At 46.3% G+C, this 57,671-nt stretch carries 43 protein-coding genes (1 of these 43 cut by a window edge); 21 read left to right on the forward strand and 22 right to left on the reverse strand.

Annotated features, from left to right (window positions below; all coding sequences use genetic code 11):
* Positions 1-1,972, forward strand: the 3' portion of a protein-coding gene (locus INR79_RS20210; RefSeq protein ID WP_223099400.1) for a COR domain-containing protein. 1,658 nt of this gene lie to the left of the window's left edge; 1,972 of the gene's 3,630 nt are visible here — the last part of the coding sequence; its start codon lies off the left edge, out of view; its stop codon occupies positions 1,970-1,972.
* A 32-nt stretch (positions 1,973-2,004) separates the two neighbouring features.
* Positions 2,005-2,136 (forward strand): hypothetical protein, encoded by a 132-nt coding sequence (locus tag INR79_RS28145; RefSeq protein ID WP_262415448.1) that lies wholly within the window; start codon positions 2,005-2,007, stop codon positions 2,134-2,136.
* A 181-nt stretch (positions 2,137-2,317) separates the two neighbouring features.
* On the opposite strand, the gene INR79_RS20215 is transcribed toward INR79_RS28145, so the two are convergent.
* Together INR79_RS20215 and INR79_RS20220 are read right to left on the reverse strand one after the other, a co-directional pair.
* Positions 2,318-4,018 (reverse strand): S8 family peptidase, encoded by a 1,701-nt coding sequence (locus INR79_RS20215; RefSeq protein ID WP_223099402.1) that lies wholly within the window; start codon positions 4,016-4,018, stop codon positions 2,318-2,320.
* Between the two features lie 311 nt (positions 4,019-4,329).
* Positions 4,330-5,220, reverse strand: a complete 891-nt coding sequence (locus INR79_RS20220; protein WP_022560732.1) for a LysR family transcriptional regulator — start codon at positions 5,218-5,220, stop codon at positions 4,330-4,332.
* 122 nt (positions 5,221-5,342) lie between these two features.
* Between INR79_RS20220 and INR79_RS20225 the strand changes: the two genes are divergently transcribed.
* Positions 5,343-6,317 carry an alpha/beta hydrolase gene (locus tag INR79_RS20225; protein WP_223099404.1) on the forward strand — a complete coding sequence of 325 codons (975 nt, stop codon included), beginning with the start codon at positions 5,343-5,345 and terminating at the stop codon, positions 6,315-6,317.
* Positions 6,318-6,381: 64 nt separating this feature from the next.
* On the opposite strand, the gene INR79_RS20230 is transcribed toward INR79_RS20225, so the two are convergent.
* On the reverse strand, positions 6,382-6,879 hold the full coding sequence (locus INR79_RS20230; protein ID WP_223099407.1) for a GlcG/HbpS family heme-binding protein: 498 nt from the start codon (positions 6,877-6,879) through the stop codon (positions 6,382-6,384).
* 160 nt (positions 6,880-7,039) lie between these two features.
* On the opposite strand from INR79_RS20230, the gene INR79_RS20235 reads away from it, so the two are divergent.
* Entirely contained in the window at positions 7,040-7,720 is a 681-nt protein-coding gene (locus tag INR79_RS20235; RefSeq protein WP_223099409.1) for a response regulator transcription factor, read from the forward strand.
* Entirely contained in the window at positions 7,698-9,119 is a 1,422-nt protein-coding gene (locus INR79_RS20240) for a sensor histidine kinase (protein ID WP_223099411.1), read from the forward strand. Before INR79_RS20235 ends, INR79_RS20240 begins: the two co-directional genes overlap by 23 nt.
* Positions 9,120-9,162: 43 nt before the next feature.
* Here INR79_RS20240 and INR79_RS20245 read toward each other — a convergent pair whose 3' ends face one another.
* Entirely contained in the window at positions 9,163-10,104 is a 942-nt protein-coding gene (locus INR79_RS20245; protein ID WP_223099423.1) for a bile acid:sodium symporter family protein, read from the reverse strand.
* A gap of 463 nt (positions 10,105-10,567) precedes the next feature.
* Between INR79_RS20245 and INR79_RS20250 the strand changes: the two genes are divergently transcribed.
* Positions 10,568-12,145, forward strand: a complete 1,578-nt coding sequence (locus tag INR79_RS20250; protein ID WP_223099425.1) for a S8 family peptidase — start codon at positions 10,568-10,570, stop codon at positions 12,143-12,145.
* A 56-nt stretch (positions 12,146-12,201) separates the two neighbouring features.
* On the opposite strand, the gene prfH is transcribed toward INR79_RS20250, so the two are convergent.
* From prfH to INR79_RS20270, 4 genes are all read right to left on the reverse strand, one after another.
* Positions 12,202-12,825 carry a peptide chain release factor H gene (gene prfH, locus INR79_RS20255; protein WP_223099427.1) on the reverse strand — a complete coding sequence of 208 codons (624 nt, stop codon included), beginning with the start codon at positions 12,823-12,825 and terminating at the stop codon, positions 12,202-12,204.
* Positions 12,826-12,926: 101 nt separating this feature from the next.
* Positions 12,927-13,997, reverse strand: a complete 1,071-nt coding sequence (locus tag INR79_RS20260) for an RNA ligase RtcB family protein (RefSeq protein ID WP_262415449.1) — start codon at positions 13,995-13,997, stop codon at positions 12,927-12,929.
* A gap of 364 nt (positions 13,998-14,361) precedes the next feature.
* A complete protein-coding gene (locus tag INR79_RS20265) occupies positions 14,362-18,264 on the reverse strand; it encodes an amino acid adenylation domain-containing protein (RefSeq protein ID WP_223099429.1) in 3,903 nt (1,300 codons plus the stop codon).
* Positions 18,265-18,449: 185 nt separating this feature from the next.
* On the reverse strand, positions 18,450-18,935 hold the full coding sequence (locus INR79_RS20270) for a MarR family winged helix-turn-helix transcriptional regulator (RefSeq protein WP_223099431.1): 486 nt from the start codon (positions 18,933-18,935) through the stop codon (positions 18,450-18,452).
* A 211-nt stretch (positions 18,936-19,146) separates the two neighbouring features.
* Here INR79_RS20270 and INR79_RS20275 point away from each other — a divergent pair, with 211 nt between their 5' ends.
* On the forward strand, positions 19,147-20,052 hold the full coding sequence (locus INR79_RS20275; protein ID WP_223099433.1) for an EamA family transporter: 906 nt from the start codon (positions 19,147-19,149) through the stop codon (positions 20,050-20,052).
* 71 nt (positions 20,053-20,123) lie between these two features.
* On the opposite strand, the gene cysS is transcribed toward INR79_RS20275, so the two are convergent.
* Complete coding sequence (gene cysS / locus INR79_RS20280) at positions 20,124-21,500, reverse strand: cysteine--tRNA ligase (RefSeq protein WP_223099435.1); 1,377 nt, start codon at positions 21,498-21,500, stop codon at positions 20,124-20,126.
* Between the two features lie 330 nt (positions 21,501-21,830).
* On the opposite strand from cysS, the gene INR79_RS20285 reads away from it, so the two are divergent.
* Complete coding sequence (locus tag INR79_RS20285) at positions 21,831-22,628, forward strand: arylamine N-acetyltransferase family protein (RefSeq protein WP_223099437.1); 798 nt, start codon at positions 21,831-21,833, stop codon at positions 22,626-22,628.
* Positions 22,629-22,672: 44 nt separating this feature from the next.
* On the opposite strand, the gene INR79_RS20290 is transcribed toward INR79_RS20285, so the two are convergent.
* The 3 genes from INR79_RS20290 to yegD all read right to left on the reverse strand — a co-directional run bounded on the left by INR79_RS20290 (position 22,673) and on the right by yegD (position 28,564).
* Positions 22,673-24,340 carry a PKD domain-containing protein gene (locus INR79_RS20290; protein WP_223099447.1) on the reverse strand — a complete coding sequence of 556 codons (1,668 nt, stop codon included), beginning with the start codon at positions 24,338-24,340 and terminating at the stop codon, positions 22,673-22,675.
* A 471-nt stretch (positions 24,341-24,811) separates the two neighbouring features.
* Positions 24,812-26,617, reverse strand: a complete 1,806-nt coding sequence (locus INR79_RS20295) for a S8 family peptidase (protein ID WP_022560743.1) — start codon at positions 26,615-26,617, stop codon at positions 24,812-24,814.
* A 576-nt stretch (positions 26,618-27,193) separates the two neighbouring features.
* Positions 27,194-28,564, reverse strand: coding sequence for a molecular chaperone (gene yegD, locus INR79_RS20300; protein ID WP_223099449.1), 1,371 nt, complete (start codon positions 28,562-28,564; stop codon positions 27,194-27,196).
* A gap of 518 nt (positions 28,565-29,082) precedes the next feature.
* On the opposite strand from yegD, the gene INR79_RS20305 reads away from it, so the two are divergent.
* The 3 genes from INR79_RS20305 to INR79_RS20315 all read left to right on the forward strand — a co-directional run bounded on the left by INR79_RS20305 (position 29,083) and on the right by INR79_RS20315 (position 32,963).
* Positions 29,083-30,375, forward strand: a complete 1,293-nt coding sequence (locus tag INR79_RS20305; protein ID WP_223099451.1) for a hypothetical protein — start codon at positions 29,083-29,085, stop codon at positions 30,373-30,375.
* A gap of 226 nt (positions 30,376-30,601) precedes the next feature.
* A complete protein-coding gene (locus tag INR79_RS20310; RefSeq protein ID WP_022560746.1) occupies positions 30,602-31,978 on the forward strand; it encodes an MATE family efflux transporter in 1,377 nt (458 codons plus the stop codon).
* A complete protein-coding gene (locus tag INR79_RS20315) occupies positions 31,965-32,963 on the forward strand; it encodes a GyrI-like domain-containing protein (protein WP_223099453.1) in 999 nt (332 codons plus the stop codon). The genes INR79_RS20310 and INR79_RS20315 overlap by 14 nt, the downstream gene beginning before the upstream one ends.
* 5 nt (positions 32,964-32,968) lie before the next feature.
* Here the strand turns inward: INR79_RS20315 and INR79_RS20320 are convergent, their stop codons facing one another.
* The 4 genes from INR79_RS20320 to INR79_RS20335 form a co-directional block, all read right to left on the reverse strand.
* Positions 32,969-33,292 carry a hypothetical protein gene (locus INR79_RS20320; protein WP_022603374.1) on the reverse strand — a complete coding sequence of 108 codons (324 nt, stop codon included), beginning with the start codon at positions 33,290-33,292 and terminating at the stop codon, positions 32,969-32,971.
* Between the two features lie 170 nt (positions 33,293-33,462).
* Positions 33,463-34,740, reverse strand: a complete 1,278-nt coding sequence (locus tag INR79_RS20325; RefSeq protein WP_223099455.1) for a patatin-like phospholipase family protein — start codon at positions 34,738-34,740, stop codon at positions 33,463-33,465.
* A 3-nt stretch (positions 34,741-34,743) separates the two neighbouring features.
* Positions 34,744-37,860, reverse strand: a complete 3,117-nt coding sequence (locus tag INR79_RS20330; protein WP_223099457.1) for a hypothetical protein — start codon at positions 37,858-37,860, stop codon at positions 34,744-34,746.
* Positions 37,861-38,187: 327 nt separating this feature from the next.
* Positions 38,188-39,573 carry a multicopper oxidase family protein gene (locus INR79_RS20335; protein ID WP_223099459.1) on the reverse strand — a complete coding sequence of 462 codons (1,386 nt, stop codon included), beginning with the start codon at positions 39,571-39,573 and terminating at the stop codon, positions 38,188-38,190.
* Positions 39,574-39,679: 106 nt separating this feature from the next.
* Between INR79_RS20335 and INR79_RS20340 the strand changes: the two genes are divergently transcribed.
* Positions 39,680-40,201: a DUF2058 domain-containing protein gene (locus INR79_RS20340; RefSeq protein WP_004406707.1), complete on the forward strand. Its 522-nt coding sequence runs from the start codon at positions 39,680-39,682 to the stop codon at positions 40,199-40,201.
* Between the two features lie 65 nt (positions 40,202-40,266).
* Here INR79_RS20340 and INR79_RS20345 read toward each other — a convergent pair whose 3' ends face one another.
* Complete coding sequence (locus INR79_RS20345; RefSeq protein ID WP_223099461.1) at positions 40,267-40,458, reverse strand: hypothetical protein; 192 nt, start codon at positions 40,456-40,458, stop codon at positions 40,267-40,269.
* A gap of 259 nt (positions 40,459-40,717) precedes the next feature.
* Between INR79_RS20345 and INR79_RS20350 the strand changes: the two genes are divergently transcribed.
* Entirely contained in the window at positions 40,718-41,485 is a 768-nt protein-coding gene (locus INR79_RS20350; RefSeq protein ID WP_223099463.1) for a hypothetical protein, read from the forward strand.
* A 67-nt stretch (positions 41,486-41,552) separates the two neighbouring features.
* On the opposite strand, the gene INR79_RS20355 is transcribed toward INR79_RS20350, so the two are convergent.
* Entirely contained in the window at positions 41,553-42,443 is an 891-nt protein-coding gene (locus tag INR79_RS20355; RefSeq protein ID WP_223099465.1) for a LysR family transcriptional regulator, read from the reverse strand.
* A gap of 172 nt (positions 42,444-42,615) precedes the next feature.
* On the opposite strand from INR79_RS20355, the gene INR79_RS20360 reads away from it, so the two are divergent.
* A complete protein-coding gene (locus INR79_RS20360) occupies positions 42,616-44,538 on the forward strand; it encodes an amidohydrolase (protein WP_223099467.1) in 1,923 nt (640 codons plus the stop codon).
* A 101-nt stretch (positions 44,539-44,639) separates the two neighbouring features.
* On the opposite strand, the gene INR79_RS20365 is transcribed toward INR79_RS20360, so the two are convergent.
* Complete coding sequence (locus INR79_RS20365; protein WP_223099469.1) at positions 44,640-45,527, reverse strand: LysR family transcriptional regulator; 888 nt, start codon at positions 45,525-45,527, stop codon at positions 44,640-44,642.
* 103 nt (positions 45,528-45,630) lie between these two features.
* On the opposite strand from INR79_RS20365, the gene INR79_RS20370 reads away from it, so the two are divergent.
* Positions 45,631-46,935 carry a serine hydrolase domain-containing protein gene (locus INR79_RS20370; RefSeq protein ID WP_223099471.1) on the forward strand — a complete coding sequence of 435 codons (1,305 nt, stop codon included), beginning with the start codon at positions 45,631-45,633 and terminating at the stop codon, positions 46,933-46,935.
* An 89-nt stretch (positions 46,936-47,024) separates the two neighbouring features.
* On the opposite strand, the gene INR79_RS20375 is transcribed toward INR79_RS20370, so the two are convergent.
* Complete coding sequence (locus INR79_RS20375; RefSeq protein ID WP_223099472.1) at positions 47,025-48,236, reverse strand: acyltransferase family protein; 1,212 nt, start codon at positions 48,234-48,236, stop codon at positions 47,025-47,027.
* 702 nt (positions 48,237-48,938) lie between these two features.
* Here INR79_RS20375 and INR79_RS20380 point away from each other — a divergent pair.
* The 5 genes from INR79_RS20380 (at position 48,939) to INR79_RS20400 (ending at position 53,949) form a co-directional block, all read left to right on the forward strand.
* The gene (locus INR79_RS20380) at positions 48,939-50,891 is read left to right on the forward strand and encodes a PTS mannitol transporter subunit IICBA (protein ID WP_223099473.1); all 1,953 of its coding nucleotides are present in this window, start codon (positions 48,939-48,941) and stop codon (positions 50,889-50,891) included.
* Positions 50,892-51,006: 115 nt separating this feature from the next.
* Positions 51,007-52,155: a mannitol-1-phosphate 5-dehydrogenase gene (locus tag INR79_RS20385; protein WP_223099475.1), complete on the forward strand. Its 1,149-nt coding sequence runs from the start codon at positions 51,007-51,009 to the stop codon at positions 52,153-52,155.
* Positions 52,156-52,212: 57 nt separating this feature from the next.
* Positions 52,213-52,743, forward strand: coding sequence for an MltR family transcriptional regulator (locus INR79_RS20390; protein ID WP_022603364.1), 531 nt, complete (start codon positions 52,213-52,215; stop codon positions 52,741-52,743).
* A 215-nt stretch (positions 52,744-52,958) separates the two neighbouring features.
* The gene (locus INR79_RS20395) at positions 52,959-53,465 is read left to right on the forward strand and encodes a GNAT family N-acetyltransferase (RefSeq protein ID WP_223099486.1); all 507 of its coding nucleotides are present in this window, start codon (positions 52,959-52,961) and stop codon (positions 53,463-53,465) included.
* Between the two features lie 13 nt (positions 53,466-53,478).
* The gene (locus INR79_RS20400; protein WP_223099488.1) at positions 53,479-53,949 is read left to right on the forward strand and encodes a hypothetical protein; all 471 of its coding nucleotides are present in this window, start codon (positions 53,479-53,481) and stop codon (positions 53,947-53,949) included.
* A gap of 94 nt (positions 53,950-54,043) precedes the next feature.
* Here the strand turns inward: INR79_RS20400 and INR79_RS20405 are convergent, their stop codons facing one another.
* On the reverse strand, positions 54,044-55,261 hold the full coding sequence (locus INR79_RS20405) for an MFS transporter (protein WP_223099490.1): 1,218 nt from the start codon (positions 55,259-55,261) through the stop codon (positions 54,044-54,046).
* Between the two features lie 25 nt (positions 55,262-55,286).
* Positions 55,287-56,177: a dihydrodipicolinate synthase family protein gene (locus INR79_RS20410; protein WP_223099492.1), complete on the reverse strand. Its 891-nt coding sequence runs from the start codon at positions 56,175-56,177 to the stop codon at positions 55,287-55,289.
* Positions 56,178-56,320: 143 nt separating this feature from the next.
* Here INR79_RS20410 and INR79_RS20415 point away from each other — a divergent pair, with 143 nt between their 5' ends.
* Positions 56,321-57,619, forward strand: a complete 1,299-nt coding sequence (locus INR79_RS20415) for an aminotransferase class I/II-fold pyridoxal phosphate-dependent enzyme (protein WP_223099494.1) — start codon at positions 56,321-56,323, stop codon at positions 57,617-57,619.
* Positions 57,620-57,671: the final 52 nt, after the last annotated feature.

A 57,671-nucleotide genomic window follows, 5' to 3' on the forward strand; every position in this document is an offset into this window, starting at 1 on the left:
ACTAGAGGTGTGGGGTAGTTTACCCATTGAACATATCCCCTCAGAGCTCACTGAACACTTTGACCAAACAGCCATAGAAAACTGGCTGCACGATGTTAAAACGGGTGGGAAGTGTACTGCAAATTCTATGAAGGTGATGCTGCTTGGAAACGGGCGGATTGGCAAAACCCAACTTGCTAGACGCTTACGGGGGAAGGGGTTCGATTCTTCCATACCTAGCACGCATGGTATTCAAATTGATCGCTACACCAACGACAATGGCACACAAATCAATACATGGGATTTTGGTGGGCAAGATGTGTACTTAAGCACACACAGCCTGTTTATTGATCGCAGGGCACTCTATCTTGTGCTGTGGCACCCCGATCATGAAAATACCAACTTAGTGAGTTGTGAGCAACTCAATATAAGAAATAAGCCCCTCAGCTATTGGCTGGCCTACCTGAATTCTCTGGTAGGAGAAAATGCGAACATCATCGTATGTCAGGCGCAGTGTGACTTTCCAGAACAGGAACAATCTGAGCCTATCCCACACCCAAACCCATTTCTTCGGTTAAAGAGAACGCCAATTAGCACCATAGCTGAGGATGGGCTTGATATTTTTTCTCCGCTTTTCTCTCGTTCAATTCAGTATCAGCTGGACAAAAATGGTGAAACTTGGTTACCCCAGTCATGGATGAAGGTTGAGCAGGAAATTCGAGAGAAATATGAGTGTGGTGAAAAAAGGTTAAGTTTCTCGTCGTTCGAAGCAATGTGTGAAAGTGCCGGCGTTTCTGCACCTAGTTCTTTTGCGCAATATCTTCATCAATCAGGAGCTGTGTTCTACAGCGAGGGTCATTTTGATAATGACCTTATACTCGACCAAGAATGGGCATTGGAGGGTGTCTACTTGCTGTTGGAAAGAGACAATGCTCTCCCGGCACTTAAGGCAAATTGGGGTAAATTTACAAAAGAAACAATCAGTCCGTTGTTATGGGATGAGTCAAACAGTGTGGCACAAACAGGCCTCTTCATTGACATGATGGAGCAATGTGGTGTGTGTTTTGAAGTTGCTAATAATCAGTACATTAGCCCAGATGCATTACCAGAAAAGAGTGTGGTTGAGAGGCATATTTCTCAGATATGGCAATATTCAGAACCAGATGTGCACGTGCAATTAGAGTATGAATTTCTTCATGATGCCACACAACGCGTTTTGCTGAGTAAGATAGGTTCGATCGCTAAGTCTGAAGCATGTTACTGGCGCTATGGGTGTTGTTATTTTGATAGTAAACATCATGTGAAAGTCTCGTTTGAGTGCGTGGAGGTTGCTGAGCAAGAGCGAAATCAACAACAGATACAAAGTTATTCCCGACCTGGTTATATAGATATCACGCTATCTGGTAAAGGTTCAAATAGTCTGGCTAAGCACCTTGTTCAATCGATACAAGAAACCAACCATCTCGGCAAATCACCTAACGTTCGCTGGTTATTAGGTACGCAACAGCAAGACAAAGATTCTCAATATCAATCAAAAATGGAGCCTTTTTCCGATATGGGTGAAGCAACCGCAGTACAAAAACCAAAAATTTATTTTTCCTACGCATGGGGTGACGAGACAGACGAGCGTCAGGCAATGTGCAACGACATCTATTCTAAGTTGTCTGAAATGGACTGGCTTGATGTTCATCGAGACAAAAACTCGATGGAGTTAGGTGACAGTATTGATGAGTTTGAGCGAAATATAGGTCGCGGAGATTTCATCGTATTGCTTGTGAGTGAAAAATCTCTTCAATCAGAGCACTGCATGAAAGAGTTGGGCTTGATATATAGCCGTTGTCAGGGACAGCAAAAAGAGTTTGTGAGTAAAGTCATCCCTGTAGTTTTAGCAGACGCCAAAATTGGCAATCTTATGGATAGACTAGAAATTGTAGAGTTCTGGACGGAGCATTTAACAAAGCTCGACAGTATGATAAAAAAGTTGGAGCAATAAACGCTGGAGCAGAATCTGTCCGAAGTTTACAAATGACTCAGTCGTTTATCTCCAGTTGTGCTGACTCCCTAACTTGGTTGGCCGATTTAGTGACAGAGCGCCAGCCAGAGCTTCAAGTGGATGCAACACTAGAGTTGATAAAGAAACGAATTCAGGCAGCTTAAATTGTGTGGAAGAAGTAGTTTCTGACTTCTTTCACATCCATGCGGTTTAGATTGTACGTCTCCACATTTTAGTGAAAAACTTCACAGGATAACGAATACAAAAACGCCCGATGAAACTCATCGGGCGTTTTAATTTACATCCATCAACCCATTTTAAAACGGGTGATGACGTAATAACCGCTTAGTTCAGGTCTGCAAAGATCGCTTCTGCGTTAACCACACCACCTGAAATCGACAGGGTGCTGAATGGAACCAGATCTTCTGGCGAAGACGGCTTCTTAACCAACAGCCCTGGGTACGTCGTGGAATGTTTCATCAGCAATCTTTTCAGCTGTGTTGCTGATAAGTCTGGGTATCGAGACCAAACCAGAGCCGCGACACCAGAAACGACTGGAGCTGCCATACTTGTGCCACTGTAAGCGGCGTAAGTGTTGTCTGGTGTAGTCGAAAGCACTCGGTATCCCGGTGCGAAGATGTCAACGCTCTTTTGACCAAAGCTACTGAAGAAAGTCACCAGATTTTCATCCGCTGCTTTATCGGAAGCACCGACATCCATCCAAGTTGGGATTGGGTGACCACCGTAGTGAACCGCGTAACGGTTCGGGTAGCTTGGTTTGATGTCATTATCGTTGCGGCTGTTACCAGCGGAGTGAACAATCAATACATCTCGGCTTGCAGCATAACGGAAGGCTTCGTCCACAATGTATTTGTGAGGTGAGTAGCTCTTACCAAAGCTCATGTTGATGATTTTTGCACCGTTATCAACGGCATAACGTACCGCGTTAGCGATGTCTTTATCACGCTCATCACCGTTTGGAACCATACGCACAGCCATGATCTGAGCGTAGTCAGCCACACCGTCGATGCCTACGCCATTGTTGCGTTCGGCAGCAATGATGCCAGCAACGTGTGTACCGTGTCTGCCAACTGGTCCTTTCACATCATTATTACCGTAACCTCTTTCCCAAGGGTTTCTTGGGTTGTCCATCACGATGGCTCTGCGTGGATCAAAGTCTAAGTTGTAGTGGTAGTTGATGGATTCCTGGTAGCGGCTTACGCGTGACTCCAGGTATTCAAATGAACGCCATTTTTCAAATACAACCAGCAGACCTTGTGCAGCGGCAACGACAGTAGCATCTGAATGAGTCAGTAGTGGCTGAAGCCCTTCCTTAGAAAAATCGGTGTGGTCTACGACAGCTAAAATTTCTGCTTTGTACTGGTTTGCCTGCTCAGTAGCCAGAACAACCTGATCCAATGCATTTTGGTAGTAAGCCACCGACTCTAGGTAGTCCGCTTCTACGCCTTCATAGTAAGCGCGTTTTTTCGGCGAGATCCAATATCCCTTTTCTTTCAGCTTGAGGTACTTTTTGTACTCGCGCGTCACCTCTAAGGTATCTTGTTCCATATTGACGCCAAACGCGTTACCCAGATAGTTCCATCCGTGAATATCGTCGATGTAACCGTTGCCGTCGTCATCAATGCCATTGTGTGGAATTTCGTCTTCGTTCGTCCAAAGCTTGTTTTTCAGGTCTTCATGGTCGGTATCCACACCTGAATCCAGAACCGCAACAATGATCGGCTGTGGCTGAAGTGGTGGAAGAAGGTGGTCGTATACAAAATCGACACCAGAACCCTGAATCGCTGAATAGTTTGGAGAAGCGTTGAACCAGTCGCCGCGGTGTTCTGTCGGGTCGCTCAGTGTTCTGAGAACACTTAACGCCGGTTTAACCGACTGAGGAGAGTAATCCTCAACGATGGTGCCTTTTACATCTTTTATGAAAGGAGAGTTGATCGGGTCTCCTTCGACATTTGCATAAGCTGAAAAACTGGTACAAGCAGTTATCGCCACTGCAAGAGCGGAAAGTGTATATCCTTTATTCATTGTGTTGCATCCTTTTATCATTATGTGCTCAAAAAGCGACCTGAAGATAAAATGAATACAGTTGAATATCATTCGCATTATTTATAAAGTGCGTAATTGATTCCATAAAGCAATGTATTGCATATTAAAGTATGCATATAAGTTTGAAATGAATGGAAAAGAGAAAGGGAAATTCGCCACTTTTCAGCTTAAAAGTACTCTGTCTTTTACTGGTGAAACAAACAAAAAAGGAGGCTACGCCTCCCATATTGTTATTTAAATTCAGTCGATTAAAGTGTTTTTCAATATCGATAAGACCACAGATATTTTTCCTAAACGAATGCACTTTGAGAGTACTTTCTGATTTCTCCAAGCGCATAAGCAATGATCTCGTTATGCTCCAGAGATGGAGAGAAGAATACGCAAATGTTGTAGTTAATTGTACTGGCTACCTCAAAACAGTCGATCTTAGAAATATGCCCTAGTTGGCAAAAAGGTGTCGCCAGCTCATCAGGCAAAGCTGCCCAGCCATTGTGCTTAAGTAGCTCTATGACGACGTCGTTATTGCTGACTATGCTTGAGTTTGGAGAAACTTTAGCTCCCTGCAGCCCAGTATCAGAGTGGTTTTCTAATATGTACTGCTTTTCAATTTGAAGGTCTGTGATTCTCACGTCAGAACGTTTTGTCAACGGGCTGTTCGCACCAACATAAATGGACAAAGGAACCCGTCCCAGATTGATAAAATTCACTTCTTTGTCTGGACGAACCATCATTTTTATCGGCATTAATGCAAGGTGCGCTTGTCCGCTTATCAAATCTTCCATCGCTTCTTGACGGCTTCGGTGTAACCAGTTGAGTTGGGTTTGTGGGTACTGTTGGCGAATGTTTCTCTCTATATGAGCAATAAGAGAAGAGGGAATCATTGCGTCGTGATAGATATTGAGGACGAGTATCTCCTGATCAAAGGAGTTCAGTGCCGCTTTTTCGAATTCCTCTATTTGTCGGGAAATGGCTGCACCTCTGGGGTAAAGTTGTTTAGCTGCGTTTGTCGGGACTGCGCTGCGCCCCTCAATGTCAAACAGATCAACCCCGATACTGTCTTCAAGAATCGTCACATGCTCACGTACTGTTGAGCGATCTCTTCCGATACGCCTCGCTGCAGCGCTGTAAGAACCACATTCATATACCGCGCAAAAGCTCACTATCTGATCTCGTGTAAACATTGCCTATATTCAATTTATGGATGGGAAAGCCCAACAAAAGTGGTTATATCATAGTTTATTTGAGCGGTATATTGAACATATAGCAAATGAGCTAACAAACAATTTCCTTAAGTGAGGTGCTTATGTTCAAGTTTAACAAGGTTTCTTTTGCCGTTTTGATGTCTGCATGTGTGGGTTTTTCTAGCGTTGCGGTGGCTAATGATTACAAGGTTATTGAAGGTGTTATTTATGGGCAGGGTGACGTTACGCTAAACGGTGAAGTGCAACCAAGAGATCTATGGATGGACGTGTATCTACCTGAAAATGTTCAGGCTGAACCGACTGAGGCTATTTTTATGACTTTTGGTGGTGCATACCATCGAGGTCACCCACACAACCCTTATTTAATGGAAGGCGCTCAAACGACTTCAATGAAAGAGTATTGTGAGACGTTCGTAAAACGTGGTCATGCCTGCTTTACCATTGACTATCGAGTGGCTCCGGAACAACCAGTCCCAACTCGTGAAGGATACAGTGAAGACATGCTGAATATGGATGCCGTCCCCAACATGCAAGGTCAGGTGAACATTGTTCGCTCTCTTATGGAGCTGCCAGCACTCGACTTCAACAAACAAGCTGATGTAGAGATACTCGAAAATACCGTACTCTCAGCGGCAGAAGACTTGCGTAGTGCCGTTCGTTTCGTGAAAGACAACGCCAGTGAATACAACATTGACCCAGATAAAATTGTGTTAGGTGGCTTTTCTGCAGGGGCAATTACCAGCCTAAATGTCGGGCATGGTATGCAGGAACCTGTAGCGGGCGTGATGATGTTAGGTACAGCAGAGATTGGGTTCGATATTAAGAAAACCGTCAAAGATGGAGAAGAAGTGAGCCCAATTCTGATGTTTCAGGGTCAGTACGATTTGCCAGCGACCTTCATCGGTACTCCGGATCTTTTAGAGCATTACAATAATGTGGGTGTTGACTATTCCTACTCATGGATCCCCGGCGCAAGCCATTTCTATCCTGCTGGCTCGGTGGCTCTGTCCGGTGATGGTTTACGTAAGCCAATAGAGCAGCGGATGGTCGAGTTTATCGAACGTGTCACTCAATAAGAAATAGAAAAATCATAGAATCTAATGCAAAGCACTCTCAATAGAGAGTGCTTTTTTATATCGATTAAAGCACTTTTTTAATAGCAGCTTCCGCGCATGCTACATCCAGGTGACCACCCGGAGCGCCGCCTACACCAATCGCACCAATGATTTGATTATTCACTTTGAGTGGAATGCCACCTGCAAGCAGCAACAGGTTGTCATCCATATCTTTTAGCGGTTGCAAAATTGGTTTTTCAGAGATGGTCTTCATCAGGTTTGCGGTAGGCTGCTTCATGCTTACTGCCGTAAACGCTTTTTTACGTGAGCTTTCCAGCGTATGAGTCCCGGCGTTGTCAGCACGCAGTTGAGCTACTACACGACCCGCGGTATCAACCACAGTGGTACTTACTCGGTAGCCTTGGGAATGGCATTGGTTTACGGATTCTAGCGCCAGCTGAAATGCGGTTTGTGAAGCAATATTAACGACATTCACGGTCTTGTTTTCAGATGCGGAAACATTGGTGCTCATCAGACCGGTAACAGCAAACGCAGCAGCAAATAAGGTGTGTTTCATTGTCATGGGTATCTCCTTGTTATTGGATGTCTGTTTTGATGGAGCCATCTTAAATAAGGTCGAATTACCGAATACTTTCACCAACATTACAAACTGGTAATGTTCAATTTATCCGCAGAAAAGCTGTTAAAATTTGACCTGTAGGACAAGTAAAAAGGAAATCTGTGTGAGAGTGTTGCTCATTGAAGACGACAGCTTTATTGCTGACTTTGTCATTCAGGGTTTGGAACAAGAAGGCTACAGCGTGACCCATACTGCCAATGGTTTGGATGGTGTACATCTGGCGAAGAGTGAGCCGTTCGATATTCTGATTCTCGATATCATGTTGCCGGGCAAAGATGGGTTTCAGATCCTCTCTGAATTGCGCGGGGAAGGGCATTCGATCCCGGTGATTATCCTTAGCGCAAAGCACTCGGTTGAAGAGAGAGTACAGGGAATCAAATGTGGTGCGGATGACTATCTTGTTAAGCCATTTGCATTCAGTGAATTGCTGGTACGCTGCCAGGCATTGCTACGACGAATGTCTGTTTCTTCAACGCCAAATACTACCTTGAAATATCTGGATGTAGAATTGAACCCACTGAAACGAGAGCTGGTTCGGGGCGGCAAAACCATCGCACTCAACCAGCGGGAATACGCGTTGGCATATCTGCTTCTTCAGAACCCGGAAGTGGTGCTCTCGAAAACCAGCATTCTGGAATCGGTCTGGGGGTATCAGTTTGATCCGCAAACCAATGTAGTCGACGTGTTGGTGTGCCGACTTCGTGCCAAGCTAGACAAAGGCTTTGACCAGTCGCTGATTCATACTATTCGGGGAGTGGGTTATGTCCTCAAAACAGAATATTGAGTTGGCACTTCAGCAAGCTAAAAAGCAGCTGCTTGCACAGTTTATGGCTCTGCTGTTTGGCGGTTTAGTGGTGATCTTGTTGCTGATTGGCATTGTGTTTTTCTTCGATTCCTACAAAGAAGAAAAGAAATACCTCCACAGTCTTTCCACTGAATATCAGCGCATACTGACCTACGAATCCGATGAAAAGCTGATCCACGTTATCGAATCCAATCAGCAGCGTTTGTTTGAAAATCATATTTCGGTCTACTTATCAGATAAATCTGGTGTGCTCAGCTACTTTGCGGGTGATGAGTTTCCTGTGATGGGGCTGGATAAAGCGATAATGGATTGGGAGGATCAGGGATTTTTCTATTTCTTATCGCAGCCGCATCTGGCCATTCAACTGCAAGGAAAGGTGCATGTCTTCCGGCTGGTTGTGGATTTGGATTCCCGCTATGCGTCTGCGTTCAAGAACTGGCTGATTACCTGCCTGTCTGTGGTTTTACTTGCGCTCATCACTGCGGTGTTGGTTCATAGGCTGTTATCCAAAACGCTGCTGCCATTGTCTCATCTGGCTGAAGACATTCAGCGTCTGGATGAAGGTAATCTAAACGAAATTTCTCAAACTCAGGTTTCGCAAGCCAATGGCGGTTTTGCTCTGCTTTATAGCAGTGTCCACAATATGCTGGGTAAGCTGACAACTTGTATCACCACCTTAGACAGAACGTTAGATGCCATTGCACACGATCTCCGCACACCCCTCACTCGCATTCACCTGACGGCAGAAAAAGCCTTGTCGCTGCCAGCTGAAAATCATTCTCCAGAACACCTTTCTAAAGCCAATGCGGATTTAACTCAGGCGTTGAGTGATTGCGCAGAAAACTCCACTCAAGCCAATAATCTTCTGACCGCTTTGATGAAACTGAATGACGAGCTGACAGGCAAGAAGCCTACTCGACTAGAAAAGATCGACCCGAATGTAATGATGAGCCGAGTCGCGGGCTGGTACGAAGACATTGCAGAGGTAAATGGTATTCACCTGAATCTGGAACTGGCAGACAGCCACTTTGTGGAAGCCGATGCTTACAAGCTGACTCAGATTATTGTCAATGTGCTAGACAATGCATTGAAATACACGCCGGAAGGTGGCTCGGTGACTCTTTCCACCTCAGTCCACCAAGGTGATTACCTGATTGCTATTAAAGACACGGGTATTGGTATTGACCCCGAATACCATGAGTTGATTTTCAAGCGCCTGTTTCGGGTGGATGAAAGCCGTAATTTAACGCCCGGATATGGGTTAGGGTTGTCGCTGACCAAAGCGATGGTAGACAGCATTAACGGTTCAATCTCGGTTGAATCCACACTGGGGCAGGGCAGCTGTTTTAAGGTTGGATTGAAGAGAGTCACGGTATAAAAAAGCCAGTGGTTACCCACTGGCTCATATAAAGGCTATTCATTTATAAAGATTTTTGTTCCTGAAATGGCTTGTCTTTATCCTCTTCTTTCGACCAGAAATACGCCAGTACCGAACCGGACAAGTTGTGCCAAATGGAGAAAATCCCTGCTGGCAACGCAGATAGCGGTGTGAAGAACTTCAGCGCAAGAGCGGTCGCCAGACCGGAGTTTTGCAACCCGACTTCAATAGCAATGGTTTTGCAGATGGTTTTATCGAATCCTAAGACACGGCATAAACCGTAGCCAGCAATCAAACCAATACTGTTGTGAAGCACCACCGCAAAGAAGACCCATGCACCAATATTGGCAATTTGATCGCGGTTCAGTGCCACGATAATTGCAATCGCCAACACAATGGCTGCCATAGAAATCAGCGGTAGCACAGGGCTAATACGCTCAATGGGTTTACTGAAAAAGTGGTTGACGAATACGCCGATGCTCACGGGAATCAGCACAATCTTCACAAGGCTCATCACCATTTGCATGACGGGAACATCAACGCTGACTCCCAAAAAGAGATCCACTAAAAACGGTGTCATGACCACGCCTAGCAAAGTGGAGATTGCTGTCATGGTAATAGAAAGTGCAACGTTCCCTTTAGCGAGGTAACAAATCACATTGGACGCAGTTCCTCCTGCGACACTGCCCACCAACACCATACCGATAGTCAGTGCTTCATTCATACCAAACGCCATTGCAATCAGAAGGGCGGCAAGAGGCATAATAGAAAATTGAAGAAATACCCCTACACCTACGGCTTTCAGGTATGAAGAAAGGCGCTTAAAGTCTGCGATTCTCAGCGTTAAGCCCATCGATAACATGATGATCATAAGCAGTGGAACGATTTGGCTTTTCAGAGGAACGAATATGTCTGGTTGAATATATGCCGCCGCGGATCCTAAGATCGCCCACAGTGGGAACCAGTTGATGATTGTTTTAAGCATGATGAATATATGAGAATGGATTCATTGGTGTGTTTGATAATCCATCAAATGTGTCGGTATGTACAAGCGTTTTAGGTAGCTTGGTGTTTAAAACTGGTCAAAAACTAAGGTTTCTCTTAAGTGTAAAAATCCAGTTAATGAATAAAAACCAGTTGGTAATTTTGGTTAACTATCAATTATTCGTTCAATAGCATGTGAATTTGGTTGTGTTAAGTAAAATGTTTCATTTGGCATTATTGTCTCATTCAGAAAGAAACGGACCGAAAATTCAGCTCTCGATTGTCAGAAATCGTCTCAAATTCATCTTTTCCACCTCATCCCAAAAGTGCAACTCATCGCATTCACGCATAGCTTTTTAGAGCAAGTTAAAAAGACCATATACCTATGGCACTCACAAGAACGAGCTTGATGTACGTAGTAGGCTGAATTTCAATATTTTAAGAATATTCACAGGATAATTAGTATGTTAAGGAAAGTACTAAGTTGCTGTATCGCTGCTTCGTTTGCGGTGATCTCAACGTCAAGTCAGGCACAACAAAATGAAGTACAAGGATTTACAGCGGAGGGTCAAACACTGGCTCCTCTGGTTTCTGCACCGGAAAGCCAAGGCGTGGAAGGTCAGTACATTGTGGTACTGAAACAGCCTCTGACATTGGCGAGCAACCCTGAATCCATTCAGACTTTCACGCAGCAAACAGTTTCTAGCCTGGAAACTGAGCAAGCGGTGAAAATTGAGAAGGTATTCGATCGCTCAATCAGTGGTTTTGTCGCAACGCTAAATGCCGAGCAACTTCGTTCGCTGCGTGCGGATCAGCGTGTAGAATTTATCGAGCAGGATCGCATCATTTCCATCGACCCGGTTGTTTCGGCTAACGCCAACCAGAGCAACGCAATCTGGGGTCTGGATCGAATTGACCAGCGTGACCTGCCACTTAACCGCAACTACAACTACAACTTCGACGGCACAGGTGTTACCGCTTATGTAATCGATACCGGTGTCACCACTACTCACCCAGAATTCGGCGGTCGTGCTGTATCGGGTTATGACTTTGTCGACAACGACGCTGATTCCACTGACTGTAACGGTCACGGAACACACGTAGCGGGAACCATTGGTGGTACTCAGTATGGTGTGGCGAAAAACGTCAACATCGTAGGTGTCCGAGTCTTGGGTTGTACAGGTAACGGTTCAACTTCTGGTGTTATTGCGGGTGTTGACTGGGTGGCTGCCAATGCCTCGGGTCCTTCAGTCGCTAACATGAGCTTGGGCGGAGGTGTATCAACTGCGCTTGATCGTGCGGTTGCCAATGCCGTTCAGTCTGGTGTGAGCTTTATGCTGGCGGCAGGTAACTCTAATGCGGATGCTTGTAGCTCATCACCTGCTCGTGAGCCAAGTGGTGTGACCGTTGGGTCTACGACCAGCAGCGACAGCCGTTCCAGCTTTTCTAACTGGGGTAGCTGTGTTGACGTATTTGCGCCAGGTTCCAGCATCAAGTCTGCCTGGTTCGACGGTAGCTACAAAACCATCAGCGGCACATCAATGGCTACTCCACATGTAGCAGGTGTAGCGGCGCTTTACCTGCAAGAAAACGGCGCACTTTCTCCTGCTCAGGTTTCTGCACTTATCAGTAATCGTGCAAGTGTCGGTAAAGTCAGCGATACCAAAGGTTCTGTGAACAAACTTGTTTACAGTCAGGTAGGCAGCGGATGCGATACTAACTGCCCTAATCCGGGAGACGGTCAACTGAAAAATGGTCAGGCTGAAACAGGTATCGCGGTAAGTCGTGGTGAGAAGAAACACTACTACATCGATGTACCTGCGGGCAGAAGCTTGTCGGTGACAATCAGTGGTGGTTCTGGTGACGCAGACCTCTACACCAGATTTGGTGCGCAGCCAACAACCAATACTTGGGATTGCCGCCCATACCGCTGGGGTAACAGTGAAACCTGCACAGTACCGACGACTAAGAACGGTCGCTACTACATCATGCTGAATGGTTACTCTGCGTCGAGCGGTATAACCCTGAAAGCCAGCTACTAAGTACAGTCGCTAAAAAGGCAGGTCTCAGAGACCTGCCTTATTATTTTTATGCAGTTTTATACTGGTCGGAAAGACTCACCTTTAAAGGTTTGAACTGGGTTTCCCCGCTCTACCTCCCAGTGCTGTTGCCAACGCTGCTTTTCTTGTACTGACATTTCCGATTCTTTCATTTGTTCCAGTTTCTGGAATAAAAGAACTCTGGCGAATCGTTTGTTGCTGTGCTGGCTTCGCTCACTTTCGACTCTAACGGACAGACCAGTCTCAACGTGAGTGGCTCGAACTGCTGAGTCGGTAGTATTGATATGCTGACCACCAGAACCCGATGCCCTACAGGTCTGAAAACACACTTCCTGATCGAAGCTCGATTCAGAAACGTCGTACACCTGACCACTGATAAACCAGTTCTTGCGTTTGTGTCTCGGACGAACTGGGCTTTTGCATACCCACAAGATACTTCCTTGCCATTGCTGAGCAAACGCCTGTGCCACTTTCGGTTGTTTCGATTCGAGCTGCAGTAAAACCGACTTGTAACCCTCGTTTTTGCTGCCAGGAACCAAATCAAGCACATCCATCCGTATGCCTTGATTCCCGCATTGCTTTTCAATATGTCTGACGGCAAGTTTCACTGCCAGACAACACTCTGTCGGACCTTGCCCAGCGGTAAGTTGAAGCAAAATCATGATCGGCAGTCTCCGTGAGTTTTGAACGTAAGAACCGGTCTTAACCTTGCCACCACTTCAACTAGGTTGGCATCTACCAAATCAGAGATGATGGTTTCGCACTATTTGTAGGCTTGAGGAGCTTCATCAAAAAGTAACTCTTTGTTGCCGCAAATAACCCGGCTGCCCAATACTGTGCGATACAGATCCTCTCGCTTGTACTTACTTCCCAAGCGACCTTTACACTCCCCACGTTTCCACTTTCTGCCAGCGCCATGAGCTAGAGAGAACAGGCTGGCAAGAACGTTATCGCAATGTTCTGCATTTTGTTCTTTAGGTTTAACCAGATAGCTGAAATCACCACGAGAACCCGGGATAACCACATAACCTTGATCGCTAGGAGTTGCTCCTTTTCGATGGATCCAGCCGTTCACTCCGTTAATTGATTTTCGGCTGACCAGATTGTGGTTCACATCCAGTACGTTATGCCCGTCTGAACGAGTGGCTTCCAGAAACCTTCGAGCGATGAGCTCCCGGTTCAGTTCTGCCCAGCGAACCGCTTCATCGTGTTGTGAAAGATAGCCTTGAAAAGCCTCATCATTTTCATTTAGCCCGTCATGGCTATAGTGAGAGATGTGTTCGGTTAATATCGATTGCCCAAAGCCCCTGGAGCCTGAATGAACAAGAAGCAGCAACTGCTTTTTATTCAGACCAAGCTGCTCCAATGAGTTTTGGTTGTATACGGCATCAATTGACTGAAACTCAGCAAAGTGATTACCCCCACCAATTGTGCCCAATGCACGATCAAACAGTGAGGTCTGAATCGCTTTTTCGCTTTTTCTTTCAGTAATAACGTCTTGCCAGCTCTCATCAAGTGGCGTTTCAACCCGTTCCAGTTTTTTAGCAAGTTTGTCTACATTGACCTTGTTGGTTTTGATGTCGGTTTGCCACAGAGACATTCCGCAGCCAATGTCATTGCCCACTAAAGCAGGATAAATCTTCCCTTGTGTAAAAAATGCCGCGCCAATTGGGTAGCCTCTACCGGGATGCAAATCGGGCATTCCAGCGGCTTTTTGTACACCTTTAAGTTCAGAAGTTTTGGTGAGTTGTTGTATTGCCAGCCCTTCAATCCATGTGTTTGCGGATGCAATTAGGGTGACAGAGTCAGTAATTATTTGGACGGATTTGCCCATAATACCAATTCCTTAAAAATAGGATTTAAACGAATAACGTATTGGCAGGTCGATTGACCGGGCGACAAGTAAGCGTAAAGAAGTGTAGAGCGTTACTTAGCGGGCAAGACCTGCAAAGGACAAAGATTGATTAAGCATGTTGTTTCTCCTCCGCAGTTGTTGTGAAAAATATCGCTTCTTCGTGAAGCGGGCGAATAGTAATCAATAGAAAATCAGAAATCAAATGGAATTTAACGTCTTAACTCGCTGGATTGGATAGCAAAGTAAAGGGTTACGTGAACTCAAATTGAAGTTGCAGCAGGTTTGGCTCATATCCCGACTACCTGCAACCTCGTTAAGAAAATGACCTTGACTGAGCTATTGACTACGCGATGAGTGCGTCCTCCAAGTCATGTTCGTTTTGGAGCAGCTGTTTCAGCTCCTGAATTCCTGCCTCTTTTAACACTTGGTAGTGATCCACATTCAGTTCGATGATCTTCGGTGGATGCTGGCTAAATGGTGGCGAGTTTTCAAGAAACGAGTAGTGGTCTCCCTGCGCTTTCAGAATCGTAACCGGTGTATTGAGTTTCCGGTTTGCCAGTTCGTCGAACTGATAGCTGAAACCGTAAGTCATGGCTACAACACGAATGATTCGTTTCACCAGACTTTCCTCAAGCTCGGTAAATCTCTGGCATATAAAGGAAACAAAGTCGTCTTCCGTTCGGCACAGTTGCAGACAGCGGTCCAGCAGCTTTCCTTCAATCCGGTGTGCAAATACCGAAAACAAAATGGCGAGAAACACAGGATTATCAAATCGTGCTTCATGAGAATACGCTTTTTCTCTCTCCATTTGGGTCACGGGTGCACCCGGAGCCAGTAAATACAAAGCTTTGACTTCTTCCCCCATAGCTTCTAGCTGCGCTGCGGTTTCAAACGCAACACGTGCGCCAAAGGAATAGCCCCAGAGTGTATAAGGTCCGTTGGGTTGCAGTGCTTTGATTTGTTTGATGTCTTCCGCCGCCATCTCTTTCACCGATGCCAGAGGAACTTCACCCTGATTGATCCCAAGTGCCTGTATTCCAATAAGGGATTGATCGGTAAACAGCCCGTCGGCTAACGATCTCAGGCTCAGTGGGTAACCGCCTAATCCTGGCCAGCAAAACACAGGATCTTTGGAACCTTTACTGAGGCGTATAAATCGAGCGTTCTCATGTTGCTTGTTTCCATTTTCTTCAACCCATTTTGCCAAATCCGCAATGGTGGGTTTTTCGAACAGAACCTGAAGAGGCATTTTTATGGCAAAGCTGCCGTTAATGCGGTTAACCAGAGCCACAGCCGTCAGTGAATTGCCTCCTGATTCGAAGAAGTTATCCTGCGCGGAAACCGATTCCCATTTCATCACCCGGCACCAGATATCGCCGATTTTCTTTTCAGCCTCAGTACAGAGCGGAACCATCTCCCGATTGATGTCCAGACTTTTAAGTGCGTCCAACTGGTTGAGTGCGGCAAGGTCTACTTTTCCATTCACGGTTTGAGGGAGGTTATTAAGAACCAGTACCTTGTTGGGGATCATATAGTTAGGCAGTTGTTGCTCTAACTCTTCTTTCAGCATTTCAGCAGGGCCTTTCATGTGTACACTGTCTTCGTACATGCCTTCGCTCTGATACTGCTCCTGGCTGACTGCACCGCCAATACAGAAGTAGAAGCTTTCAACTGGAAGGTTGAATTCCGACACGATGGAACGGATTTTTAATGCCGAAGGAAGATCATTTCCTGATTTGGAACTGTAGCCAGAAGACATCATACCCAGTAGCTGGTGGTTGCTTTGGAAACGGTGAAGCGCGCGACCAAGATGAACGTAATGGCTGTCTTTGTCTTCACTGTTGCAAACCATGCTGATACCAAAACTTGAACGCTCATACACCTTCTGATTGATGGTGATTACGTCACTTTTTTCGATGACGCGATTGGTCATGAAATCTAAGTCGCCATCTCGGTATCGATAAAGACCCGCAGGCAATCCTTCGACTTTATTTTCATGCGCCTGAACCAAAATCTGAACAGCATCGGATGTGGTACTTGGAGTGCGGTTTTCAATACGATAACTCCCCAGATAGTAGTCGCTACGCTCGCCTTCATACCATTCTGGAAGTGTATCTCGTGAAACGGAGAGGTTCTGGGAAACCGAATGAGCGTGCTCTGGCAGCAATTCATCAAACAGACCAAGCATGTGCCCGGTTTCCATCTCCAAGACTTCCAGAACATTGTTTTTGTACACATGTTCGATGGCACTACGTTTACCGATGAAGTGAATGTTGAAGCAGGGAGCGTAATCTTCTGGCAACGCGCGAATGTGGATCAGGCAATGTTCAACTGGGTGGTAGTAGTAAACACCGGGTTGCAACCCTTCCATGCCGCTCAATTCAAAATACATTTGCGTGGCGTATAGCGCCCCCGGAGACGCATACGCATGTTTTGGTAATAGACGTTCTTCGCTGAGGAACTGACCAAAGTTACGTAAAAGCACGCCAAAGTTTTCAAGAGAAATACGACTCTGATTACTCATTGAACAGGGCCCTGGTGGTTGATGTTCTAGCAAACTAAGCAGAGTGTCTTTCGTGATTCTGGAATCGGACTCGAAGAAGCGATAGGTTTTCCGACCAAATGCTCGGGCTCTTTGTTCTTTCGAAGCGGTTTTACCCGAGAGGTTGAAGATGTGCTCAGGTTTGCGACCTTCAAGCGAAAGACTTCCGGAGTTTGAAAGCTGCGCCTTCACCTGAAACTTATTGGATTTAGATTGATGGTGGCTGTCGTGATTGCCCTGATCCATCAATGCTGCCTGAGTCTCATCAAGTTCAACGCAGGCAACTAAGTTTTGGTGACCCGTACGGGCATCATCCTTAACCACCACTGCTGCGGTTTTTACCCAGTTGTGATTTTCAATCGCAAGTCGAATTTCATCCAGCTCTACACGGTATCCACGAAGCTTTATCTGGCTGTCTGCTCGCCCGATAAAGTGTGTGTTGCCGTCGTTGTCCTGTTTAACGAGATCGCCGGTTTTATAGAGAATTTCATGACCGGGAAGAAAGGCTTTGGGGTTTTTTACGAATTTCTCGGCGGTTAGCTCTGGGCGATTGTGATAGCCATTAGATACCTGAATCCCAGATATATGAAGCTCGCCAATTTCATTCACCAGAGCTGGTTCGCCGTCTTCCCGGAGCACGTGATACATGGTATTGGCAACGGGTTTACCTATGGAAATGGCATCTGGGTATGTGTTGATTGAGCTTTGGGAGAGGGTGAAGGTGGAAGCGTTAACGGTACATTCGGTGGGGCCATACAGGTTGGTGAGCGAAGCATCTGGCATCTTATTGAAAAATTGCTTCGCCAGATTCCTGGTGAGAATTTCTCCCCCGCTGAACACCTGCTTGAGAGACTCGCAATCGGGAAACAGCGGGTGGTCGACCAGAGCCTGTAATAATGTGGGCACACACTGCAATACCGTAATTTCTTCATCAATGATGGTTTCGAGCATCGCATCCGGATCTTTGTAGCATCCTTCGGGTCCCACAATTAACCGACTTCCGTATGCGGGTGCCAGAATTTCCCATTGGGCGGCATCAAAGCTGGAGGGCGTTTTTTGAATGATTCGGTCAGATCGGTCGAACCCAAACTGACTCTTCATAAATGCAATTTGATTGGAGATATTCTGGTACGTAACCATGACACCTTTAGGTTTCCCCGAACTTCCTGACGTGTAAATAACATAAGCCAGACGTTCACTGGACACGTCTGTCTTGCCGTTTGTTTTACTGCTTGTCGGCAAGTTATTGAGTTCCTCTAGCGTCACAATCTTAATGCCTTCAGTGACGATGGAGGTGAGTTGCTCTTTTAGATGTTCCGAGGTCAGTACAACCTGAATACCAGAATCCTCCACCATGTACCGGAGGCGTTCGGTTGGATAATCAAGGGCTAAGGGAAGATACGCGCGATTTGAAGCGAGAATGGACCACGCGCCAAGAACCATGTCAGCGGACGGACTGAAGTACAAGCCAATGCAGGATACTTGATCATCAATTGCGCTGCTCAAGCCATTTGCATTCTTAACCACCTGGTGGAAGAACTCACCGTATGTGTGAGAGGCGGTAAGATCCTGAACGGCGATGTCTTCTGGATGAGTGAGTGCATGAGATTCCAGCATGCTCAGTAAACAAGGATCGCTGGAAGTTAGGTTATCGTCTTCAATAAGGTTTGTGTTGGGAACGGATTTAGGTATAGCTGTGTTCATTCTGAGTAAGCTCCTTTTGTTAATGAACGCAGTGGGAAGGCCTACAGAGAAACTACATAATGAAAGAAACTTACACAAGAGAATCTTTTATGAAAGATAAAATCTTATAAAAAACTGACATAACCCGTACATGTATCTCAGGTAAGAACTTTGAAATAACTTGGACGTACGGGAGGAAGGGAAGGTTACTTTTCGCTTACAACAAGCCAGCTCCTCATGATTGAGGCAAGTTGGTTTTGTTCTTCAAGTGTCAAAGGCGAAAGGTTTTTTTCGGCGTTTGCCAGATGTGCTTCAACGGCTTTATCTATCAGGGCTTTCCCCTCTTCTGATAGCGTGACTTTGCAGCTGCGTCTGTCTTCGTTACTTGCCACTCTTACTATTAAATTTCGCTGAACAAGGTGTTCGATTCGGGTACTCATCGCACCGGATGACAGCATAAGTGTCTGATACAACTCGGTAGGCGTCAGTGGTTCATTATTTCGCCTTAATGTTGCAAGAATATCGAACTCTACTGAGGTTAATTCATGATCTTTAAAGACCTTATTTTGTTTTTTTTCAATGATTTGACTCATGCGTCGTAGCCGACCAACTACTCCCATCAACGAGCAATCCAGTTCAGGTCGCTGTTTTTGCCACTGAAGTAGTAATTTATCTACATGATCGTATTCCATATTGCACACCAATTTAGCTTTCCAAGAAGATACTTTACATTGAATTATTTATGCATTAACTTGGATTTATCTTTTCATAAAGATATTTATTAGAAAGATACAAAATTTTATCATCAAACTTGTTACTACACACCACTTTCACCCACAAACTTGATCTGGTTATTAAAAGGAATCAATAGATGGTGATTTTATAAAATACAGAGGTAGAACAATGACTAAGCTCCAGACACTCTTCAATATATCTCTTACTGCGTTAGCTCCCATTGTATGGGGCAGCACTTACATAGTGACAACAGAAGCCCTCCCCGCAGACCTCCCCATTTACGCTTCTGTGATCCGCGCATTAGGTGCCGGGTTAATTCTAGTAATGCTGTTTAGAACCCTGCCTTCTGGTAAATGGTGGTTCAAAATCAGTGTTTTGGGGTTGCTCAATATTGGTCTCTTCTTTTACTGCCTGTTTGCGGCGGCTTACTACTTACCGGGTGGGATCGCCGCGCTATTTTTATCCACACAACCCCTTTTTGTTATTGTGCTTGGTGCACTGATTTTAAAAAGTAAGCTTAACCTGACGAACTTGATGTCTGCCGTTATCGGCGTTTTAGGAATCGGTTTACTGGTGGTGAACAGTGCATTTGATCTGAACCCAATGGGTGTGATTTTCGGCTTTGTCGGAGCACTGAGTATGGCGCTTGGAATTGTGCTGACAAAACATTGGGGAAGACCAGAAGGGATGACGGTTCTTGGTTTCACCGGATGGCAACTGACATTGGGCGGTATCGCTTTGCTCCCTGCCGCCATGATGTATGAAGACTTTCCTTCTTCACTGAATCTGGTCAACATCTCGGGCTATGTTTATTTAAGCATCATAGGCGGAGCATTTGGCTACTTTGTGTGGTTCAGGGGAATTGAAAAATTAAATACGATCACGACTTCGTTTTTAGGCTTTCTTAGCCCTGTGTCGGCTAGCTTGCTTGGTTATATTGTGCTTGGTGAAACATTCACTCATTTACAAATGCTGGGTGCGTTCGCCATTATCGTGGCCATTTATCTTGCGAGACCACAGCCTCCGAAACCTCAAGGCCTGGAGGATTCGGTGCCTGCAACAAGCTCTCGCTGAGCTGAACATCTTAAGATTATTTGAGTACAAACAGGGCAGCTTGCTGCCCTGTTTAGTTTTCTTTGATGTGATCAACTGGCACTTTTGATCACGCTTGACTGTTTTCCCGCGTCGTTGACTTGATAACCAAGAGCCAGAATCTGATTTCGGATTGCGTCCGCTTCTTCGTATTTTTTCTCCTGCTTGAGCTTCACTCGTCTTTCGGCAAGCTGAATGATTTCCTCTGGGATCGCTTCTTCTTTGACTTTGTCTATTTCCAGACCAAACACCAAGTCAAAATACAAAAGCGTGGCTTTTTTGTCTTCGGGAGAAAGTGCGCTGTCCAATACTTCCCAAACCAAGGACAATGCTTGTGGCATGTTAAGGTCACGATTGGTTCGCTCTAGAAATTCCTGTCGGAACTTTTCATCAACTTGACCACCATCGGGCAGTGCCACTACTTTGGTTCTCAGTCGGCTAAGGGCTTTTTGCGCGCCTTTTAAGCCGTCCCAGGTAAAACTCAGGTGGCTTCGATAATGACTGGTTAAAGCCAGGTATCGGTAAGCCAGTGGCTCAAAGCCTTGTTCCAACAAGCTTTCCAGACGGAGGGATTTGCCTGATTTGGAAATCTTCTCGTTATCGATTTTCAGAAAGTAACCGTGCAACCAATAGTTTGCCTGAACGTGACCATTTTTTGCCTGACACTGGGCAATTTCGTTGGTGTGGTGAACCGGGATGTGGTCTTCTCCACCGATATGGATATCGAACACTTCCCCCAGATATTTTTCTGCCATGGCTGAACATTCAATGTGCCAGCCGGGGAAACCTCTGCCCCAAGGACTGTCCCATTCCATCTGTCTCTGCTTGTCACCGCTGAATTTCCACAATGCAAAGTCGGTGGGCAGCTTTTTCTCCGCCATGTCCACACGAATGCCTGCTTCCAGCCCTTGCTTGTCCAGTTTCGCCAGCTTGCCGTAATCCGGTAGTTTGTCCGTGTTGAAGTACACGCCATCACTGGTTTGGTAGGTAAATCCTTTTTCTTCCAGAGACTGGATAAATTCTATCTGCTCTTGAATGTGCTCGGTTGCGCGGCACGTAATCGATGGAGTAAGAATGTTCAGTCGCTCGAAATCCTGAAAGAAAGCATCTTCAAAAAAGGTGGCAATTTCCCAAGCAGACTTTTGCTGCTTACGCGCCCCTTTTTCCATTTTGTCTTCACCGGTGTCGCCGTCAGATACAAGGTGACCAACATCGGTGATGTTCATGACATGCTTTACCTCGTAGCCATTAAGCTGGAGTACTCGGCGCAACACATCGACAAAAAGATAGGTGCGAAGGTTGCCAACGTGAGCGTAGTCGTAAACGGTCGGTCCACATGCATACAACCCAACCTTTCCTTCCTCAATGCCATTAAAAGGCATGAGTTTTCTGTCCATAGTGTTAAAAAATTGCAGTGCTGGCTGAGCCATAATTCAATCCTTGTTTCGGTTGTCGTGAACAAAATAAAAAAGGCCGTAGATGGGAGCATCTACGGCCTTAGTAATCGAGTGATATTGATATCTGGGTTAACTATGCGTCAGGTACTCGAATGCAGCCGTAAATGCAGGATTTACAGCAACAACACTCTTGATTGATAAACGCAGTCATTAAATTCATGTTTTTTAAATTAAGCGAGATGAGACCAGATTGCAATGGGGGAGTTTGATATAAATATTGACCTCTACCTAAGTTGAGGTTTTAGAGTGCAGTTTCAACCATAACCAAGTAACGTCAAGAAGCTAAAAGCAAACAGGAAAACCATGTTAACGGATAACCAAAAAGCACTGTACCTGAAAAGATTAAACATAACCGAAATACCAAAAGACCCGCGTGAGTTGTTAGCGCAGCTTCATCTTGCCCATTTATATCATCTGCCATTTGAAAATCTGGATATTACATTTGGCAGAAAAATCAGTCTTTCAGAACCGAAGATTCTTCACAAACTGCTGGAGGAAAAGCGGGGCGGATTCTGTTACGAGCTCAACTACGGTTTTTATCTGTTGTTACTCTCAATGGGGTTCAAAGTTCAATTGCTTTCGGCAAGAGTCCTTGGTTCTGAAGATTATGGACCGGAGTTTGATCACCTAATGCCACTGGTCGAGATCGAGGGTAAACAGCTTTTGGCTGATGTTGGGGTAGGAGACAGCTTTCTGGTGCCAATTTCGATAGATGGCACTGTCCATCATGACGCCTATTCTTCTTACAAAGTCGAAGATAAAGACGGGCAACTTTTCCTGATGCGCAGCGAAGACAAGCAAACCTGGCAACCTCAATATCAGTTCACTTTGAGGGAACGAATTTTAAGTGATTTTACTGAGATGTGTGATTATCAGCAGACGTCTCCCAAAGCCATTTTCACACAGAGAACCAGTTGCTCAATCGCTACGCCTGATGGTCGGTTAACCCTGACAGGACGTAAGCTGGTAACAACCAGACAAGGTAAGAAGTTTGAACAACCCGTCAACTCTGTACAGGAATACCATACCCTGCTTAAAAAGCATTTTGACGTGGTGTTACCGACTGGTTTCGATGTGGAAAGCTGGTTTAATCAGGACTAAAAAACCGGAGCTGATGCTCCGGTTTTGTTGAGGTTGCTGGGGGGCTAGTTACAAGCGCCCAGATCTTTCCATACGTCCCAAGGTCCAGAGTTTTTCTCTGGATCTGCACCTTGAGTCCACCATTCGGCTTGGTACTTCACACCATTGTGCTGAACAGTATCGCCAGTCAGATACACAGTACCTGCATCCCAGGTAGCAAGCCCCGGGCAAGTTCCGCCGTTAGACCCTTTCTTGACGGACACTTTCTGACTATAAGAAGCCGATTTACCACCATTGTCGGTGACTGTCAGTTTGACTGTGTAAGTGCCGTTCGCGACGTAGTTTTGAACGCCTTTCACGCCTTTACCAGTGCTGCCGTTACCGTAGCTCCAGGCGTACTGAACGATGCTTCCGTCGTTGTCATAAGACTTAGACGCATCAAAGGTACAGGCAAGCTCGTTACAGGTATAAGTGAAATCAGCAACAGGTGGTTGGTTAATATCAATCAAGTCCACTTTACTGTTAGGCACGCCGCCCGGGAAGTGAGACGACACTTTTGGCCAGATCTTACTGATGTGCGCACCTTTGTTGTAGCAACCACCAAGGTGGTGAAGTGCAATTACGTTGTTGCTGGCTGCCGCTAATACAGGTGAACCAGAGGAACCGCCCTCTGTATCACACAGGTAGCCAGCATCCGTATTAGTACCGCGACCATTTGTTACAGGGCGATCGACCTGACATAAACCTCTGTCAGTCTCGATACCCAGTTCTTTCTTACGGCCACCGGGATGTTGAGGAATGTAGATACGCTCAGAAAGCTTAGGAATACGAGGGTCTAAACCAAGGTAGCCAAACTTAGAAATCTGAGAGAAGTTCTTCACGTTAAACAGGGTGTAGTCCAGCGTGTAGTCGGTAGACAGTAGCTTGTTCGCCTGAACTTTAACTGTGGTTGCGCTCGCTCCACCACAGGATGCTTGCTGGTAGTTGAACCAGACTTCTGTAGACGCTGCTTCAGCTGCAGATTCCACACAGTGGTTGTTGGTCATCATCAGATTGTCAGGACCGACACGCCACGCTGTACACAAACTGCGACCGCCAATCAACAGTCTTGCAACTGGCTTTGAATGGGCAAATTCTGTTGGGTGAGAATCTTTGTAGCACACCGCAGCTTTCTTCTGATCGGTACCGCAGATAGACTCGGTGCCGTCTGGATTCATGTTGATGATCGAATCGATCTCGGCTTGCGTTTTACCTTTCTGGTACTGATCGATGACCACATTAAGCACCGCATTAGGATCCTTAGCTTCACCGATGACTTTTACATGCACAGTGTCGCCTTGAATCGACATCCCAGAGAAGCTGTTTACGCCATCATCTCCCGCAGCAGAATCGTAGGTTTTCGCTGTGTTCAAACCCGGTCCGTAGTGCAGTACTTCATCTCTGTCTGGGGACGAGACTTCTACTGCCATGCCTTCCGGCACCTGAAACTGGGAGAAGTGAACTTTGATGAAGCTTGCGCCTGGTGAATAAAGCAGATTGGCACTTTCTTCCAGAGCACTGCTTGCAGTTAAAGAAAGCTGTGCGCTGACTTCTTCAGAAATAGTTGGCAGTACATCTGGGATCTGGTCATGGGCTGCAAATGCCGACGTGGCCGTTGCCACTCCCATTGCCAACGCGCTGATCACCATGAGATGGTTTTTTTTCTTATTAAGTTGTTTGATGTTGCGGTTCATTTTTTTAATTCCATTTTTATGCATCTGTTGATTTCAACTTTTACCTGGAACCCCAAACCCTACCTGAAGGACGTGACGGCAAGGACAAGCTATTGAAATTGAGCAGGTTGTGTTATTCGATCAAACGTATCTGCTCAGCTTAAGTGCCTAACTTCTATGAATAATCGAATGTTTGCTCTCAAGATAATCACCCTGTTTGTGCGAACAGGAGAACTCCCCTTTCTTTTCAAGCAATAAAAACTTAGCCGAACACACTGAATCCGCTTTATTTTTTTGCCAAAAAATCAATGCATTTTATGAAGTTATGAGAGCAGTTCGGATTAAATGAAACTAATAAATCTCTCAGTTTTTCTTTTAGTGACAATGTTCCAATTTGAACAAATACTCGCTTTTAACATGCTAGGTTATTGTTCCAGATACAAAAAAGCCCGGCGCGTCAGCCGGGCAAAATGGATTGAGGTTCCATTGAAGTTATGGAGTCCACGTAACTGTCAAATCGACGTTTGAGTATGCCTGATAGCCATTCAGGCTCATGTGCCACTTACCAGCGCTTGGATTGTTGATAACGCATGATTCTGCATTACCGTTGATCCAAGGAGCACAGTCGTTGTCGTAAGTAGAAGGCTGGCTGCCAAACTTCACATAAAGGTCGGCGTCACCTGTGCCACCAGCAATGCTGACAACCAGTTTGCTCATTCCTGCTGGAATGTCGATGTTGTAGTGATCCCAGCTGCCTTGAGCCCCTGAAAGGTTCTTAGCGGAAGCTGTACCACCTTGATTTGGGTTTGGATCCGGGTCTGGTGTGCCACCACCTGCAAGCTGAATTGCGCGATCAACCGCTGCATTGGCGTCTAGCATACCTGCGCCACAGCCACCGTTGCTGCACGAGCCTGGGAATGGGCGAGCAGAATCTTTGATGATGCTTTCAACCTGATCCGGAGTAGCTGCCGGGAATGCCTGTTTCACCAGAGCTGCAACACCTGCCACGTGTGGCGTTGCCATCGAGGTACCGCTCATACGGGTAGAAGAAGGACCCTGAGGTGTTGCTGTACCTGAATCTACAGTAGACAGGATACTTACGCCCGGTGCCATGATGTCTACTTCAGAACCGAAGTTACTGAAGTTTGCCTGATTACCGCTTTGGTCAGATGCGCCAACCGTGATAACGCCCTGACAGTTTGCAGGTCTTACGTTCGCAGTGTTGACTCTGTCGTTACCTGCTGCGATAACAACCACAGCACCTTTATTACGTGCCGCATTAATGGCGTTTTGATAGGTATAACCACAGGCGCCAGAACCACCAAGGCTGAGGTTGATGACTTGTGCTGGATTGCTGTTATACACGTTACCCGCGCCTGCTGCCCACATGATACCGTCTGCAATATCCGATAAAGAACCACCACAACGGCCAAGTACACGTGCAGAGGTCAGGGTTGCATCAAACGCAACACCGACACCGTACTGACCATTACCTTCAACCGCGCCGACTGTACCCAGTACGTGTGTACCGTGCCAGGTGGAATTACGCGCTGGAATAGGGTTGCCATACTTGTCGCGACCACATTCGCCATACGCTGAGCGGTCACCAGCATCAATACCGTTAGAATCACGACCATCGCCATCACGCGATGTCCAGGCATTGGTGATGAAATCGTAATGAGAAACCAGACTTGGGGTCAGGTCTGGGTGGTTAGTGAAACCTGTATCCACAACGCTGACTGTGACGCCCTGACCAGTCGCTTTGTTCCACGCCTGAGGTGCGCGAATACCTGTTGTGTTGTTGCTGTAGTGCCACTGGCTTGAATACTGTGGATCCGCTGGTGTGTAGAAAGGTACTGCCCAGCCATCCAGTTCCACGCTTTCTACGTTTGGATCGGCTTTTAGCTTCTGAATGATGTTTTCTAAGTCGTATGCGTTGGTCGCACCGCCCACTTTCACAACGTGGTGATCATCCAGAAGCATGGCGCGTTTGTAGCTGATTTCGTTACCTAATTCATTCGTCAGGTCATTCGACAAGCTACGAATGTTATCAGACTGCTGAGCTTTCACGATTGACGCCATGAAGCCGCTTTTCGCAGTCGCAGACGCCTTGTACTTAACGATGAGCTGTACGTTATCGCTAGGGATCGTTTCCAACGCTCGGGACAGTGCCTGCACTGAGTTCTGAGCCTGAACAAGAGCCGCAGACGAATCTGCCGCAAAAGCGCTAGATGCGGATACTCCCGCTAGCATAAGCGCCGTTACCACTGCTGTGTGTTTGAAGTTTGTTAGTTTCACTTCTTATCTCCGTGACAAATAGCGACCCGCCATCAACCTTCTTCTCTGTGCACGTATGCAGGCGGTTTACCTGTCTCCCCACCTTACATACTGAAATGTGCACATGAATCGGATTGAATTTAGCGAGCTGCGAATGATTCGGTTATGTAATCCATCACCAACCAAATCGAACACAAATCGGGATCTCCGTTCCCGTTCTAAATTTCGCTAAAAACACTAAGGTATAAAAAATGGGGTTTATAGAATGGAAGTGAATATATGGAATCATCAATATAAAACGGCATGTATAGCGATGAAATCTATCTTTTAGTAATTAATGGAATTTGTTTGATACTTAATTTCTTGCTTGATTGATTTAGGATTGATTTATTTTGAGAAAAGCTATTCAAATGAGAATTAAAGGTCAAAGTATCTAGATATATTCGTTTTGCTGGATGGAATTCTGGCTGTTTACAAAATAACCAAAATCACATTTTGTCTGTTTTTTGTACGGATGGGGAAGGGGGATGCACTTATCTGTTCAATAAGTGCACTTGTTTTAAAATAAGACAGGTGGAGACTTAACGCAAAGTCACACTAGCTGAAACAGGTATCTGCCCAGTGGGTTAGCCCTGCCGTAACCGAGCCGAAGTAGCTGCCACTGACGATAGGGACGTTAGGCAATTGAGTCTCTATTGCGCTGCGCAACATCGGTGAACGCGCGCTTCCTCCGGTCAGATAAATCGCGTCAGGTTTTTTACCACCCAGTTTCAATGCCTCTGCCACCAGGTCGATCATTTTCTCTCGCGGGGCCGTGACCGCTTCTGTCATTTGGCTCTGAGTTACCTCAACGTCCAGCATCTCTGAAATCAGGTTCAATTGTGCCTGATGAACGGTATTGTCAGAGAGCGCAATTTTAGCCTGCTCTGCCTGACGAATAATACTGTAGCCCAGGGTTTCCTGATAAACCTGTAAAAGTCGGTCGAGTTTTTCAGGCTCCAGTGCTTCCTTTCTTAGCTGACGAAGCACTTTGTGGTTCTCTCGACCATAGAAATCTTTCTGAGCTTCCACATTGTTAATGGCAACCGGATTCCAGAACTGGTTCAAGGGAATATCGATTCCCGCTTTGGTTTTGCTGCCTCTGCCAAACGCAGGCATAAGCTGTTTAAATGCCAGATAAATATCGAAGTCGTTGCCTCCAACACGTTGTCCACTGTGAGCCAGCAAGCTATCGCTGCGATCGGTTTTACGTGCCCAGTCTGGCCCCATTTCGATGAGTGAGCAGTCGGTCGTACCACCACCAATATCCACGACAAGCACGGTCTTGTTTTCGTTTAATGTGCTTTCGTAGTCCAGCCCCGCTGCGACAGGCTCAAACTGAAATTCGATGTTTTTAAACCCGGCTCGGGTTGCCGCTCTTCTTAAAATGCCTTCTGCCTGTCGGTTAGATTCTTCTCCACCGCGCCCATGAAAGTTAATTGGCCGACCAATCACGGCATCCGTAATGATCTTATCAAGGTGCGACTCTGCATTGTTTTTGATGTTAACCATCATGGCACACACCAGATCTTCGAAAAACCGAATCTGCATTTCGTGCAATCCGCTGGCACCAAGGAACGATTTGGGCGACTTCACGTAATACACTTCACGTGGATCTTCCAGGTAGAGATCCAGCGCCGCTTGCCCGAAAAGCATATCTTCTGGCTGTAATTCGATGCCTTCTTCGCGGTTAAAAGCAATGGCTCGCCTTAATGCCTTTTCCCCAGCTTCATCACTCGGAGATATACCATGATGACGGAACAGGGCTTCCGATACTGCCTCACGAGTCGGGGCACAGAGTGTGGAAGGAATAAAGTAGCTGTCTTTTTCTAACGGGATGAGCGAGGGCGTTTTCCCCTCTTTCGACTCACCTTGCACCATAGATGCGACTGAGCAATTTGCTGTTCCATAATCAAAACCGATGAACATGTAACCTCCCGTATTTGAGTGAAAAAAGGTCGGCGATCCTACAGCAAAATGAATGCCATAGAAACTGGTATATGCATCAAAATGACAAAATGTGAGTAAGCGCCGTCTCTTGGTGTGCTAAATAGTGCGTTTCAAAAAATACAGGTTGTCATACTTTAATGTATGGAAAATGTGATCTTCTTGTAAAACAAGATGTTAAAAAAACTTTCAGCCTGAATGAGAATTATTTAAAAGTGAGGAAAAGATCAATAAAAGGGAACATTCCCATTGACGCAGATTTTCGAAATTTATAGTTTCCCCTCCGTATTGTTAGTTTTATCAAAAACGTATTTAACCAAAGAGTTAAGGCTTTACTAATCAATACTTTCGCGAAGTTACGCGTTTTTCTGCGTCATGCTGAATGAATTCTTATCGAGTTTACTTTTTACAAACGCAGAGCGTTTCTTTATTCGCTCGTATTTGAGGTTGAAATGACCTCAGAAATACAGGCAGACCATAAAAATAATGAAGGAAAAACAATGAAAATCTCTAAAGTTTCATTGGCAGTTGCACTTACATTGTCTTCTGCGTCATCGATTGCCCAAACATCGTCCCCGTCTTTCACGGAATCCCTCGAAGGTCGCGTTATGTCCTATACGGAATTCGCAGACAATAAACTAAACCAAAAAATGCTCATGACATTTGCGGAGCAGTCGGCGGATGGCTCGATTGCGTTTGATATCGACCATACCTGTGGGCACGTGTCTGGAGTCCTTAATCTCAGCGATCCGCAAAGTACCTTTGGCGGTGACATGAACGTGACCGTTAAAGATTTCGGTTACACTCAACGTTGTTCAACCGCAGAATTTGATGATCTAAGAGCGTTAGTAACAGCAGACAACATCAACTCGTTCAGACTGATGACCACTGAAATGCACCTTTCTTCCAGTTCTACGGGAAAAACACTGGCATTTCGTGATGCGACAGAATCCATAGAAGTGCAAAATGTTCGTCAGTCGGTGTTCGATTCTTACTGGGTGCCAGAAAATCCAGGACCTGAGTTTGTGGTTGAAAATGCCAATTCCGTTGAGCCAATTTTGGAGCAGCTTCAGCACACACCAAAAGACTGGTCATATTATGTGGCTCACAAATATGCTCTTCGTATATTTGAAACCGACAATACTGACTCTGGTCTGGCGATGGAGACCAGTGCAGGTCGTCCTTTTCACATCACCAACGGAACGTTGGAGAAGGGGAACAAAGGTACTCAGTTCAATTTTGATTACGCTCGTCAGTCAGGCTACGACTTTACTCAGGGTTCCGTAAACTTTGGCAACTTACATTGGTCTCACCGTATCCATCTGAGATGGTCTGACGAACTGAGAACCAAAAATCGTTTCCAATACGATGGCAATACTCTGACCTTGTCTTCAGATTCTTCGGAAGACAACATCAAGTTCAAACGTTTGGTAAAAGAAGCCAGAGTGGCAGACCTGAGAAATACAGAGTGGGTGGCAAAGGTTGCTGACCAGCAAGTGAATGTGACTTTTGGTAGCCACTCGCTGACAGAGGTGGTCGCGAGCATCACTGGCAATGGCTCAAAGACCATTGTGACCTTGGGTTCGAACGACTCTGGTTCGTTGAATCAGGCTGAAGTAGCGGGGGCTGATCGCGCAAATGTCGTCACAACAGAACTTCGCAATGTTCTGCCAGAGACAAAATCGGTCATCATTGATTACTCTAACCCTAGCGTTCGCAAGCTTCACATTGTGACTGCAAGTCAGGTCATCACTCTTACTGAGAAAAAGAACATCCCAATTGTATTTGGTTAAATAAATCTTCAAATACAATCTGTTAGAGTACGTGCATTTAAGCCCGGTTGTTGTGCAACTGGGCTTTTCTTTTTGAGATCACTTTCAGATATCCTCCCCCCGAGCGAGCAAGGGCAAACTTAACTTGTAAAATCAGTTGCGCTAAGTTCGCAAGAATTGAAAATTCTTATTTCAGCATTATTCGTAAACTGTCGGTCAGGCTAAATCAAAAGGAAAACGATAACTCATGTCAGAAACGAAATTCGCAGAAGACGAATCCACGAAAAGATTGGCAAACACGCCCGTCTTTACACTCTTTATGCAGACAGCAGTTCCGATTTGTATCGGTATGCTGGTGATTGGTTTATATGGAGTGGTTGATGGAATCTTCATTGCCCGCTGGGTAGGTGCCGATGCGATTGGTGCCGTCTCTATGGTCTTCCCGGCTCAAATGCTGATCTCTTCGATTGGTGCCATGGTGGCATCCGGTACTGCGGCGATTCTTACCCGGCTGATCGGCGAGAAGAAACTGCCAGAAGCCGGTCAGATTGCCGGAAACTCAGTCCTTTTGGTTTCAGTGTTCAGTATTCTGTTCTTTGTGGTCGGAATGTGGCAGCTGGATTCAGTTCTGGAATTCTTAGCGGTGCCTCCGGTTTTCTATCCACTGGCTTATGATTACGCTCAGCCTATCATCGTAGGGGGCGCAATTGCAGTTTTGCTTCCGGTGATCGGGGACGTATTCCGGGCAGAAGGCAAAGCCAAGATCATGATGCTGTTGATGCTCACCTCATCCGTTCTCAACATAATTCTGGATTACATCTTCATTGTTCTTCTGGGTTGGGGAGTTTCTGGCGCGGCATGGGCAACCATCATTGCTCAGCTCGTGTCACTGACCATCGCCGTAAGCTTATACCTCAGAGGCGGCACATTGGTGCGGTTCTCGTTCGGGTTACATCTCAAGTTCTGGGGTTCGATTCTGGCACTTGGGATCCCGGTACTGATCGCGCAGATGGGAATGGCAATTCAGACTGGATTGGTGAACTACCAGTTTACCTTCATGGCGACAGAAGAATGGATCAGTGCCTACGGTATTCTTGGTCGACTTTCTATCTTCATCATCCTGCCAATGATCGCCATGCTGATCTCCTTCCAGACCATATGTGGATTTAATTTAGGTGCAAGTGCATTCGAGCGGGTTCAGGAAAGCATCAAAGTTTCACTTACCGCGATGGTGGTGTATTCAAGCCTGGTGACAGTGGCTTTGCTCGTCATACCCGAATGGTTACTTGGAATATTCACAACAGAAAGTGTGCTTATTGATTACGGTAAGGTTATTATTTTTGCCACCATATGGGGATTGCCACTGGCTGGGATTAACATGCTGGCAACTGGGTTTTATCAGGCAAAAGGCAACGCAAAACTGGCGATGCTGTACAGCTTGCTACGCGTGGTATTGATCATGTCGCCGCTGTTGCTGATCCTTCCTCATTACTTTGGTATGAACGGTATTTTCATGGCAATTGTGGCAGCTGATGTTTTCTCTGCGGTCATCACTTTCCTATTCTGCTTTAAGGAATACCGCAATTTGTCTTCACCGGAGTTGAGTTACGTTGACGTTAAGTAAGGAATCGGTGTCAGCAGAAAGCTGGCAAGTGTACAAGGAAAGGCTTGAACCCGTTTTGTCGCACATTCACGCTCATGTTGAAAAGCCGCTCACACTAGAGGAAGCGGCGGAGCTGAGTCATTTTTCAAAGTTCCACTTTCAACGGATATTCAGTGCCATCATCGGTGAAAGCCTGACCCAGTACAGCAATCGGTTACGGTTAGAAAAAGCAGCCAACAGGCTGCTTTTTGCTCGCTCGGAGTCGATTACCGAGGTCGCCTTAAGCCACGGCTTTTCCAGTAGCGCAAACTTTTCCCGTGCGTTTAAAGAACGTTTTGGTATTACGCCTTATGGTGTGCGAAGTGGAAAGTCGAGCAAAGCAAAAGATATAGAAATTGAGTTAAAGCAACCCATTGATACGTCGGTTTTGCAGCATCTTCATTCGTTGCGCCGTGAAGCGGATGTCTGCGAGCCAAGCGAAGCCATAACGCCAGAACGAATCTTCGAAACCGAAGAAAAAGAGCTTTGTTTGCTCAGGTCGAAACGCGGTTATCTGCTACCCAGCATCTTTAAATGCTGGAAAAATCTGATTGAATGGGGAATCAAAAACGAAATTGGTCCGATGGAGCAGGTTCGCTTGGCCATGTGTCGAGATAATCTGCTTTTTACTCCCAGAGAAAAGTGCCGCTACGACGCTGCTCTTTTCATCACGCCGGAGCAGAAAAGCAAAATCAAAGAACCTTTTGAACTCGGAAAACTGGAAGCGGGTAGGTATGCGGCGTTTCGTTATCAGGGTAAGCCAGATGATGCCGCTAAGTTTCAGCTAAGCCTGTATGCAAAGTGGTTGCCTTACAGTGGTTACGAGCCAGATACCGCCCCTCTGATTGAACGCTATGACAAACCGATCCCCACGCGATTTGATGATAACGGTAAGCCGGAGTGGATAGATATGGAAGTGTGGATCAAGATGAAGCCGCTCAGAACGATGAACGAACTGAGCGGTTAAATTTGTTAGTTGAATTCGCCATCGGCACCGAATTCAATATCCGTTAATTCGGTAAAAATGTATTCACCATCCACTTCTTCACCCTTCTCTTTGGAGATGAGTACATTATCGACAAAGGTGAATGCATACATGTATTCACCCTTGTCATAAATGTATGAAATTTTTCCGTTTTCTTGGTCAATCAAAGTCGTTGCGTGACCGTATTCTTTGATCAGTGCTTCTGAGCTGGTTTCACCTACAACAGCATGACGGTATCTATAGCGATCTCCCAAGTTTGAACAACCGGAGATTACCAAAATCGCTATCAATGTGATCAGTAGTTTATTCATGTGTTTTATCCCAAATAGTCATGCGGAGATGCTAACACTCGAATCATGGAATTTACGTAAGCCAGTGTAAGTACTGGCAACCTCAATGTATTTATTTAGGTGGTTGCAGAGAAAAATAAAACCGCTCAGAACGATAAACGAACTGAGCGGTTGATTGTATTGAAACCTCGCTAAGGGGAGGCGGCGAAATACCTGTCCACTGACCGTTCTGCCTCTGCGATGGGAGTTGCGCTCTTACTGGCTGGGGGCGCAAACTCCGTTGTTGCCAGATCGTAGGTATACAGATCAATCGACTGATCCCTTTCATCTGAGTTGCGAATTTGCCCCTCTTCAGACGGGTACAGCACCGTCCCTAATACATCTCCCAGGTGGCTCAACAGCACATCAAACGTGCCTTGTTGCGGTGGCGATGCTCGTTGAGGTGTCGGGTGACCATCCGTCAGCCTTAACCCAAGTACGTTCGGGTTCAGCGGACGAAGGTTAGGATACTGGGGCGATACCTGTGGCGAAAGGAAATCAAACGCGTGCAACGGGAAGTTGTTCAGCACGCCACCATCCATCCACAAACCGTGGTAGTCATCGGCTCTGCGGTTGTATTGCCCCGTAGGCACATTGGCTTCCACATGGACAGGCTTGAACAGGATAGGCAGGTTCATCGAAATGCCCACTGCTTCAGCCACAGGGAAATGTGGGGTATGCCGTTTAGAAAATACCGCCGGTTTGTGCTTAGTCAGGTTCGAACCAGTGATCACCAGGTCCACCCCCGTCAGATTAAAGAACTCCGTGAAATTCAGTTCTGAACCATTCACTGCCATGATGGGAATGGGCTGACCGGGTGCGAGACGACTTCTGACTAGGCGATCCCACAACCTGCCATAGACGGCATTTTGCAGAAAGTTTCTGGCATTGGTGCCGGGGAACATACCTCGATCAAACAGAATGTTGAACAGGTACTGCTCTGGGTGAGCGATCAGCCGTTGAACAATCGGGTCTGATGTGGAACCGAATGCCCCATTGCGCGCCAGAGAACCCATTGCGCTGGCAAGGGTAGAAATACCCCGAATGCTTCGGGTTTGCTGGCGAATGTGATCAATCGGTCGCACCCCATTGGGGGCGCTGGTATGCAAAGCGGGGCGGTTGTTACTGTCTACCGAGCGCGACAGACCTGTACTGGGTCCGTCAAAGAACCCGGTAAAGGTACTGGAATTACTCAACACTTGCTGTAGTTGCGTTGAGTTGTATCCCATCGCCAGAAACATCGCTGTAATCGCACCTGCGGAAGCACCACTGATGCCCCGGATCTGGTTTTGACCCGGTGTATCGATGTTAATGGGCAATACCCCAAGCCGCTCTAAAGCGCGTATTGCCCCAAGGTAGGTAACCCCTTTGCCCCCGCCGCCTTCGAGCGCGAGATAGTGGACATCGGTCGGGTTAGAGATTCGAGCCATGGCTTACGCTCCGTCCAGATCTTCAACCCATTCTCCGTCCTCATTCTGTTTCCATTTCGGTAACTTGTCGTCGGCTCTGAGGTGCACCAAGGTGGTCGGAATGCGCACATCCCAAGGGTCACCTTGCGGTTCTTCTTCCCCCGGTCTGTCCAGACGTTCGGCAATTTCATCGGCAATCGGCAGATACAGATCGCTTGATATGGCGGGAAGCGGTCCGCCATCCCAAAGCTCACCAAAGGAAATAAAGTGGTCAACGGCACCTTCAAATCCCAGTCGGATTGGAACTGATACACGGCAATACCCGGCTTTAAGGAACTGATTGAACAGCGGATCGGTATCCTCATAGGCAATGCGTTCATCCCATAGGGGTTTTCTGCCCCAGAAGTAAGGGTAAGTCACCCATGTTACGTGCTCCCACTCAAAGGCTTGCTCGAAGAAACGTACATAAGGTCCTTCTGCTTCATTTTCAAACAGGTCAATTTGTGGGAAGCCTTCAGCTCCGGTATCGATGGCATTGAACAGATCAAAGTGCTGCTCCGTCAGGATGCTGATGCAGTGTTTTTTAAGCTCATCCTTCATGATTTCCAGATTCAGTGCCGGGTTTTTGCCCTCTATCGCCACGCCTGCCTGCAACTCGGCGGCAGCCAGTTTCTCTTCGTACTCAGACAAACGAGCTTTGTAGGCATTAGTGAGTTTTGCGTGTGTGTCTAGCTTCCACTTCATCAAAGCGCGATCGGTTCGCTGGCATTTCACTTCTACGATGGCTGCCAAGTAGCTGACTTTCCATGTTTGCAGTGCGAAAGGAATACTTTCTCTTTCATTGCTCAGGCTGGTGCTCCAAACCCAGTCGCCGTCTTCGAAACGGTGAGAGCGATTCCCTATCACCACATCGACCACAAAGTTATCTTCCCAGATGGTCGCCACTTGCCCGACAACCCCATGAATGGCTTTATAGCCCTCGTCGATCTGAATAACACCAGAGTGGTTGTAATGGGTGTCATCGTCGCCACCTCCAGCTTTGAAATCCAACGATTTGGTGATGTAAATTTCCGGCGGAGGCGACACATCGGTTGCCCCGTATTCCTGCACCCAGGTGTGGTAGTTATGCTCGGTAATCTGGCTGGGTTTGAGGGGAAACTCCATCGGCTTTTCGATCTGCAATGCACTGGCGTGAGCATCCGATAGAGTCTCAATCAGAAATGCTCCCGGTTCAGGCACCATAAAGTCGTACATGGTGCGGATGCCATAGTTGTACATCTGCGCCTGATAGACTTTGTTCACCCACTGGTAAACGCCAGAGATATGTCCGTCACCACCAGTGTTGTCGATGCCATGCGCCGAACGTTCTGTCACTTCGTTGGTGACCCGGAGGGAAGAACGTTCCAGCACTCTTTCCGTGATCTTATTGGCGCTTCTCTGAGTCACATCCTGAGAAAAATTCGCCGCGGTTTTGGTTGCTTCCTGCTTGCTGCGCGAGATAGACCCTTCTGCACTTGCAGAAAATTCTACCACTGGACCGTATTTACCGGACACACTCAACCCCGCTTTCAAAGACGAATCCTGTTGAATCGTTTCGCTGGTTTCACGGCTCATTTCAAAGCGGCTGGTGGATTCCAGAGAGCGTTCTTCTGTGGTGGTGATTTCCGTTTCCTGAAACAGCAGTTCTTCCGTTTCACGGCGGCGTATGTGCTCACGTTCTTTCTTTTCACCTTTCAGAACATTTTCAATGTGGGCGACATCGGTGCCTTCGTAGCCTTTAAGTTGTTGCTTCACCACAAGAAGATCCGCAATACCAGCGGGTGCAATGCTGCCGTGTGAACGCGGAACGCGGTTATCAATCAGCAATGGTGCAAGAGACGGGCTGAGTGTACCAATCGCGATATTATTCCAGGCAGTTGAAATGGGGGTTTTGGTCATCACCAATGCTCTGCCCATTCGCTTGAACGACTTCTTCATGGGTTTGCCCAGCAAACCATCCAGTTCATGAGCGAGAGACTCAACTTCCTCTTCCAGAACCTGAATGATTTCATCAATCGGACGTCGGGTGATATCCAGCTTTCTGGCAGTCAGAATTTTTCGCGTGCTGTCCGTCAGATCCGCTCCGGCTTCCTTGGTAGCGAGAAATCCAATTCGGGTTAAATCGACTGGGTTGAAAGCCTGAATCCCAGCTTTGAAGTGACGTGCCTGTTCAAGCAGGGAAGAGAGTGATTTGCTTTCGCTGCCGACATCAATCGTAAACTGACCAATTTTGGCTTCTTTCAGATTGGCATCAATGATTTTAGAACGCCCGACGATGCCCTTAGTAAACTCATTAATGACGCTGCTTTGCCGTTCAAATGTGGCGGAAGGGCGCAGTTCAGAAGGCACCAGAAAGCCTTTTTTGTTGTCTTGCGGTGTCTGTACCAGCGCATTGCCTTCCAGAGCGGTCAGCTCTTTAATCGCACTATTCAGCCTGCCGTGCAGACTCAGCCGACCCTCTGCCTGTTTGCGTCTGCGCTCCAACGCTTCCTGACGCAGTTTTTCTCTTTCTCGCTGTGCTTCCACCGTTGAAAGGGAAGATTTCAACTGGGACTCGGTTGGCATTTTCAGCGAGCGTTTACGGTAACGCCGCAATGCTGTGCCTGTTCCCGGAAAATTATTGTCGTCATTGGTTTTTGCTATCAATTCCAGATCGCGAAGGATCTGAGACATTTCCTCAATAGGCTTGGAATGCTGAGGCGGCAAATATTTGATGGCTAGAACGCTGTCTTTGAGCTGTTCTACCGCTTTGGTGTACTGAGGCTGTCCGACCACCTGATTTGGAGCGGAGCCGAAAGCAGCATTAATGGCGGCAGACACTTCGGCGTTGGTAACGGCTTTGTTGGGTTCGAGTGAATCCAGCGAGGCAGAAAGGGCGCGCCAGGGGCGATAAATATCGTGTGTTTTGGGAGTCTGAACGAAATTCGGGCTCTGGACGAACTTCTGTGCGGCGGCTTTCAGAGCAGGGCGGGGGGAATTCTGACCTTCTGCCTGACCGAGTTCTGCCTGAAAGGCAGTGGCTTGGGAAAGTTCAATGCTGGGAGCGTCTTCACTTTGTGATACTGCAGGACGTTTGAGCACCAATCTGAATAAAGTTTCCATTGATTTCTCCTGAAATAGAAATGCAAATCGCTTTAAACAGAAAGTTTTTTCAAAAAACGTTCAGGCTTAAGCAACTTGCATTGGGTCTCCGTACTCGTTTCGATGAGGAAGAGCAGTGCAAGACGACTCATACAAGTTGCTCGGGATTTATAATGCGGTAGGTCAGTTATAAATTGCTAATGTATTTATCACTAACATGTGAGCTTGGTTCAGGGAAGGCGGCGCAATTAGAGGGTTTTTATTTTGGTGTCTGAATCCTGATACAGCCGCCGTCTGGCGAGATGGTTTCCAAACGACGGATGATAATTTCACGGTTGAAAACGCGATTTATACGACTTCAATGTAGCCCATTAACCCGGTTTTCATGTGCTCGATAACATGGCAGTGATACATCCAGCGACCAAGGTTATCCGCAACAAATGCAGCGCGTGCTTTGCCGTTTTTGCCAAGCAATACGGTATCGGTATGGAAGGGTTCTTCGATTTTTTTGCCGTCCAGTTCTAATACCGTAAATGTATGACCATGCAGATGAATCGGGTGATGGTACTGGGTAACGTTTCTCAGGTTGAAGATGTAAGTTTTGCCATATTCCAGTGTTGCCAGCGGCGCGGGAATGTTGTTTTTGCTCATTCCTTCCCATGCCCGTTTGTTCATCAGCCAGAATTTGGTGTCCACCTTGCCATTCTTCTTGGTGGGTGAGATAGCGCCTTCCCATTCGAATACAAAATCGATTTCCGTTGCGTTAGCTAAATCCAGCTCAGGAACGGGGTTGAGTGGCAGCTTAGGAAACGGCTTTTTCACGACAATGTCTGATGTAACCGATTCGAACTCACAAAGTGGGAATGGGAATTTTCCCTTCAGATATCGGACATAAAAACGTTCGCCATTTTTAGGCGCGTGTACCGCAAGATCGACCCGCATCCCCGGGCTGATTTTATGTGCTTTCAGCTTATAAGGGGTTTTGATTGGGTTGCCATCAATCGCAACTACCCAGGCTTCCGCACCCTCAACCACAATGGGATAAGTAAGCGTGTTATCCACATTGGCGATTCTCAGGCGTGTCGTGGCGTTCTCTTTTAGCTGATAAACAGGCTGATGCTTGCCGTTTACGGTTCCCCATTCCCCCGGAGTCCCCATGCGGGCGCTGTAGCGCGGAATCATGAGTTTCTTCCAGTTGCCCTGTTTATCGATGTGCCAGTGTTTCAGTATCAGCGTATGTTCTTCATCAAATTCAACGGGCTGTTCCTCTTCCACTATGATGGCTCCCACTAGCCCCTTACCGAGCTGAACCACGCTGTTCACGTGTGGGTGATACCAGAATGTGCCGGCGTCCGGTGGCGTAAAGGTGTAAGTAAAAGTTTCCCTGGGCATGATTGGCGGCTGGCTTAAGAAAGGCACGCCATCCATCTCAATAGGGATACGCAGCCCATGCCAGTGAATGGTGGTTGGTTCTTTCAGTTTATTGGTGAAAATTATGGTGACGGGTTCATTCTGGCGACATCTCAGAGTCGGGGCGGGGATCTTGCCATCGAACCCCATCACATCGGTCTGAAATCCTTCTACCAGTTCAGCGGTGGTTTCTTCTGCAGTCAGCTCGTACACCCAGCCTGTCTTTTTGCTGTGGCTGGCTTTAGTCACGGTACAGGCAGGTAAAGCAAAAATAGCGGGCAATGCTAGCCCCGCCTGCAACAGCTTGCGTCTTTGTATGTCCATGATTGATTCCTGATTTAGGCTTCTTGGCAGAAACGATAACACAATTGGTTTTCTTCCAATGGTGCCTTGGTTAAACTATTGGGAGTTTTAATGAATTGGATTGATCATGGCTAAATTAACCCTTCAAGAGCAAATGCTAAAAGCCGGCTTGGTGAACGAGAAGAAGCTCAAGAAAGCAAAAAAAGGTTCGAAAAAATCTCGTGTACAGGCGCGTGAAGCCAAAGCGGCAGCAGAAGCGAACAAAGCGGCGCAACAAGCACGCGATAAAGAGCTGAACCAGCAGCAGAAAGAGCAGCAGCTCAATAAAGAAATCCGAGCTCAGGTGAAGCAGCTTATCGAAATGAACAAGCTGGATCTGAAAGATGGCGACATCAAATACAACTTTACCGATGGCAAGCTGATCAAATCCCTTTATGTGGAATCGCTGATTCGTGATCAACTGTTAAAAGGCATCCTTTCTGTCGCAAAATACGAAGACGGTTATGTGGTCATCCCATCTGCGGTAGCGAAGAAAATCGCCATGCGAGATGAGGAGTCGATCATCGAAAACAAATCGGCAGAAGAAGAAATTCCAGCGGAAGACGATCCGTACAAAGATTTTGTCGTGCCAGACGATTTGATGTGGTAATCACCAATCTGAATTATCCAGACTAACTCAGTCACTTCAAAAGCAGCGGAAACGCTGCTTTTCTATTACTGCTGTCTTGGTGTTGTCAGGCGATGGTGCACATTCTTGATCGCTTGAATGGTCGGTTGAGCGGGTTGTTCAACCACGGTCTGATGGTCTTCTTCCGGAATCTGGTTTTTCACCAGATAAAATCCGTAAGCCACCACTGTGGCGTATATGGAAATCAAAGCGAGCAAAAACTGATTGGATTTGGTCATGGCAGCCTCCAGATGAACGGAATCTACAACGATTAAAATTTACGCCAAACTCTACCGGTTGCATAATCAGATATGAGGGATAAAACCCAACATTAAACGCATTAAAAATAAGGTTATTTTCTGTGGTTTAATGTTGGGATTTACCAATCATTATGATGTTTTTTGAGTTTTAATGCCCTGCTAAATTGACTCTCAAGATTTGAGTGCCACTTTTCAGGTCAGTAAGGATGCTTACCTATTGAACCAAGTAGGAGCATGTATGAAAAAACACATTCTGACTGCCATCGCCGCCTCTGCCTTTACCCTTCCTGTTATTGCCGAAGAAACAGAGACGATCGATCCGTCGGATCTGACCCGCGTGTATACCCAGGCTGCGGTATTTGTTACATCGGATGCCGATGTGCGTCTGTCTTCAATGATTACAGGGGCATGGACAGAAAACATTCAGTTTGGTGGTTTTCTTGAAGCCAATTTTGGCGACAGCCAGGCGAAAGCAGGAAAGGATACGTTAGGGGCGGATTATCTGGGATCCCGTGCTCAGTATTTTCAGGTATCAGGCATAGACAATACTCTGTTTCCCCGAGTTGGATTTATGGCAGACATCATCCATCAGAGAAATGAAGGGCTGTCGGATACCACTTTATATTCCATAGGGGCGATTGGTTCCATCAATCCTGATTACACAGGAGGAATCATGGTGTTTCCAAACGTGAATTACACCACAGGCAAAGTATTTGGTGAGTCTGCCAAAGGTTACATGCTGAATGTATTTGCAACCATACCGATGGGGGATACCGGAGCCTTTATTCAGGCCTGGCCGGAATACTTCACTGTGAGTGGAGATATTGTTGAGATGGAATCCACCGCTTACAACCTGATGTTTAATGCGCCCCTGAAAACCGACAGAACCCAGTGGCTGATGACCAAGCTGCAATACGCGTCGGCAAACATAGTCACCCCGACAGGTATCCATCTTGATGGCGACTACGAATTGAAAGCTGAGGTGGGAGTGAAGTGGTTCTTTTAGATTTCTGCCCCATTTAGCAGGTTCGCCCAGCGCTTGTATCTCCCGCTGGGCTTTTTTGTATCCGTTCTCAGGTGAAATGCTTTTTGGCGTAAAGGGATAGGACTTCTTTGATGTGCAGAACTTCTTTCTCCTTTTCCAGAGCAACAGGAAAGTAAAAAGCTATGCCAGATTTAGGTGGCGAAAGAACCTCGTCTATTGCAATTTCAGCCAGCACTTTTCTGTCCAGATAGGGTTTTGCCTGAGCTTTGCTCAAAATCGCCCAACCGCCCAACTTCAGAAGTTCTATGAGTACATCATTATTGCTGACAAACCGAAGATCCGGAGACACGCCAAACAAATCGGGGATGGCGTCATACAGGTTTTCGGTGATGTATTGCTTCTCCAATTTAAGTTCTTCTATCGAGGCGATATTGCTGTTGGCAAGGGGATGCTTAGGGTTGCAGCAGGCAATAAAGCTTTCCGAACCCAGATTCAGAAATCGATAGGGGACTTTTATGTCACTGGTCAGTCGATATTGCATCAGTGCTAACTGATGAGTTCCGGTAGACACCGTTTCAAGAATTTCGTCTCGATTGCGATGCAGCCAGTTCAGCTTAATGTGAGGAAAGTGCTGAGAAAACGTAGATTCGACTTGCGCGATAAGTGTCGTTGGCACTAAGGCATCATGGTAGATATCGAAGTGGGTAAACGCTTGCTGGTAGCTGTTCATCATGTGTGAATTCAACGCTTCACTGCTACGAACCACCAGCTTTGCCTGTTTGTAGAAAGCCTCTGCCTGAGGCGTCATCACCGCTTTTTTACCTTCAATGTTGAACAGAGTAATGGCATAGCTGTCTTCAATGGCTTTGATCTGTTCCCGCACCGTGGTTCTGTCTTTTCCCAGACGACGCGCAGCCTGACTGTAGCTGCCTTCTTCGGCGGTGGCGCAGAAAGCAGTGAGATGATCATAGGAAAACATAGTGGCTCCATAATGTAGGAATATACCCATCATAATGCATTATTTTGAACGAATTTATACTGTTAATCTTTTGGTAAATCCTCCCGATAGCCAAAGTCGGGATTCAGCTCTCAATATGTGTGGATGAGAGTAAATTTTTCAGGTCGGAAACCTCTAGATAACAGGTGCAAATATGAAAAAAGCAATCCGATACTCAGCAGTGGCATTAAGCATGATGGCGGTGATTGGCTGCACTCAAAGCAATAAACTGGAACAACCCCAGGTAAACACCGACGTTGACCACAATAGCCCAATCACACTGTATGTCGCCAAAGATCTGATCACTCTGGCAGAGAATACCCCAGTAGACAGCAATACCGTGGCGGTACAAAACGGAAAAATTCTGGCTGTTGGTGACAAACACGACCTGAAAACAAAATATGCACAGCACCCGGATGTCAGGCTGAATACTCAGTTCGCCGATAAGGTGATGACACCGGGTTTTGTTGAACCTCATATCCACTTATGGCTCAGCGGTATATTGCTAGGCACAGAGTTCATCACCCCCGCCGACTGGCAACTGCCCTGGGGCGATGTAAAAGGTGTTCAGGGTGCCGATGCTTACAAACAAAAACTGATCGACATTGAAGCGAAAACACCTAAAGGGGAAACCCTGATTACGTGGGGTTACCACCAGTATTTTCACGGTCAGGAGATGAGTAAAACTCTACTGAACAGCATTTCAGAAGACCGACCGATCATTGTCTGGCATCGCAGCTTTCATGAGCTCTACTTCAACGATGCTGCTCTTCAAATGCTGGGCTGGACTGAAGCAGACTGGACAGGAGAAGGCGCGGCTTATGACCAGCTGAACTGGGAGAAAGGGCATGCTTATGAAAATGGCGGAAAAATTATCCTGAGTGATTTGCTCAGCTACTTAATCAAAGATGGTTTCTTTGCCACTGGCATGGAGCGAACCCGTGATTACGTGCATTCTGGTGGCATTACAACCGCTGTTGATCCCGGTGTGATTGTAACGCCAGAAATGTACCAACAGATGGTCGATATTCTTCTTAATGATGATTTCCCGATGGATTACTGGCTCATGCCAGCGGGTAACTTCACCTATTCAATGGGTGGTTACAACGCAGAAAAAGGCAAAGCCATAGCCGAAGGGCAAACCCAAACATTTGAAGAGACCGAACAAATTCGCTGGTTGCCAAACTACATCAAACTGTTTTCAGACGGCGCTATGTACAGCCAGCTAATGCAACTCAAAGACGGCTATACCGACGGTCATGAAGGTGAGTGGTTACAAACGCCAGAAGAATTGGAAGACAGCATGCGTCCTTACTGGCAGGACGACTACACCGTGGTGATTCACGCCAACGGAGATCTGGGGTTTGAGAGTGCATTAAAGGTCGTAGAGAGCCTTAACAAAGAGCACCCAAGAACCGATCACCGAACCAGCTTCCATCACTTGGGGATCACCGACAAAAACGATATACCAAGAGCGGTTGAGTCTGGCGTGAACTTCAGTGTGAACCCGTTCTATACCCATGTGCTTGCCGAACAATACAGTGAATTCGGTGTCGGCAAAGAGAGAGCTGAAGAAATGTCTCGCGGTCGTTCATTCATCGACGCTGGTGGTGTCTTGTCGCTGCACTCCGATGCGCCTATGGCTCCGGCACAGCCTCTGTATTTGGTGTGGGCAGCAGTGAACCGCATTGGGTTGTCTGGTCAAAGTGTTATGGGACCGCAAGAGAGAATTTCAGTAGACGAAGCCATGCGCGCCATCACCATTGACGCGGCATACACTGCAAGGCTAGAAGACAGAATTGGAACGATAGAGCCGGGAAAATACGCCGACTTTACCATTCTGGATAGCAACCCTTACACAGTGAACCCGAAAACCATCAATCAGATTGAAGTCGAAGCAACTGTCTACCGAGGGGTTGTGGCGGAAATAGTAAACAGCAACTCAGGGATGGCGCTAAGTGCCACCAATCAGCGAGTAATGAGAACCCTCGCCATGCTGCCCAGTCAGGCACACCATGAGGAATTCTGCGCGACCAGCTTACTGTTCCAGCAAGCCATAGCGGAAGCAAGCCAATAGGTAGTTCACTCTAACTAAAACCTTTAACCCACCAAGGCAGCCAAACGGCTGCCTTGTTTATATCGTCCATTTCACTTCGGGCTTTTGAACATTGAATACTCTTAAATATCCATATCTTTACACACGCTCGAAATCAGCTTAAGAATATTGCTTTCCTGTACCGAAGCTTCCGATGACAGGTTGTAAAACAAAATGCAATCTTGTTTGAGTAGTGATGGTACTTCAACCAGATCGACGGCACGAAACTCACGATGCCTGTTAAGACGCTTCATATCGTCCACTGGCAATACCGTCCAACCTCCCAGCTTTAGTTTTTCCATCAGAAGCGATCGTGAAGCCACGATTTCGATTTCACTGCTCAATTTGGTATGGCGAAGGGCGTTATTTACATCGTTTTCGGCGACGAGCTGACGTTTAGTCGCTATTTCAGATAAAGAAATAGGAACATCAGGAATGGATGAATCCGCAGCGGTGTAGACCCCAAGGCGATAAGTCCCTAAGTTAATGTTGCCTATCCCTGTATTCGGGTGCAGGTTGCCCAGTCCTGGCATAATCGCAAATAACACATCACCGTTTTCTACTTCATTCAGGCAATGGTATCTGTCTCGCTGTAGCCAGTTTAGGGTTACATCGGGATACTGAGCCTTTATCTCCGCTTCAATATAAAGCAGCAAAGTGATTGGGATGGAGCTGTCATGATAGGCCGTAATATTACTCAGTTCCCCTTTGTAAGCCGAGAGAACAATGTTTTCGAATTCCAGCGACTGACGAGCAAGTAACCGAGAACGAGGGTACAGCCGATGAGCGATGTCGGTCGGGAGCGCTTGTTTACCTTCAATCGTAAACAGCGTCATTGCCATCATATCTTCAAGTGCGTTAATACGTTCGCGAACTGTCGAACGCGCTTTCCCCAGCTTCTTACTCGCTGCGCTGAAACTCCCGAGTTCGTAAACTGCGGTGAAACATGAGATTTGTTCAATTGAAATCATAAAGACTATTTGTACTGTTTAAGCGTACATTTTGGATTTATATGTATGAAAATAGCACGTTATTCTTTGCTTGTACGATTTAAAGTGTCAGCGGAGATTCGATATGAAAAGATCACTTATTACCCTAATGGTTGCGAGCTCAGTTTCCTCTATTTCTGTCGCAGAGAACGTGAATCCTATGTCCACAGTACCAGCTCAACCCAATGAGCAAGTGACATTAAGTAACTTTTCGGAAGCACCATACAATCATTGGGCGTTCCAGAATATGGGGATCCATCCGTCTTTGATGGTGCCGCGCGACGGTAACATTGCCGAGATCCCTCAAGCCTTAAACCCAGACATCGTAAACCACAAGTTCACCTACGGTGATGAGGAGATGACCTTCCGCCAGGCGATGATTAATGATCATACAGATGGCTACATCATCATTCAGAATGGCAAGGTTTTACATGAGGAATACTTTGAGGGTTTCACTGCCAAAGACCACCATTTATGGGCATCGTCAACAAAATCACTTGTGGGTCAGGCGGTAGGGATACTTGTCGAGCAAGGCAAGATCGATGTAAATGCGAAAGTTGGGCAGTACGTAGAAGAGCTCAAAGGAACGCATTTTGGTGAACAAACCATACGTACTGTTCTCAATATGACATCGGCGCTTAATTACAGCGAAGACTACGTAGCAATGACTCCAGGTGAAGTACATACCGAGTACTTTCGTCGAATTGGGTTCTTCCCCGCTTACGATTTAATGGCACTAGACCCAACGAAAGCAGAAGAACCTCGTGATGTGCTGGGATACCTGCCCCTGTTTGAACAGGCGGATGGGCTAAAGGTAAACACAAAATTTGAATATCACAGCCCGAATGTGGATGTTTTAGGCTGGGTGATTGCCAGAGTGACAGGCGAGCCTTTACATAAGTTTTTTGCCGAGCATTTTTGGAGCAAACTTGGTGTCGAGCACGATGCTTTCTTTATGGCAGATTTGAGTTACAACGCTGTTGCAACAGGCGGCTTCAACACCACACTTCGTGACTTTGCACGCGTTGGTCTTGCGATGGTGAACAACGGAAAATACAACGGAGAGCAAGTCTTCTCTGAGAAGTGGGTTAAAGACAGCTTTAACATCACCGAAGATGAGAACAAGCACATGATGGCCAGCGTTTACAAAGACAAAGGAGCGGCGGTTTATGACACCCACCTTGAAGGGTACAAAAACTTCCTTTGGGTGCATGACTCAGAAAAGCATATTGCAACGTTCCGAGGGGTTTATGGTCAGTTTCTATATATCAATCAGGACAAGAACTTAGTGATTGCTACCTTCTCGTCAGCAGACAGTGCATCTAATGCCGCACGTGAAACGTCAAAAGCGCGTCTTGAGGCTTTTGAGTCACTGGCAGAATCACTGTAGTTAGAATCTGAAACCGTGAAGAATGATAAACAATAAATAACCAAGGCAGCCAAACGGCTGCCTTGTCTCTTTGAGTTAGGAGCAATCAACTAGATAGTGGGTGAACTGAGGTTGTCTGAGTTTGATTCGACAGGTTTGGCTCTTTTTCTAAGCCAGCGTTGGGCTGGTCGTTCAATCAGACGATAACTCAGCGTTGAGACCAAAATCGTCACGCCAGAAAAGGCAATAAGCCCGACTACACAACTGGTTACACTGGTTTGCTGATACCACCATGCCAAAGGTTCTGGCGCAACGTAATGAATCACTTCTACACCCGCCAGTATTAAAACCGCGTGCCAAAGGTAAACTGAGTAAGAAATATCCCCTAAAAACTGAGTGACCCGATTGTCGAGTATTCTCGTCAGTATTTGTTTCGGGTTGCGCTGCACCGCCGAGACACCAACCAATGCCGCAAACAGAATGTAAGTGCTCATTAAGCTCAATGGACTTGGTTTAACATGCATTGAAACCGCGATTCCAGCAATGATGCCCCATATCCATATACCGCCCTGAAGTTTGGAAAACAGAGCCTGAGCACCGCAGTGACATAGCCAGGCACCGAGAACAAACCCGCTTAAGCCTCGGCAAAGCGCAAATTCGCCTTTGGTGTAATCCAGAGTGTTGCCCTGAACAATCAGGCTATAAATCAGAAGCAAAGCAATAACTGGCACTGCCCAACTGCGACCACGAGTTTTCAAAAAGCAGGACGCAATTAAAGGAAAGAACCAGTAAATAATCCATTCTACACTGAGCGACCATGACGAAATGTTCCAACTGAGCGCCGGAGAGTTATCGATACTCTGGAGCATCAACAGGTTAGCGAAAATGGAACTGGCGTGGTTGAAAGGACCTTCAAACGCTTGCTGACCAATCATGCCCCACGATTCTGCCAGTGGTCCTGCATAGAAGGTAATGCCGTGCACCGCTTTGTAGCTTTCCCACCCGATTAGTGCCAGCAGTGTCACCAGAAACAGCGGATATACCCGGCTAAATCTCAGGTGCATAAAGCGCCACCAGTTGTAAAACGTCACGCCCTCTTTTTTAAACGCATCGCGGTAAACGTGAACCATCACATATCCGCTAAGAATAAAGAACAGGTCCACCCAGATATAGCTGTTCTCAAGAAAGTACGTGTAACTCGCAATAGGGTCTTTCCACTGGGGGAATAAAATCAATCGAGCATGGAAGAAAACCACAAACAGCGCGGCAAACCCTCTCAATGGGGTCAGTAAAGGTAATTGGCGAGGAGGAGCGGCAGTCATATCGACACCTGCATTTAAAATTGGAGTGCCGTAAGTGTGCGGAATTTATGGCAAAAACTAAACTGATGTTTGATTAAGAATTGTTAATGGAGTGGGATCTTTATTGAACTACGGTCAATAGAACACTTTTCATTTCTTTGGATACAGAGTGTGAGAACTACGCATAAATTCAATTGTACTGAGAAATAATGGATATATTGATTTAAACGAGCGTTGATTCGAGAGTGGCACTTAATCGCTTGACTGGATTGTTAACGAATATGCCATTTATGTTATTAACTTTCACTTTTTGTTATTTGTGACTAATGTCACAAGGCTATCTCTTAATTTCATTGGTTGATTTGTGATTTAAATCACTTAATGTTTTTAATTCAAACCATGAATTAAATTAAGGGTGATCTTTGTCACTATAAAAATTTAATTTTAGTTTTTGATAATGTGATACTTGTCAAGTGTATTTATATTGACAATTGTGTTTATAAGTATTTGTAGTTTAGTTACATGCTCGTTTGGTGATTTATATCACTAAACTAGGATATTTGAATGAAGTTAGTGTGATCTCGTTCACTAAAGTCCCGTTGTCAGTTCTGAAGGAAATATGTGTGGTAAGTTGATTGGGTACAAAACAAACAATCAAACAAACGGTTTTGGCGAACTGTTTACCACTACAATATTCATCAGAACATCGAACGGGGACTGATAATGATATCACCTGATACCAAGATCAAGATACAAAATTTTGGTCGTTTTCTGTCAAACATGGTAATGCCCAACATTGGCGCGTTCATCGCGTGGGGGTTTATTACAGCATTATTCATCCCAACCGGGTGGCTACCAAATGAAACGTTAGCTTCCATGGTTGGTCCTATGATCACCTACTTACTGCCATTACTCATTGGTTATACCGGTGGTAAATTAGTTGGTGGTGAGCGCGGTGCAATCGTTGGTGCAATCACCACAATGGGTGTGATTGTCGGCACCGATATCCCAATGTTTATGGGAGCAATGATGGTCGGTCCTATGGGGGGCTGGGCTATTAAAAAATTCGACAACTACATCGATGGGAAAGTGAAAAGTGGTTTCGAAATGTTGGTTAACAACTTTTCGGCCGGCATCATTGGTATGTTGTGTGCGATTCTCGCCTTCTTTTTCATTGGTCCATTTGTAAAAGTCCTTTCTGGCGGGCTGGCAGCGGGGGTTAATTTCCTTGTTACAGCACATTTGCTGCCTCTAACCTCAATATTTGTTGAGCCAGCTAAAATCCTATTCCTTAACAATGCAATAAACCATGGAATCTTCTCTCCACTTGGTATTCAGCAAGCGTCAGAAGCGGGTCAATCTATTTTCTTCCTTATTGAAGCAAACCCAGGCCCAGGTTTGGGGATTCTTCTGGCTTACATGATGTTCGGTAAAGGAACTGCCCGTCAAACGGCAGGTGGTGCGTCAATAATCCATTTCTTTGGCGGTATTCACGAAATCTACTTCCCATACATTCTAATGAATCCACGTTTGATTCTAGCTGCAATCGCAGGCGGAATGACGGGCGTGTTCGTGTTAACCATGTTTGATGCGGGTCTTGTTTCTCCAGCATCTCCAGGTTCGATATTTGCGATCCTTCTTATGGTTCAAAAAGGCTCGGTTGTCGGAGTTCTGGCTTCAATCATGTCTGCAACTCTCGTGTCATTTGGTGTTGCCGTTTTACTAATGAAAACCCAAACATCATCTGAAGAAGATGGGGACGGAGCGGCGCTAGAAAAAGCAACATCTCGAATTAAAGATATGAAATCTGCATCTAAAAATGGTGGTGTAGTTCAAGGTCAAAAAAACAGTGAAGTAGATCTGGCGACGGTTCAAAGCATCATCGTTGCTTGTGATGCTGGCATGGGTTCAAGTGCGATGGGTGCGAGCATGTTACGCAAAAAGGTTCAAGATGCTGGTCTGAACATTCACGTAACCAACCTTGCTATTAACAGCTTGCCAGAGAGTGCCGATATTGTGATCACTCATTCGGACTTAACTGACCGCGCACGTAAGCATGCTCCAGACGCACAACATATTTCATTGACTAACTTTTTAGACAGTGAAATGTATAACCAGTTAGTCACTAAGCTACTCGCTTCGCAAAATCAATCAGCAGCCAACGATGATCAGATGGTCAAAGTGTCCGTAATGGCAGCGAATGATGACAATTTTGAACCACAACCTCCATCAGTATTCCAAATTCAGGCTAAGAATATCTATCTAGGTTTGAAAGCAGATAGCAAAGAAGAAGCGATTCGATTTGCGGGCAACAAACTGGTTGAACTGGGTTACGCAGAACCAGAATACGTAGACGCAATGTTTGAACGCGAATCGTTGGTACCAACCTACCTAGGTGAATCCATTGCTGTCCCTCACGGCACCGTGGAGGCAAAAGATCGTGTGAAGAAAACGGGCATCGTAATCTGCCAATACCCATCCGGTATCCAATTCACTGAAGACGACGATGATGTAGCGAAACTAGTGATCGGTATTGCGGCTAAGAACGATGAACACATACAGGTGATTACCACCATTACCAATGCGCTTGATGAGCCGGAGGCAATTGAGAAGCTAACCAGTACTAACGATGTAGAAGAGATTCTGAACATCCTTGGTGGGCAACAAGCGGCTTAATTACTCCATTAATTTGCTCCTGAGCAAATCGAGGTCAGCTATTCCCCCTATGCAGTTGACCTCACCTCAGATTCCTTTGAGTCAACATTTCTTCAGACATTGGTAGGTAAGAATTATGAAAAATGCAGTTCATTTTGGCGCAGGTAACATTGGTCGTGGCTTCATTGGCAAACTATTGGCAGACGCTAAAGTTGAAGTGACTTTTGCTGATGTAGACGCACCACTGGTAGATCAACTTAGTCACAAACAAGAATATAAGGTTAAAGTCGTCGGCACAGATTGCCAAATCGAGACCGTTACACACATCACCGCAGTTAACTCAGCAAGTGATGACGTCATTGACCGGATCGTAAAAACTGATTTGGTGACAACAGCTGTAGGTCCTAATGTATTGGATATTATCGCAAAAACCATTGCGACAGGAATCGCAAAGCGTTTTGCTTCAGGTAATGAAAAACCACTTAACATTATAGCCTGTGAAAACATGATTCGGGGTACAACCCATCTAAAAGGTGAAGTGTACAAATATTTGGATGAGTGCATGCATGCGAAAGCCGATGAGCTGGTTGGCTTTGTAGATTCTGCTGTGGATCGCATCGTGCCTCCTACAGAAGCAGCGAATGATGATCCTCTGGAAGTAACAGTAGAAAGCTTTAGCGAATGGATTGTTGATGAACAACAGTTCAAAGGTGAAATACCAGACATTGCAGGTATGGAAAAAACCGACGATCTGATGGCATTCGTGGAACGTAAGTTGTTTACCTTAAACACAGGTCACTGCATAACCGCTTACTTAGGCTGTTTAAAAGGTCATAGAACTATCCGAGAAGCAATTGAAGATCCTGATATTTACAAGCTGGTGAAACAAGCAATGAAAGAGAGCGGTGAAGTGCTAATCAGACGTTATGGCTTTGATCGCAACTTGCACAATGCTTACATAGAAAAAATCTTAGGGCGCTTTGCTAATCCTTACCTGATGGATGAAGTGGATCGTGTTGGACGCCAGCCAATTCGAAAATTAGGCTCAAACGATAGATTAGTGAAACCATTAATGGGTACAATTGAGTATGGCACTGAAAATCAAGCGCTTTTAAAAGGTATTGCGGCAGCATTGAAGTATACAAATGACGCAGATCCTCAAGCGGTGGAACTGCAAGAGTCAATAAAAAAATCAGGTGTTAAGAAAGCACTTGCAAACCACACTGGCTTGAAAGAAGACGGTGAAGAAGTGGTTCAGATTAACGCGTTTTACAATCAGCTTTGAACCACACATTTGGGGGGCTCTGCTCCCCTATATAACAATTAGAAATGTATTCAGAATATGGAAGATATCGTCAACGAAACCGAGATTATTGAGCGATTAAACAGCGCGTCATCGGTACGGGGCTTTTTCATAACAGCAGTCGACGTGTTTAACCTATCGATAGACGGTTTGATGCAAAGGATTTTTCGTAAGGATAACTTTGCAGTCCAATCAGTCGTTGGTCCATTGTTACAGGATTCCGGACCATTGGGTGACTTATCTGTGAGGTTAAAGTTGTTGTTTGGACTTGGGGTACTTACTGATGAGATTTACAACGACATCGACAGCATCATCAAGATTAAGAACCAATTAAATAGTGATACGTCGGAATATGAGTTCACCGATCCAAGTGTCCTTAACCCAATCAAAAAACTTCATTTGGTTAAGAATGTAGGCTTGGCACAATTGGAAGTATGTGAACCAGATGGTGATATCGACCTCGATTTTTATCAACTTCAACTTCAGCGTCAACAACAGATAGTTAAGTCAGGACTCTCATTAGCCATAGTCGAAATCTGTAATGAACTTGGCAAGGAAAGCCCATTTTGATTAGGTCTGTATTCATAAAAGTCTGCTTGTGAGGAAAGGTATTTACCACACATGAAACGGGCTTATGAAAGTTCAAAAACTCAATATATCTAAATGAATCAAATAAGCGCGCCTCGGCGCGCTTTTCTTTTTATCATCTCAAATAGGATAACATATCGATTTTATATGCTACTTTACGCATTCGTTAAATCTATTTTCAATATTCTGGGGAATAAATGGAATTGATCAATGCTTCATTAGAAAGGCACTGGGATATTGCAGCTGAATTTCTTGTTCAAGCCGTAGAACGTTGCAATAGAAACGGGCTTCCATTGTGGACAAAAGACCAAGTTAATGTGCCCTCATTAAAAACAAGTTATGAACTTGAAAATTTATATCTGTTGAAACATCACGGACAGCAAGTGGGCTGTGTGTTTATCAGCTTAGACAACGATGATTTCTGGTCAGACAGAGATACCAAAGGGAGTCTCTTCTTTCATAAATTCGTTATTGGTGACGCTTTTAATTCCCAAGGATTGGGGGTGTTGGCTTTAACTGAAATTCAGTTACTGGCACAAAGTATGGGATGTGAATGGTTAAGGTGTGACTGTCACGGGGATAGAGGGCGTCTTAGAGCATTCTATGAAAATTTCGGTTTTGAATTTGTAGACAGATCAGAAATGTTTGGATTTGATGTCGCGCGATATCAAAAGTTAGCAAAAATTGATTCAAATATTGAATAAATGGATTCCGGATATGAAAAACCTTTTATTGGTCTTACTTTTTACTTTTCCATTAATTGCAAACGCTTCAGCAATCAAGGCAGATAGCTTTAAAGTAGAATTACCCACTCTTTTTAGTGAAGTGACGGAAGAAAAAAGTGAAGGCAGAACTTCCTGGAGTTTCGGTTCCAAGCATGGAACCTTTATCGTGATAGAAGGGCAGTGTGCAGGTTGCCTCGTTTCTACTCAATCGAGTGTGACCGAACTGCTCGATGATCCAGATTACAGCGATTATGGGGCAGTATTGCTTAACGTTAGTGGGCAGGACGGTCTCTTAGTATACGTGCCAACTCGTAAACAGGTAATGTTAGCTTCGGCGGAATTTATGAGGGAAGACAGAAAGATCACTGTGCAGCTTGTGACCAGATTAGGTTTGAAACCTGCCGAAGTTCAAATGGCAAATGTTGAGCTTATGCGGTTGCTCAATGCCATCGAATTTAACTGAGAGAATGTTTTACCTAAATAAGCGCGCCTCGGCGCGCTTTTCTTTTCAGCTATCACTCTATTCAAATCGACATAACGTTACGTTTTTTCCATAGCTAGCCGACCTGCTCTGGTTTGCCTAAGCGTCTGTGAATCATACTTATGATCGCGAAGCTTATGATGATGAGTAAACTGACCCAGAGCGTCATTCTGGGTGACTGCCCTGCCAGCAGACCAGCGAGATAACTGCCAACCGAGACCGCGCCTATTTTCATCGCGGCAATCCACATAAAGACTTGCGATGCACTTTGTGAAGGTGCGTATTCGGTTCTTGCTGCCAGTGTAGATGCAAAGAAAAAGGCATTGGCGATGCCGCAAATTAGAAACGCTCCAAGCCCAAGCGAATAGGATGTTGCAGTGGCGATAAGTAAGATCCCGACAGCAACGCCCAGCGCAGAAATGGTCATTTGAGGGTCGGCTTCTTTTTGATTTGGCCACCGGATCAAAAACATAGATCCAAGCAAGTTTCCGATGCCATACCCACTAACGAGTGTTGCTGCACTTGCAGGTTCCTGCTGCCAGTCTGATACCAGAAATATGGCGCAGATTGGCAATGCCGCCAGAGAGAAAGAAGTGATCATCGTCAGATAGAGTGTGCGGCTTAACGGACCGTTTTGAAGAATCTGTTTTGCGACCACTGCGACAGTGGGTACCGCTTGTTCACCACTGACTTTGTTTTCATGTTTGGGCAGCCTCATCACCAAAAAAGCAGTAACCAAAGGCATGACGGCAATGGCAGCAACGGCGATCTGAGCGTTGACGGTTTTGGCGACAAAAGCCACTAACAGAGGACCGATAGTGGTGCCTATCGCGTAGCAAGCGACGTCCCATCCCTGCGCTTTTCTTCTTATGTGCTGCTGATTTTTGAAAGCGAGGTTGAGTTGCCCGCTGATGCCTCCCATCAGAAAGGGGGCAGAACCGCCACATACGATCAAAATGACAACCAGTGCTGGGTAAGGAAGAGCAGGAAAAGATAGGGCTGCCAGAACCAAAAACAGGCTATAGCAACAGGCAGCAAAAGCAATTAGCCTGCGAGAGTCTTTAGCCGTGTCCAGACAGCGCCCCCAAATGGGACCTAACAAATGCGGAGCGGTAAGGCAGGCAGCAAGTATCCCTATCTGATGCCCATTAATCCCATTTTCAGCCGCCAGAATCAACACTCCGACTGTGGCGGCGCCTGTTGCTGTTCTCCCAAAAATGGCAAGAATAGCGAACAGATTCAGCAGAGCAGAAGTGTTTTCAGGCTCGTGATGCATTTTACTTATACCGTCCATACTTATGCTCCACTATTCGTTTGTTCTAGCTCAGTTCCAATTCAGAAATGAGGTTGCGAAGAAGAGCACGTGAATCGGGGTTAAGACCAGTAAGCGGAGCAGGTAAACAAGGCGCTTCGGCATACCCCAGTATTTCTGCAGCGGTTGCCATGACCCGCATTCCTCCCAGATTTAGGGTAAACAGATCCCACAGAGGGTCAAGCTCTTGTGAAAGCGCTTTGGCTTGTGTTGAATTGCACTCTTTCGCGCGGTGGAAGATATGCCTCGCGGTGCGAGGGAACAGACCCGCTAGAACGGAATACCAGATATCACAGCCAGATTGGATCCCAGAAGCGGCAAATGCATCGCCACTAACGCCTATGGACACATCCGCAGGCAAAATACCTTTCAACTGTTGAATGCGCTTTTCCCCAGCTTCTACAAAAGGTGTACCCGGGAACTTGATCGACTGAATCATTTTCAGCTTGGCGATTTCTGAATGCAGCTCGTCGCTAAACGTGAAGTGGGTAGCGACTGGATTGTCATAAACACAAATCGGCACAGAAACCTGCTCGTCAACACGTCGGTACAGCTCATACACTTCTTCTTCGGTTAGTCGTTGATAAGAGAGAGGGGCAAGCAGAAGACCTTTTACACCAAGCTTTTCAGCCTGCTCGGCATTCGCTAACACATCTCTTAACCGTAATGATCCAATGCCTGCCAGAACAGGTACATCGCCGGCATGCTCAACGGCAACGCGGATAACCTGACCTTTTTCTTCGGCGTTTAAATAGGGATACAAACCGGTCGAACCGAGGGCGCAGATTGAATCGACCTTACTGTCTGCCAGGCGACCAATGATGTTGGCATAGGCATTAGGATCGAGTCGGTCGTGAGTGAGAGGGGTGATTGGGAAAGCACTTAATCCGGTAAACATCTTCGCGTATTCCTTTAGGCGTTAGGGTTGGAAATATTTGGCTGAATGCATCGCTCTGCAAAGACAAGATCAAGATGGTATCATTGTCATAGTGCTAAATATTTATTGTCATAGTTCGATTTGTATATTGTCATAGGACAAAGATGAAGATCAAGATAAAAGGACAAACTGGCCAAGAAATTTTTGAGTCGGTCAGGTCGCTTATTGCCTCCGGAGAGCTGGAAGAGGGAGGCGCTTTACCCCCTGTAAGGGAGCTCGCGCTAGAAGTCGGCGTGAACAGAAATACGGTCGCCAGCGTGTATCAACGCTTGGTAAAAGCGGGCTTGGCGGAAACCAAAGGTCGGTTAGGGACCAGAGTCAAAGCCCGACAAACTGCGGGTCAGCATGACGGAATAACAGAAACCCAACTGGTGGATCTTGCGGACGGTAACCTGAAGCGAGAGTGGCTTCCCGATCTCAACCAGGTTGCTCAGCAAAGTAACTTTAAGCAGTTTGTTTACGGTGAATCGCCTATTTTGCCGGAAGTAGAAGACTATGGTCGTGAGTGGTTCAAGGCAGATTGCCCCGAGGAAATGGGGCTCACAATCACGGGCGGCGCCGTTGATTCATTGGAGCGCCTGTTAGCCACGTATTTATTGCCCGGTGATAAAATCGCGGTAGAAGACCCCTGTTATCTCGGCTCTGCCAATGCCATAAAGCTGGCTGGAATGACTTCTGTAGGGGTCAGTATGGATAGCGAAGGTATGCTGCCAAAGGAGCTGGACGCTCAGCTTAAAAAAGGAGCGCGGGCGGTACTATTTACACCACGAGCTCAAAACCCGACCGGGTGCTGTTACAGCAAAGTGCGAGCCAAAGAAATTCGCGATGTGCTTGCCCGTTACCCGAATGTTCCGGTGCTGGTGGACGATCACTACGCTCTGCTTTCTACCAGTGAGTACCAGAATCTGATCGCAGACAATACGCAGCATTGGGCGGTGTACCGCTCGGTTTCTAAAGGACTGGGACCGGATCTCCGTTTAGCATTTGTGGCTGCGGATCCGGTTACGACAAGCCGACTTCAAAGCCGCCTGATACCGGGGATGACATGGGTTAGCCGCGTTTTACAGGCTATGGTCTTCACCGCTTTACAGTCTGAAACTGTTCAACAGCAGCTTACCGATACCAGTGAGAAATGTCGCCAGAGTCGCCTGTGGCTGATTCGCGCTCTTGCAAAAAATGGGTTGTCAGTTTCTGAGGATATTGAAGGCGTCAACGTGTGGGTGCCTGTTAATGGGGATTCACAGGGAGCCGCTTACGAGCTGTCTAAGATGGGCTGGCTAGTCAGACCCGGCAGCCTGTACGATATTGATGGTCAGTCTAAGGGGCTGCGCATTACCACAGTTAAGTTGGATGAGGAACAAGCCCAACGGCTGGCTGAGGACATTGTATCGGTCTGCCTGTAAAACGTATTGCCACAATCATGTACGTGAAAGAGCCTGATTTGTACAAATCAGG

The organism is Vibrio sp. SCSIO 43132 (assembly GCF_019904195.1).
In the GTDB taxonomy this organism is placed as follows: domain Bacteria; phylum Pseudomonadota; class Gammaproteobacteria; order Enterobacterales; family Vibrionaceae; genus Vibrio; species Vibrio nigripulchritudo.

Bases quoted from the DNA above. Each gene is read 5' to 3' on its own strand.
- INR79_RS28145 (WP_262415448.1), top strand. From the start codon at position 2,005: ATGACTCAGTCGTTTATCTCCAGTTGTGCTGACTCCCTAACTTGGTTG.
- INR79_RS20215 (WP_223099402.1), bottom strand. From the start codon at position 4,018: ATGAATAAAGGATATACACTTTCCGCTCTTGCAGTGGCGATAACTGCT.
- INR79_RS20220 (WP_022560732.1), bottom strand. From the start codon at position 5,220: ATGTTTACACGAGATCAGATAGTGAGCTTTTGCGCGGTATATGAATGT.
- INR79_RS20225 (WP_223099404.1), top strand. From the start codon at position 5,343: ATGTTCAAGTTTAACAAGGTTTCTTTTGCCGTTTTGATGTCTGCATGT.
- INR79_RS20230 (WP_223099407.1), bottom strand. From the start codon at position 6,879: ATGACAATGAAACACACCTTATTTGCTGCTGCGTTTGCTGTTACCGGT.
- INR79_RS20240 (WP_223099411.1), top strand. From the start codon at position 7,698: ATGTCCTCAAAACAGAATATTGAGTTGGCACTTCAGCAAGCTAAAAAG.
- INR79_RS20245 (WP_223099423.1), bottom strand. From the start codon at position 10,104: ATGCTTAAAACAATCATCAACTGGTTCCCACTGTGGGCGATCTTAGGA.
- INR79_RS20250 (WP_223099425.1), top strand. From the start codon at position 10,568: ATGTTAAGGAAAGTACTAAGTTGCTGTATCGCTGCTTCGTTTGCGGTG.
- prfH (WP_223099427.1), bottom strand. From the start codon at position 12,825: ATGATTTTGCTTCAACTTACCGCTGGGCAAGGTCCGACAGAGTGTTGT.
- INR79_RS20260 (WP_262415449.1), bottom strand. From the start codon at position 13,997: ATGGGCAAATCCGTCCAAATAATTACTGACTCTGTCACCCTAATTGCA.
- INR79_RS20265 (WP_223099429.1), bottom strand. From the start codon at position 18,264: ATGAACACAGCTATACCTAAATCCGTTCCCAACACAAACCTTATTGAA.
- INR79_RS20270 (WP_223099431.1), bottom strand. From the start codon at position 18,935: ATGGAATACGATCATGTAGATAAATTACTACTTCAGTGGCAAAAACAG.
- INR79_RS20275 (WP_223099433.1), top strand. From the start codon at position 19,147: ATGACTAAGCTCCAGACACTCTTCAATATATCTCTTACTGCGTTAGCT.
- cysS (WP_223099435.1), bottom strand. From the start codon at position 21,500: ATGGCTCAGCCAGCACTGCAATTTTTTAACACTATGGACAGAAAACTC.
- INR79_RS20285 (WP_223099437.1), top strand. From the start codon at position 21,831: ATGTTAACGGATAACCAAAAAGCACTGTACCTGAAAAGATTAAACATA.
- INR79_RS20290 (WP_223099447.1), bottom strand. From the start codon at position 24,340: ATGAACCGCAACATCAAACAACTTAATAAGAAAAAAAACCATCTCATG.
- yegD (WP_223099449.1), bottom strand. From the start codon at position 28,564: ATGTTCATCGGTTTTGATTATGGAACAGCAAATTGCTCAGTCGCATCT.
- INR79_RS20305 (WP_223099451.1), top strand. From the start codon at position 29,083: ATGAAAATCTCTAAAGTTTCATTGGCAGTTGCACTTACATTGTCTTCT.
- INR79_RS20310 (WP_022560746.1), top strand. From the start codon at position 30,602: ATGTCAGAAACGAAATTCGCAGAAGACGAATCCACGAAAAGATTGGCA.
- INR79_RS20320 (WP_022603374.1), bottom strand. From the start codon at position 33,292: ATGAATAAACTACTGATCACATTGATAGCGATTTTGGTAATCTCCGGT.
- INR79_RS20325 (WP_223099455.1), bottom strand. From the start codon at position 34,740: ATGGCTCGAATCTCTAACCCGACCGATGTCCACTATCTCGCGCTCGAA.
- INR79_RS20330 (WP_223099457.1), bottom strand. From the start codon at position 37,860: ATGGAAACTTTATTCAGATTGGTGCTCAAACGTCCTGCAGTATCACAA.
- INR79_RS20335 (WP_223099459.1), bottom strand. From the start codon at position 39,573: ATGGACATACAAAGACGCAAGCTGTTGCAGGCGGGGCTAGCATTGCCC.
- INR79_RS20340 (WP_004406707.1), top strand. From the start codon at position 39,680: ATGGCTAAATTAACCCTTCAAGAGCAAATGCTAAAAGCCGGCTTGGTG.
- INR79_RS20345 (WP_223099461.1), bottom strand. From the start codon at position 40,458: ATGACCAAATCCAATCAGTTTTTGCTCGCTTTGATTTCCATATACGCC.
- INR79_RS20350 (WP_223099463.1), top strand. From the start codon at position 40,718: ATGAAAAAACACATTCTGACTGCCATCGCCGCCTCTGCCTTTACCCTT.
- INR79_RS20355 (WP_223099465.1), bottom strand. From the start codon at position 42,443: ATGTTTTCCTATGATCATCTCACTGCTTTCTGCGCCACCGCCGAAGAA.
- INR79_RS20360 (WP_223099467.1), top strand. From the start codon at position 42,616: ATGAAAAAAGCAATCCGATACTCAGCAGTGGCATTAAGCATGATGGCG.
- INR79_RS20365 (WP_223099469.1), bottom strand. From the start codon at position 45,527: ATGATTTCAATTGAACAAATCTCATGTTTCACCGCAGTTTACGAACTC.
- INR79_RS20370 (WP_223099471.1), top strand. From the start codon at position 45,631: ATGAAAAGATCACTTATTACCCTAATGGTTGCGAGCTCAGTTTCCTCT.
- INR79_RS20375 (WP_223099472.1), bottom strand. From the start codon at position 48,236: ATGACTGCCGCTCCTCCTCGCCAATTACCTTTACTGACCCCATTGAGA.
- INR79_RS20380 (WP_223099473.1), top strand. From the start codon at position 48,939: ATGATATCACCTGATACCAAGATCAAGATACAAAATTTTGGTCGTTTT.
- INR79_RS20385 (WP_223099475.1), top strand. From the start codon at position 51,007: ATGAAAAATGCAGTTCATTTTGGCGCAGGTAACATTGGTCGTGGCTTC.
- INR79_RS20390 (WP_022603364.1), top strand. From the start codon at position 52,213: ATGGAAGATATCGTCAACGAAACCGAGATTATTGAGCGATTAAACAGC.
- INR79_RS20395 (WP_223099486.1), top strand. From the start codon at position 52,959: ATGGAATTGATCAATGCTTCATTAGAAAGGCACTGGGATATTGCAGCT.
- INR79_RS20400 (WP_223099488.1), top strand. From the start codon at position 53,479: ATGAAAAACCTTTTATTGGTCTTACTTTTTACTTTTCCATTAATTGCA.
- INR79_RS20405 (WP_223099490.1), bottom strand. From the start codon at position 55,261: ATGGACGGTATAAGTAAAATGCATCACGAGCCTGAAAACACTTCTGCT.
- INR79_RS20410 (WP_223099492.1), bottom strand. From the start codon at position 56,177: ATGTTTACCGGATTAAGTGCTTTCCCAATCACCCCTCTCACTCACGAC.
- INR79_RS20415 (WP_223099494.1), top strand. From the start codon at position 56,321: ATGAAGATCAAGATAAAAGGACAAACTGGCCAAGAAATTTTTGAGTCG.